The 55,966-nt window shown below is 71.0% G+C and carries 51 protein-coding genes and 7 tRNA genes (2 of these 58 cut by a window edge); 18 read left to right on the forward strand and 40 right to left on the reverse strand.

The genetic code is table 11. The annotated features are described in order from the left end of the window. Window positions 1-1,970, forward strand: partial view of an ATP-binding protein gene (locus tag AC1P0E_RS04760; RefSeq protein ID WP_482740888.1) — the 3' portion only. The gene continues 220 nt to the left of window position 1, outside the view; the window shows 1,970 of its 2,190 coding nt (coding positions 221-2,190); its start codon lies off the left edge, out of view; it ends in the stop codon at window positions 1,968-1,970. Window positions 1,971-2,003: 33 nt separating this feature from the next. On the opposite strand, the gene rpsD is transcribed toward AC1P0E_RS04760, so the two are convergent. After that, window positions 2,004-2,618 (reverse strand): 30S ribosomal protein S4, encoded by a 615-nt coding sequence (gene rpsD, locus AC1P0E_RS04765; RefSeq protein ID WP_028814090.1) that lies wholly within the window; start codon window positions 2,616-2,618, stop codon window positions 2,004-2,006. Window positions 2,619-2,803: 185 nt separating this feature from the next. Between rpsD and AC1P0E_RS04770 the strand changes: the two genes are divergently transcribed. Continuing rightward, window positions 2,804-3,493: a DUF2470 domain-containing protein gene (locus AC1P0E_RS04770; protein WP_482740889.1), complete on the forward strand. Its 690-nt coding sequence runs from the start codon at window positions 2,804-2,806 to the stop codon at window positions 3,491-3,493. A gap of 13 nt (window positions 3,494-3,506) precedes the next feature. On the opposite strand, the gene AC1P0E_RS04775 is transcribed toward AC1P0E_RS04770, so the two are convergent. The 4 genes from AC1P0E_RS04775 to AC1P0E_RS04790 all read right to left on the reverse strand — a co-directional run bounded on the left by AC1P0E_RS04775 (window position 3,507) and on the right by AC1P0E_RS04790 (window position 7,852). Next, on the reverse strand, window positions 3,507-4,877 hold the full coding sequence (locus tag AC1P0E_RS04775) for a replication-associated recombination protein A (RefSeq protein ID WP_482740890.1): 1,371 nt from the start codon (window positions 4,875-4,877) through the stop codon (window positions 3,507-3,509). Window positions 4,878-4,927: 50 nt separating this feature from the next. After that, window positions 4,928-5,572 carry a vitamin K epoxide reductase family protein gene (locus tag AC1P0E_RS04780; RefSeq protein WP_482740891.1) on the reverse strand — a complete coding sequence of 215 codons (645 nt, stop codon included), beginning with the start codon at window positions 5,570-5,572 and terminating at the stop codon, window positions 4,928-4,930. A gap of 313 nt (window positions 5,573-5,885) precedes the next feature. After that, the gene (gene hisS / locus AC1P0E_RS04785; RefSeq protein ID WP_482740892.1) at window positions 5,886-7,148 is read right to left on the reverse strand and encodes a histidine--tRNA ligase; all 1,263 of its coding nucleotides are present in this window, start codon (window positions 7,146-7,148) and stop codon (window positions 5,886-5,888) included. A 14-nt stretch (window positions 7,149-7,162) separates the two neighbouring features. After that, a complete protein-coding gene (locus tag AC1P0E_RS04790; protein ID WP_482740893.1) occupies window positions 7,163-7,852 on the reverse strand; it encodes an MBL fold metallo-hydrolase in 690 nt (229 codons plus the stop codon). 160 nt (window positions 7,853-8,012) lie between these two features. Between AC1P0E_RS04790 and AC1P0E_RS04795 the strand changes: the two genes are divergently transcribed. Continuing rightward, complete coding sequence (locus AC1P0E_RS04795) at window positions 8,013-8,819, forward strand: peptidylprolyl isomerase (RefSeq protein WP_482740894.1); 807 nt, start codon at window positions 8,013-8,015, stop codon at window positions 8,817-8,819. A gap of 143 nt (window positions 8,820-8,962) precedes the next feature. Beyond that, window positions 8,963-10,192: a DUF349 domain-containing protein gene (locus AC1P0E_RS04800; protein WP_482740895.1), complete on the forward strand. Its 1,230-nt coding sequence runs from the start codon at window positions 8,963-8,965 to the stop codon at window positions 10,190-10,192. Between the two features lie 62 nt (window positions 10,193-10,254). On the opposite strand, the gene AC1P0E_RS04805 is transcribed toward AC1P0E_RS04800, so the two are convergent. From AC1P0E_RS04805 to pgsA, 15 genes are all read right to left on the reverse strand, one after another. Continuing rightward, the gene (locus AC1P0E_RS04805) at window positions 10,255-12,915 is read right to left on the reverse strand and encodes a RelA/SpoT family protein (protein ID WP_482740896.1); all 2,661 of its coding nucleotides are present in this window, start codon (window positions 12,913-12,915) and stop codon (window positions 10,255-10,257) included. A gap of 160 nt (window positions 12,916-13,075) precedes the next feature. Next, window positions 13,076-13,618, reverse strand: coding sequence for an adenine phosphoribosyltransferase (locus tag AC1P0E_RS04810; protein ID WP_482740897.1), 543 nt, complete (start codon window positions 13,616-13,618; stop codon window positions 13,076-13,078). Beyond that, window positions 13,615-14,736 carry a protein translocase subunit SecF gene (gene secF / locus AC1P0E_RS04815; protein WP_482740898.1) on the reverse strand — a complete coding sequence of 374 codons (1,122 nt, stop codon included), beginning with the start codon at window positions 14,734-14,736 and terminating at the stop codon, window positions 13,615-13,617. Before secF ends, AC1P0E_RS04810 begins: the two co-directional genes overlap by 4 nt. Before the next feature lies 1 nt (window position 14,737). After that, the gene (gene secD / locus AC1P0E_RS04820; protein ID WP_482740899.1) at window positions 14,738-16,471 is read right to left on the reverse strand and encodes a protein translocase subunit SecD; all 1,734 of its coding nucleotides are present in this window, start codon (window positions 16,469-16,471) and stop codon (window positions 14,738-14,740) included. Between the two features lie 144 nt (window positions 16,472-16,615). Beyond that, window positions 16,616-17,110: a preprotein translocase subunit YajC gene (yajC, locus tag AC1P0E_RS04825; protein ID WP_482740900.1), complete on the reverse strand. Its 495-nt coding sequence runs from the start codon at window positions 17,108-17,110 to the stop codon at window positions 16,616-16,618. A 175-nt stretch (window positions 17,111-17,285) separates the two neighbouring features. Then, window positions 17,286-18,353, reverse strand: a complete 1,068-nt coding sequence (gene ruvB / locus AC1P0E_RS04830) for a Holliday junction branch migration DNA helicase RuvB (protein WP_482740901.1) — start codon at window positions 18,351-18,353, stop codon at window positions 17,286-17,288. Window positions 18,354-18,369: 16 nt separating this feature from the next. Continuing rightward, complete coding sequence (gene ruvA, locus AC1P0E_RS04835; RefSeq protein WP_482740902.1) at window positions 18,370-18,999, reverse strand: Holliday junction branch migration protein RuvA; 630 nt, start codon at window positions 18,997-18,999, stop codon at window positions 18,370-18,372. Beyond that, window positions 18,996-19,541: a crossover junction endodeoxyribonuclease RuvC gene (gene ruvC / locus AC1P0E_RS04840; protein ID WP_482740903.1), complete on the reverse strand. Its 546-nt coding sequence runs from the start codon at window positions 19,539-19,541 to the stop codon at window positions 18,996-18,998. Before ruvC ends, ruvA begins: the two co-directional genes overlap by 4 nt. Window positions 19,542-19,685: 144 nt before the next feature. Beyond that, complete coding sequence (locus tag AC1P0E_RS04845) at window positions 19,686-20,438, reverse strand: YebC/PmpR family DNA-binding transcriptional regulator (protein ID WP_482740904.1); 753 nt, start codon at window positions 20,436-20,438, stop codon at window positions 19,686-19,688. Between the two features lie 63 nt (window positions 20,439-20,501). Beyond that, the gene (pdxT, locus tag AC1P0E_RS04850) at window positions 20,502-21,092 is read right to left on the reverse strand and encodes a pyridoxal 5'-phosphate synthase glutaminase subunit PdxT (RefSeq protein ID WP_482740905.1); all 591 of its coding nucleotides are present in this window, start codon (window positions 21,090-21,092) and stop codon (window positions 20,502-20,504) included. Window positions 21,093-21,100: 8 nt separating this feature from the next. Continuing rightward, window positions 21,101-21,949, reverse strand: a complete 849-nt coding sequence (gene pdxS / locus AC1P0E_RS04855) for a pyridoxal 5'-phosphate synthase lyase subunit PdxS (RefSeq protein ID WP_251061052.1) — start codon at window positions 21,947-21,949, stop codon at window positions 21,101-21,103. A gap of 162 nt (window positions 21,950-22,111) precedes the next feature. After that, window positions 22,112-22,657 (reverse strand): hypothetical protein, encoded by a 546-nt coding sequence (locus AC1P0E_RS04860; protein ID WP_482740906.1) that lies wholly within the window; start codon window positions 22,655-22,657, stop codon window positions 22,112-22,114. Between the two features lie 667 nt (window positions 22,658-23,324). Beyond that, a complete protein-coding gene (locus AC1P0E_RS04865; RefSeq protein WP_482740907.1) occupies window positions 23,325-24,485 on the reverse strand; it encodes a glycosyltransferase family 4 protein in 1,161 nt (386 codons plus the stop codon). Then, window positions 24,482-25,393 (reverse strand): phosphatidylinositol mannoside acyltransferase, encoded by a 912-nt coding sequence (locus AC1P0E_RS04870; RefSeq protein WP_482740908.1) that lies wholly within the window; start codon window positions 25,391-25,393, stop codon window positions 24,482-24,484. Before AC1P0E_RS04870 ends, AC1P0E_RS04865 begins: the two co-directional genes overlap by 4 nt. Next, window positions 25,390-26,052, reverse strand: coding sequence for a phosphatidylinositol phosphate synthase (gene pgsA / locus AC1P0E_RS04875; protein WP_482740909.1), 663 nt, complete (start codon window positions 26,050-26,052; stop codon window positions 25,390-25,392). The genes AC1P0E_RS04870 and pgsA overlap by 4 nt, the downstream gene beginning before the upstream one ends. Before the next feature lie 269 nt (window positions 26,053-26,321). Here pgsA and AC1P0E_RS04880 point away from each other — a divergent pair, with 269 nt between their 5' ends. Beyond that, window positions 26,322-28,520, forward strand: a complete 2,199-nt coding sequence (locus AC1P0E_RS04880; protein ID WP_482740910.1) for an elongation factor G-like protein EF-G2 — start codon at window positions 26,322-26,324, stop codon at window positions 28,518-28,520. A 126-nt stretch (window positions 28,521-28,646) separates the two neighbouring features. Beyond that, entirely contained in the window at window positions 28,647-30,314 is a 1,668-nt protein-coding gene (locus AC1P0E_RS04885) for a hypothetical protein (protein WP_482740911.1), read from the forward strand. Window positions 30,315-30,341: 27 nt separating this feature from the next. Here AC1P0E_RS04885 and AC1P0E_RS04890 read toward each other — a convergent pair whose 3' ends face one another. Beyond that, on the reverse strand, window positions 30,342-30,902 hold the full coding sequence (locus tag AC1P0E_RS04890) for an HIT family protein (RefSeq protein ID WP_482740912.1): 561 nt from the start codon (window positions 30,900-30,902) through the stop codon (window positions 30,342-30,344). A gap of 66 nt (window positions 30,903-30,968) precedes the next feature. On the opposite strand from AC1P0E_RS04890, the gene AC1P0E_RS04895 reads away from it, so the two are divergent. After that, window positions 30,969-31,637, forward strand: coding sequence for a potassium channel family protein (locus AC1P0E_RS04895; protein ID WP_482740913.1), 669 nt, complete (start codon window positions 30,969-30,971; stop codon window positions 31,635-31,637). Between the two features lie 39 nt (window positions 31,638-31,676). On the opposite strand, the gene thrS is transcribed toward AC1P0E_RS04895, so the two are convergent. The 3 genes from thrS to AC1P0E_RS04910 all read right to left on the reverse strand — a co-directional run bounded on the left by thrS (window position 31,677) and on the right by AC1P0E_RS04910 (window position 35,553). Further along, entirely contained in the window at window positions 31,677-33,653 is a 1,977-nt protein-coding gene (thrS, locus tag AC1P0E_RS04900; RefSeq protein ID WP_482740914.1) for a threonine--tRNA ligase, read from the reverse strand. Between the two features lie 89 nt (window positions 33,654-33,742). After that, on the reverse strand, window positions 33,743-34,987 hold the full coding sequence (locus AC1P0E_RS04905; RefSeq protein ID WP_482740915.1) for a hypothetical protein: 1,245 nt from the start codon (window positions 34,985-34,987) through the stop codon (window positions 33,743-33,745). After that, on the reverse strand, window positions 34,987-35,553 hold the full coding sequence (locus AC1P0E_RS04910) for a DUF4365 domain-containing protein (RefSeq protein WP_482740916.1): 567 nt from the start codon (window positions 35,551-35,553) through the stop codon (window positions 34,987-34,989). Before AC1P0E_RS04910 ends, AC1P0E_RS04905 begins: the two co-directional genes overlap by 1 nt. A 187-nt stretch (window positions 35,554-35,740) precedes the next feature. Here AC1P0E_RS04910 and AC1P0E_RS04915 point away from each other — a divergent pair, with 187 nt between their 5' ends. Continuing rightward, entirely contained in the window at window positions 35,741-36,469 is a 729-nt protein-coding gene (locus tag AC1P0E_RS04915) for an exonuclease domain-containing protein (RefSeq protein WP_482740917.1), read from the forward strand. Between the two features lie 61 nt (window positions 36,470-36,530). On the opposite strand, the gene AC1P0E_RS04920 is transcribed toward AC1P0E_RS04915, so the two are convergent. Further along, window positions 36,531-36,602 (reverse strand) — tRNA-Val (locus AC1P0E_RS04920). Between the two features lie 39 nt (window positions 36,603-36,641). After that, a complete protein-coding gene (locus AC1P0E_RS04925) occupies window positions 36,642-37,088 on the reverse strand; it encodes an SRPBCC family protein (protein WP_482740918.1) in 447 nt (148 codons plus the stop codon). 114 nt (window positions 37,089-37,202) lie between these two features. Between AC1P0E_RS04925 and AC1P0E_RS04930 the strand changes: the two genes are divergently transcribed. Continuing rightward, window positions 37,203-39,863: an SCO7613 C-terminal domain-containing membrane protein gene (locus tag AC1P0E_RS04930; protein WP_482740919.1), complete on the forward strand. Its 2,661-nt coding sequence runs from the start codon at window positions 37,203-37,205 to the stop codon at window positions 39,861-39,863. Window positions 39,864-39,943: 80 nt separating this feature from the next. Here AC1P0E_RS04930 and AC1P0E_RS04935 read toward each other — a convergent pair. After that, window positions 39,944-40,015, reverse strand: a tRNA-Val gene (locus tag AC1P0E_RS04935). 54 nt (window positions 40,016-40,069) lie between these two features. Continuing rightward, complete coding sequence (locus tag AC1P0E_RS04940) at window positions 40,070-40,525, reverse strand: TIGR02611 family protein (RefSeq protein WP_482740920.1); 456 nt, start codon at window positions 40,523-40,525, stop codon at window positions 40,070-40,072. 190 nt (window positions 40,526-40,715) lie between these two features. On the opposite strand from AC1P0E_RS04940, the gene AC1P0E_RS04945 reads away from it, so the two are divergent. Both AC1P0E_RS04945 and AC1P0E_RS04950 read left to right on the forward strand, forming a co-directional pair. Next, a complete protein-coding gene (locus AC1P0E_RS04945) occupies window positions 40,716-41,129 on the forward strand; it encodes an SsgA family sporulation/cell division regulator (protein ID WP_003987206.1) in 414 nt (137 codons plus the stop codon). A gap of 191 nt (window positions 41,130-41,320) precedes the next feature. After that, window positions 41,321-41,878 (forward strand): CGNR zinc finger domain-containing protein, encoded by a 558-nt coding sequence (locus tag AC1P0E_RS04950; RefSeq protein ID WP_482740921.1) that lies wholly within the window; start codon window positions 41,321-41,323, stop codon window positions 41,876-41,878. Window positions 41,879-41,908: 30 nt separating this feature from the next. Here AC1P0E_RS04950 and AC1P0E_RS04955 read toward each other — a convergent pair whose 3' ends face one another. Further along, entirely contained in the window at window positions 41,909-42,061 is a 153-nt protein-coding gene (locus tag AC1P0E_RS04955) for a hypothetical protein (protein ID WP_167368049.1), read from the reverse strand. Window positions 42,062-42,224: 163 nt separating this feature from the next. Continuing rightward, window positions 42,225-42,707: a hypothetical protein gene (locus AC1P0E_RS04960; RefSeq protein WP_482745653.1), complete on the reverse strand. Its 483-nt coding sequence runs from the start codon at window positions 42,705-42,707 to the stop codon at window positions 42,225-42,227. Window positions 42,708-42,873: 166 nt separating this feature from the next. Between AC1P0E_RS04960 and AC1P0E_RS04965 the strand changes: the two genes are divergently transcribed. After that, a complete protein-coding gene (locus AC1P0E_RS04965) occupies window positions 42,874-43,380 on the forward strand; it encodes a DsbA family protein (RefSeq protein WP_482740922.1) in 507 nt (168 codons plus the stop codon). Window positions 43,381-43,392: 12 nt separating this feature from the next. Here AC1P0E_RS04965 and AC1P0E_RS04970 read toward each other — a convergent pair whose 3' ends face one another. Genes AC1P0E_RS04970 through AC1P0E_RS04980 form a run of 3 tightly spaced genes read right to left on the reverse strand, consistent with a single transcriptional unit; the run spans window position 43,393 to window position 46,167 of the window. Then, window positions 43,393-44,232 carry a GNAT family N-acetyltransferase gene (locus tag AC1P0E_RS04970; RefSeq protein WP_482740923.1) on the reverse strand — a complete coding sequence of 280 codons (840 nt, stop codon included), beginning with the start codon at window positions 44,230-44,232 and terminating at the stop codon, window positions 43,393-43,395. Between the two features lie 52 nt (window positions 44,233-44,284). Further along, window positions 44,285-45,106, reverse strand: coding sequence for an aminotransferase class IV (locus tag AC1P0E_RS04975; protein ID WP_482740924.1), 822 nt, complete (start codon window positions 45,104-45,106; stop codon window positions 44,285-44,287). Further along, window positions 45,103-46,167: a chorismate-binding protein gene (locus AC1P0E_RS04980; protein WP_482740925.1), complete on the reverse strand. Its 1,065-nt coding sequence runs from the start codon at window positions 46,165-46,167 to the stop codon at window positions 45,103-45,105. The genes AC1P0E_RS04975 and AC1P0E_RS04980 overlap by 4 nt, the downstream gene beginning before the upstream one ends. 144 nt (window positions 46,168-46,311) lie before the next feature. On the opposite strand from AC1P0E_RS04980, the gene AC1P0E_RS04985 reads away from it, so the two are divergent. The 5 genes from AC1P0E_RS04985 (at window position 46,312) to AC1P0E_RS05005 (ending at window position 46,800) form a co-directional block, all read left to right on the forward strand. Then, window positions 46,312-46,384, forward strand: a tRNA-Gly gene (locus AC1P0E_RS04985). A 40-nt stretch (window positions 46,385-46,424) separates the two neighbouring features. Then, window positions 46,425-46,498, forward strand: a tRNA-Cys gene (locus AC1P0E_RS04990). 1 nt (window position 46,499) lies between these two features. Further along, window positions 46,500-46,571: transfer RNA gene (locus AC1P0E_RS04995), tRNA-Val, on the forward strand. 38 nt (window positions 46,572-46,609) lie between these two features. After that, window positions 46,610-46,681, forward strand: a tRNA-Val gene (locus AC1P0E_RS05000). Between the two features lie 44 nt (window positions 46,682-46,725). Next, window positions 46,726-46,800: transfer RNA gene (locus AC1P0E_RS05005), tRNA-Val, on the forward strand. Between the two features lie 75 nt (window positions 46,801-46,875). Here the strand turns inward: AC1P0E_RS05005 and AC1P0E_RS05010 are convergent. From AC1P0E_RS05010 to AC1P0E_RS05025, 4 genes are all read right to left on the reverse strand, one after another. After that, window positions 46,876-47,175, reverse strand: a complete 300-nt coding sequence (locus AC1P0E_RS05010; protein ID WP_482740926.1) for a TFIIB-type zinc ribbon-containing protein — start codon at window positions 47,173-47,175, stop codon at window positions 46,876-46,878. Between the two features lie 68 nt (window positions 47,176-47,243). Continuing rightward, complete coding sequence (locus AC1P0E_RS05015; RefSeq protein WP_482740927.1) at window positions 47,244-48,221, reverse strand: phosphotransferase; 978 nt, start codon at window positions 48,219-48,221, stop codon at window positions 47,244-47,246. A gap of 786 nt (window positions 48,222-49,007) precedes the next feature. After that, window positions 49,008-49,214, reverse strand: coding sequence for a hypothetical protein (locus tag AC1P0E_RS05020; RefSeq protein ID WP_482740928.1), 207 nt, complete (start codon window positions 49,212-49,214; stop codon window positions 49,008-49,010). Window positions 49,215-49,449: 235 nt separating this feature from the next. Next, a complete protein-coding gene (locus AC1P0E_RS05025) occupies window positions 49,450-49,686 on the reverse strand; it encodes a hypothetical protein (protein WP_482740929.1) in 237 nt (78 codons plus the stop codon). A 233-nt stretch (window positions 49,687-49,919) separates the two neighbouring features. On the opposite strand from AC1P0E_RS05025, the gene AC1P0E_RS05030 reads away from it, so the two are divergent. Next, entirely contained in the window at window positions 49,920-51,176 is a 1,257-nt protein-coding gene (locus tag AC1P0E_RS05030) for a serine/threonine-protein kinase (protein WP_482740930.1), read from the forward strand. 58 nt (window positions 51,177-51,234) lie between these two features. Here the strand turns inward: AC1P0E_RS05030 and AC1P0E_RS05035 are convergent, their stop codons facing one another. From AC1P0E_RS05035 to cobT, 3 genes are all read right to left on the reverse strand, one after another. Next, on the reverse strand, window positions 51,235-52,053 hold the full coding sequence (locus AC1P0E_RS05035) for a TrmH family RNA methyltransferase (RefSeq protein ID WP_482740931.1): 819 nt from the start codon (window positions 52,051-52,053) through the stop codon (window positions 51,235-51,237). 91 nt (window positions 52,054-52,144) lie between these two features. Beyond that, the gene (gene cobA / locus AC1P0E_RS05040; protein WP_482740932.1) at window positions 52,145-53,395 is read right to left on the reverse strand and encodes a uroporphyrinogen-III C-methyltransferase; all 1,251 of its coding nucleotides are present in this window, start codon (window positions 53,393-53,395) and stop codon (window positions 52,145-52,147) included. A gap of 521 nt (window positions 53,396-53,916) precedes the next feature. Further along, window positions 53,917-55,966: the 3' portion of a nicotinate-nucleotide--dimethylbenzimidazole phosphoribosyltransferase gene (gene cobT / locus AC1P0E_RS05045; RefSeq protein ID WP_482740933.1), read on the reverse strand. The gene runs 1,370 nt beyond the window's last position; the window shows 2,050 of its 3,420 coding nt (coding positions 1,371-3,420); its start codon lies beyond the right edge, outside the window; its stop codon occupies window positions 53,917-53,919.

Below are 55,966 nucleotides of genomic sequence, written 5' to 3' on the forward strand. Positions count from 1 at the left end.
GGCTCGCCGAGCTGTCCGCGCTCACCGACCCAGGTCTGCTGGAGCACGCGGTCGCCGAGGCGCTGGGGCTGACCGACCACACCAGCAAGCCGCCGCGCAGTGTGCTGCTGGAGCATCTCGCGGCGCGCAGGCTGCTGCTCGTACTCGACGGCTTCGAGCATCTGGTCGACGCCGTGGCCGGGCTCGTCAGGGAGCTGCTGCGGCACGCTCCGGGGCTGACCGTGCTGGCCACAGGGCGGCTGCCGCTGTGCGTCGACGGCGAACAGTCCTTTCCCCTGCCGCCGATGCCGGATCCGGACGCGGTACGGCTCTTCACCGACCGGGCCGCCGCCGGGCAGCCCGGCTTCCGGCTGACGGACGCCAACAGCGGCGCCGTGCACGAGCTGTGCCGTCGGCTGGACGGGATTCCGCTCGCCCTGGAACTGGCGGCGGGGCGGCTGAAGGCCCTCTCCGTCGAGCAGGTGCTCGACCGGCTCGACAACCGTTTCCGGCTGCTGACCGGCTCCACCCGTGGCGCCCTTCCCCGCCACCAGACGCTGCGTACCGCGATCGGCTGGAGCCACGAGCTGTGCACGCCGGAGCAGCGGCTGCTGTGGGCGCGGCTTTCCGTGTTCGCGGGGCAGTTCGACCTGGAGGCGGCCGAGTACGTGTGCGGCGGCACCGAATTCCCGGACGACAGCGTGCTTGACGTACTCACCGATCTGATCTCGCAGTCCGTCGTGATCCGCGAGGACACCGCGACGGGCGTCCGCTACCGGATGCTCGACACCGTCCGGGAGTACGGCGCCGACTGGCTGGCGGCCACCGGCGACGCCGAGCGCGTGCGGCGCAGGCACCGCGACTGGTACCTGGGGCTCGCGACCTGGTGCGAGCTGGACTGGTTCAGCCCCCGGCAGGCCGAGGTGGCGGCCCGCGTCGACAGCGAACTGCCCAATCTGCGCCGGGCGATGGAGTATTCGCTGGAGCATCCGCGGGATGTGCACCTGGGCCAGTACCTGGCGGGCACGCTGTGGTTCTACTGGGTCGGCTGCGGGCGTCTGTCGGAGGGGCGGCACTGGCTGGACCACGTACTGGAGTACGAGAGCGAGCACGAGGCGCATCGGCTGAAGGCACTGTGGGTGCTGGGCTACGTGGCCGTCCTGCAGGGCGACGCGATCGGCGCGCTCGCCGCCCTCCAGGAGTGCCGCGAGGGCGCCGAGCTGAGCGCCAACGCTCTGGCGTCGGCGTACGCCGTGCACCGGTCGGGCTGCCTCGCGCTGGTCTCCGACGACATGCCGCGCGCCGAGGAGCTGCTCCGGGAGGCCCTCGCGCGCTACGCGGAGATCGGCGAGCTCAACAGCAATGTGCTGATGGGGCAGATCGAGCTGGCGATGGCGGTGGCCTTCCGGGGCGATCTGGCGCAGGCGGTCGCGATCTGCGAGGAGGTCACGGAGGTCTGCGAGGACCACGGGGAGCGCTGGGCCCTCGCGTACGCGCTGTACGTCCGGGCCTATGCGGAACGTACGAACGGCCGGCCGGACCGGGCCCGGGAACTGCTGGTGGAGTGCCTCGCGATCGACCACGCCTTCAACGATCTGCTCGGTGTGGTGCTGGCCCTCGAGCTGCTGGCGCTGGTCACGCTGGACGCCGGCGATCCGGCGGAGGCGGCCGTGCTCCAGGGAGCGGCCGAGCGGATCTGGCCGTCGGTGGGGCTGCCGCTGTTCGGTTCGGCGTACTACAACGCGCCGCACGCGCTGTGCGAGAAGCAGGCACGGGAGCGGCTCGGAGACGGCCGGTACGAGACGTTCCGCTGCGAGGGTGCCTCGCTGGGGCTGGACACGGCGGTGGCCAGGGCGCTCGAAGGGCCGCCTCGCACGGTGCCCGCGCCGCCGCAGCCGCGCGCCGCGTCCGTGGCTCCCCGGAACAGTGCCCCGAGCACGCGCGAGCCCGCCGCCTCCCGTTCCGTACGGAACGAGGAGACGACGGGCTGAGGCGCTTGCCGGACTACTACTGCGGCCGCTGGATCAGCGGGCGTAGTACTCGACGACGAGCTGCTCGTCGCAGATGACCGGGATTTCCTTGCGGTTCGGGTCGCGGTCCAGGCGGAAGGCCAGGGCCTTCAGGTTCACCTGGAGGTAGCGCGGCGTCTCACCGTCGGTGTCGTAGCCACCCTCGCGGGCAACCTGGAAGGGGTGCTTCTCGCGGCTGCGCTCGCGGACCATCACGACGTCGTCGGGACGGACGCGGAACGACGGCTTGTCGACCTTGCCACCGTTGACCTCGATGTGGCCGTGGACGACCATCTGACGGGCCTGGTAGATCGTACGGGCGATGCCCGAACGAAGGATGAGGGCGTCGAGGCGGCGCTCGAGCTCGATGACCAGGGCCTCGCCGGTCTTGCCTTCGGCCTTCTTGGCGCGGTCGTAGGCGCGGGCCATCTGCTTCTCGCTGATGTCGTACTGCGCGCGCAGACGCTGCTTCTCGAGCAGACGGACCTTGTAGTCCGAGTTCTGCTTGCGCCCACGGCCGTGCTCGCCCGGCGGGTAGGGGCGGGCCTCGAAGTACTTGACAGCCTTCGGCGTCAGCGCGATGCCGAGCGCACGGGACTTCTTGACCTTGGGACGCGACTGGTTAGGCACGTTCTCCAGACCTCCGTTGTAGGTTAGGTTAGGCTCACCTTACTCAAGGAGATCGCATGTCTCGTCCGGGGAACACCAGTCACGTCACGGACAACACAAAGAAGGCCGACATCAAAAGTGTCGACGCGACGGAGGTCCGATCAGATCGTGGTCAGCCGCGTCCCAGCGGACTTGAAATCGCACGGATGCCGTCAGCAGCCGAGCGCACACGAACTCTCGTACAGAGTACCTGCTCCGCGGTAGTGCTTCTCCCCGGTCCTGTGCTGGCACGGCCCGAGCAGCTCGTGCCCGAGGAACGGAGCGTCGGCCCCGACGGTGAGGTGCTGCTGGTCTTTCCCGCGGATTCTCCGGTCGTACGGGCCGCCACGCACGCACAGGACGACGAACTGCCCGTGGTGCTGGAGGTCACGGACGTCGCACCGGTGTCCGTCCCCAACCGTATCCGGGGCCGCGCCTGGGTCTCCGGCTGGCTCACCTGCGTACGCGGTGTGGCGGAGCCCGGGCACATGCTGCTGCGGCTCGAGGTCGGCGAGGCGCGCGTGGACGATCTGTGGGGCACGGGGACGGTCGATGCCGAGGCGTTCGCGGCGGCGGCCGCCGATCCGCTCGTCGAACACGAGGCCGAGCTGCTCCAGCATCTGCACGCGGCGCACGGTGACCAGGTGCGTGAGTTGTGCAACGGCCTGGTGGGCGACCGGGCCGCCGGGGCCGGTGCCGTGCCTGTGGCGCTGGACCGGTTCGGGCTGCGGGTGCGCTTCAGCGGCGGCGCGGACGGACGCGTCTTCGACGCGCGGTTCGACTTCCGCGAACCGGTGCGCGACATCGTCGGTCTGCACCGCGCCATGCATCAGCTCTTCGAGGCGGCCGCGCACTGAAGCGGCCGGCGGGTCAAGGCCGGGCTTCGGACTGGCCGTCGCCGCGCAGCCGGCCGCGCACCTTCTCGACGACGTCGGCGTAACGGGCTTCCGCTCCGTAGCGCGTGGGTTCGTAGTAATGACGGCCCTGCACGGCTTCCGGAGCGTACTGCTGGGCGGCGATCGCGCCGGGAACGTCGTGCGGGTACACATAGCCCTGCGCGTGGCCGAGCTTGGCGGCGCCCTTGTAGTGGCCGTCGCGCAGGTGGGCCGGGACCGGGCCGGCCATTCCCTTCCGTACGTCGGCCTGGGCGGCGGAGATCGCGTTCGTCGCGGCGTTGGACTTGGGTGCGAGGGCCAGCGCGATCGTGGCGTGGCTCAAGGTGAGAGCGGCCTCCGGGAAGCCGATCATGGCCACGGCCTGGGCTGCGGCGACGGCCGTGGGCAGCGCGGTCGGGTCGGCGAGGCCGATGTCCTCACTCGCCGAGATCATGAGCCGCCGGGCGATGAACCGGGGGTCCTCGCCCGCCTCGATCATGCGGGCCAGATAGTGCAGAGCGGCGTCCACGTCCGAGCCGCGGATGGACTTGATGAGGGCGCTCGCTACGTCGTAGTGCTGGTCGCCGTCACGGTCGTACTTCACCGCCGCGCGGTCGACCGTCTCCTCGACCGTCGTGAGGGTGATCTCCTCCTCCCCCTTGGAGATGGCCGCTCCGGCGGCCGCTTCCAGCGCGGTGAGCGCGCGCCGGGCGTCACCGCCCGCGATCCGCAGCAGATGACCCTCGGCGTCGTCGGAGAGCGTGACCGCGCCGCCGAGACCCCGCTCCTCGGTGAGGGCACGGTGCACCAGGGACCGCAGATCGTCGTCGGTCAGCGATTCCAGCGTGAGCAGGAGGGAGCGGGAAAGAAGGGGAGAAATGATCGAGAAGTACGGATTCTCGGTGGTCGCGGCGATGAGCGTGACCCAGCGGTTCTCGACGGCGGGCAGCAGCGAGTCCTGCTGGGCCTTGCTGAAGCGGTGGATCTCGTCGAGGAAGAGGACCGTCTCCTTGCCGTAGCCACCGGAGGCGCGGCGGGCGCCGTCGATGACGGCCCGCACTTCCTTCACCCCGGCGGTGATCGCGGAGAGCTCGACGAAACGCTTCTGGGTCGCGAGGCTGACCACGTACGCCAGGGTCGTCTTTCCGATGCCGGGCGGACCCCAGAGAAGCACCGAGGACGGTCCGGCGGGGCCGCCGCTGCCCTCACCGACCAGCCGGCGCAGCGGGGCCCCCGGCTTCAGCAGATGCTGCTGGCCGACGACCTCGTCGAGGGTGCGCGGGCGCATCCGTACGGCCAAGGGGCTGCTGGACGGATCCTTGAGCTGGCGGTCTTCCGCGGCTGCGGTGAACAGGTCTGGCTCCACGCATGAAGCGTATGCCAGCCCACTGACAACGCCGCCGGCTCCCGGACGGCTCAGTTCGAGCCGGTCGTCCAGAAGGTCCACCAGCGGGTCAGGATCAGCATGCCGATGATGCCGATCCACATGACCGGCGGCACCCAGTGGAACTCCACCAGGGCGCTGCGCAGTCCGCGGGGCGCCGGCAGAATCCGGTGCTTGACGTTGTGCGTGGTGACGTAGCAGAACATCACGATGGTGGCGACCCAGGCCAGGCAGCACCACAGGCACAGCGAGCCGATGTTGTACAGCGACTGGTACTGGAGCCAGGTGCAGAACCCGACGCCGAAGAGAGTGCCGGCGTTCAGACCGAGCCAGAACCAGCTGCGGTAGCGCGCCCCGGCCAGCAGGCCCACGCCGATGGCGACGACCATCGCGTAAGTCACGAGGCCCAGCATCGGGTTGGGGAACCCGAAGGCCGAGGCCTGCTCGCTCTTCATGATGTTGCCGCACGCGACGATGGGGTTGAGGCTGCAACCCGGTTCGAAGCCCGGGTCCTCGAGGAGCTTGATCTTGTCGATCGTGATGACCCAGGAGGCCAGCAGCCCGGCCAGACCCGTGATCACCAGCAGCAGGGCGAAGGGACGGCCGCTGCCGGTCGTGCCCTTCGGGCCTTCCTGCGCACCGTTGGAGGTGCGGTCGTCTACCGCTGCAGTCGTCATATCGCCGTTCCGTCGCTGAGTGGGCTGCCGGACAGGGCCATTCTGCCGCACCGCCACCCGTGTCCACCGTTCGATGGACATAAGGAGGTACGCACGAACGTCCCGCCGCGTTCGCCCCGGCATCGCCGTGACCGGCGCGGGAGGGCCCGTGCCGGGCTGTCCGCGACCGGCGCGGTCCGCCAGGGCGAATCCGCGCCCACAGAGTTGACCGTACGAGCAACTGTGCGAGCGGGCGTCGGGCCGGGCGCTCCCACGGGCACACCGCAGGGCCTGACCCTCCCTCTGGGCGGTCAGGCCCTGCGGTGTGCGGGACTCAGGCCAGGCGGCGCTGGATCTCGGCGGTGATCTCGTCCAGGGCCACCGCCACCTGCTCGCCCGTCTCCATGTCCTTCAGCTGTACCTGGCCGTCGGCCAGGTCCCGCTCGCCGGCGACGATCGTGTAGCGGGCGCCCGAGCGGTTGGCGTTCTTCATGGCGCCCTTGAGGCCCTTGCCGCCGTACGCGAAGTCGGCCGCCACGCCCGCCCGGCGCAGCTCGGTGACCGTACCGAACAGGACGCGGCGCGCCTCTTCGCCGAGCGGCACCGCGTACACGCTGGTGGTGGCGGGCAGGTCGAGCTCTACGCCCTCCGCCTCCAGCGCCAGCACCGTACGGTCCACGCCGAGCGCCCAGCCGACGGACGGCAGCGCGGGGCCGCCGATCATCTCGGACAGGCCGTCGTAGCGGCCGCCGCCGCCCACCGCGGACTGCGAGCCGAGACCGTCGTGGACGAACTCGAACGTGGTGCGCGTGTAGTAGTCGAGGCCGCGCACCAGCTTCTCGTCGTCCTCGTAGGCGACGCCCGCCGCGTTCAGCAGCTCGCGCACCTGCTCGTGGTACGCCTTGCACGCGTCGCACAGGTAGTCGCGCAGCATCGGCGCGCCGACCAGCTGCTTCTGCACCTCGGCGCGCTTGTCGTCGAGTACCCGCAGCGGGTTGATCTCGATGCGACGGCGGGTGTCCTCGTCCAGGTCGAGATCGCGCAGGAAGCCCTGGAGCGCCTCCCGGTAGACCGGCCGGCACTCCTTGTCGCCCAGCGAGTTCAGCAGGATGCGGAACTGCGACAGGCCCAGCGAGCGGTACGCCTGGTCCGCCAGGATGATCAGCTCGGCGTCCAGCGCCGGGTCCTCGGCGCCGATCGCCTCGGCGCCGACCTGCGAGAAGTGGCGGTAGCGGCCCTTCTGCGGGCGCTCGTAGCGGTAGTACGAGCCGGAGTACCAGAGCTTGACCGGCAGGTTGCCGCTCTTGTGCAGGCTGGCCTCCAGGGCCGCGCGCAGCACGGACGCGGTGCCTTCGGGGCGCAGCGCCAGCTTGTCACCGCCCTTGGTCTCGAAGGCGTACATCTCCTTGCTGACGATGTCGGTGGACTCACCGACACCGCGCGAGAAGAGGGCCACGTCCTCGAAGCCGGGCGTCTCGATGTAGCCGTAGCCGGAGTTGCGCAGCGGCGCGGAGATCGCCTCGCGGACCGCCAGGAACTTCGCGGAGTCCGGCGGGACCAGGTCGTACGTGCCCTTGGGGGCCTTGAAGGTGCTCATGGGGACTTGTCTCGTCACATTCCTCGTCGGGGAGCGGCGGCCAGCCCGTTCAGATACGGGTTGGTGGCGCGCTCACGGCCGATGGTCGTCTGGGAGCCGTGGCCGGACAGCACCACGGTCGAGTCGTCGAGCGGCAGGCACACGCGGGCCAGCGACTCGAGCATCTCGGCGTGGTCGCCGCCGGGCAGGTCGGTGCGTCCGACGGAGCCGGCGAACAGCAGGTCGCCCGAGAAGAAGACCGACGGGATGTCGGCCTGCTCGGGCAGCCTGAAGGTCACCGACCCCTTGGTATGGCCGGGCGCGTGCGAGACGGTGAAGCCGAGACCCGCGAGCTTCAGCTCCACGCCGTCCGCCAGCTCTTTGACGTCGTCGGGCTCGCCCACGGTCAGCTCACCCATCAGCGGCATGCCGATCGAGCGGCCGAGAGCCTTCTCGGGGTCGCTCATCATGTACCGGTCGGCGGGGTGGATCCAGGCCGGTACGTCGTGCGCTCCGCACACCGGGACGACCGACGCGACGTGGTCGATGTGGCCGTGGGTGAGGACGACCGCGACGGGCTTGAGGCGATGCTTCGCGAGCGCTTCCTCGACGCCCGCGGTGGCCTGGTGGCCCGGGTCGATGATCACGCACTCCTCGCCCGCGGCGGGGGCGACCAGGTAACAGTTGGTCCCCCAGGCCCCGGCGGGGAACCCGGCAATAAGCACGATCGTCCTCAATATGTCGTCCGGCGGGAGATGCTGCGATCGGTTGCAGCAGATCAGAGCCTACCGGCGCCGCTCAACGCACAACGAACCCATATACGGTACGGGCAAGCTCGGCTCGGCCGGACAGCAGTGACAGACGAGACGTACGAGGAGAACACCGGTGGTCAGCAGCGATCAGCGGCGGCGGCAGCTCGCCCGGGAAAAGTTCGAACGCCAGCAGCAGCGCCGCGCCGAGAACCGGCGCAAGGGGCGCCGCCGCAACGCCGTGATCGCCTCGGCGCTCGCCGTGGTGCTCGCGGCGGGGGCGACGGCGTTCGCCACGGGCGCGCTGGGCGGCGACGACAAGGACGACACCGTCGCCGACGCGACGCCCAGCTCCACGCCCTCGAAGGCGCCCGACCCCTGCGAGAAGCCCGCCCCGGGGTCGGTCAAGAAGCTGTCGTACAAGAAGGAGCCCGCGCTCTCCATCGACAAGTCCGCGTCGTACACGATGAAGCTGCAGACCACCTGCGGCGACATCACGCTCGGACTCGACGCGGCGAAGGCCCCGCGCACGGTGAACTCCTTCAACTTCCTCGCCGGCAAGGGCTACTTCGACCACACGAAGTGCCACCGCCTGACGACGAGCGGCATCTACGTCCTGCAGTGCGGCGACCCCACGGCGCAGGGTTCGGGTACGCCCGGCTACAAGCTGCCGGACGAGAACCTGAAGGACCCGAAGCTCAAGGGCGGCGTCTACCCGGCGGGCACGGTCGCGATGGCGAACGCGGGTCCGGGGACGGGCGGCAGTCAGTTCTTCCTCGTCTACCAGGACAGCAAGTTGCCGCCCAACTACACACCGTTCGGCACCATCAAGGGTGGTCAGGACGTGCTGAAGAAGATCGCTGGAGCGGGTGAGGCGACCGGTCAGGGCGACGGGGCGCCGAATGCCACTGTCGTCATCGACAAGGCGACCGTCACCAAGTAAATCCGGAAGTGCGGGATGCGGACAGCCGCCCTGCCGTTCGCCTATGTTGGCGGTGTGCAGGGCGCCTGTGGCCCCGCGAAAGAAACTGTGGACGATGCCCGGGGGTGAACAGCCCCTCGCAGGCATCATGTGGAGGAGGCGCTGTGAGCAGCGACCCGTGGGGCCGCGTCGATGAGACCGGCACCGTGTACGTGCGTACGGCCGATGGCGAGAAGGTCGTCGGTTCCTGGCAGGCGGGCTCTCCCGAGGAGGCCCTGGCCTACTTCGAGCGCAAGTACGAGGGCCTGGTTGTCGAGATCGGCCTCCTCGAGCGGCGGGTGAAGACCACCGACCTGTCGGCCAAGGACGCCCAGGCCGCGATCGACCACCTGCGTCAGCAGGTCGACGAGCACCACGCGGTCGGTGACCTCGACGCGCTGAGCAAGCGCCTCGACGCGCTGGTGGCGACGGTCGAGGCGCGCCGCGAGGAGCGCAAGGCCGAGAAGGCGAAGCAGACCGACGAGGCGAAGCACGCCAAGGAGGCGCTGGTCGTCGAGGCCGAGGAGCTGGCCCAGAGCGAACAGTGGCGCTCGGCCGGTGAGCGGCTGCGGGCGCTCGTGGACATCTGGAAGGGCCTGGCGAGGCTCGACCGCAAGTCCGACGACGAGCTGTGGCACCGCTTCTCGCACGCCCGCTCGGCGTTCTCCAAGCGGCGCAAGGCCCACTTCGCCTCGCTGGACGCCCAGCGCGAGGAGGCTCGCAAGGCCAAGGAGAAGCTGGTCGCGGAGGCGGAGAGCCTTTCGGCCTCCACCGACTGGCCCACGACGGCCGCGCGGTACCGCGACCTGATGACCGAGTGGAAGGCCGCGGGCCGCGCCCAGCGCGAGGCCGAGGACGACCTGTGGAACCGTTTCCGCGGCGCCCAGGACGTCTTCTTCGCGGCGCGCAGCGCGGTGTTCGCGGAGCGCGACGCCGAGCAGTCCGAGAACCTCAAGCTCAAGGAGGAGCTCGCCGTCGAGGCCGAGAAGCTGGTGCCGGTGAAGGACCTGAAGGCGGCCAGGGCCGCGTTCCGTTCCATCAACGAGCGCTGGGAGGCCATCGGCCACGTGCCGCGCGACGCCCGCCCGAAGGTGGAGGGCCGGATGCACGCGGTGGAGCGGGCGCTCCAGGAGACCGAGGAGAACGAGTGGCGCCGTACGAACCCTGAGGCGCGCGCCCGCGCCGCGGGTCTGACGGGCCAACTCCAGGACGCGGTCGACAAGCTGCGCGGCCAGATCGACACGGCGCGCGCGTCGGGCAACAACGCCAGGGCCGACAAGCTCGCCCGCGAGCTCGAAGGCCGGCAGGCGCTGCTGGACCAGGCGCTGAAGGGCCTGGAGGAGTTCGGCGGCTGAGCTTCTTTCGACGCGCGAGGCCCCGGTACGGATTTCCGTACCGGGGCCTCGTGCGTAGCGCATTACGGCCGGCGGGCCGAGGTGACGCGGTAGACGTCGTACACGCCCTCCACGCCGCGCACCGCCTTCAGGACGTGGCCCAGGTGCTTGGGGTCGCCCATCTCGAAGGTGAAGCGTGAGGTGGCCACCCGGTCGCGGGACGTCTGGACGGCGGCGGACAGGATGTTGACGTGCTGGTCGGACAGGACGCGGGTGACGTCCGACAGCAGCCGGGAGCGGTCCAGCGCCTCGACCTGGATGGCGACCAGGAAGACCGAGGACTGGGTCGGCGCCCACTCGACGTCGAGGATGCGCTCCGGCTCCTTCGACAGGGAGTCGATGTTGACGCAGTCGGCGCGGTGCACCGATACGCCGCTGCCGCGGGTGACGAAGCCGATGATGGGATCGCCGGGGACCGGCGTACAGCAGCGCGCCAGTTTGACCCACACGTCCTCGACGCCCTTGACGACGACACCGGGGTCGGTGTTCGCGCGTCGCTTGCCGCGCCCGTGGGAGGGCGGCGAGGTCTCGGCGATGTCCTCGGTGGCGGCCTCCTCGCCGCCGAGCGCCTGCACCAGTTTCTGGACGATGCTCTGCGCGGTGACGTGGCCCTCGCCGATCGCGGCGTACAGCGAGGAGATGTCGCTGTAGCGCATCTCGTGCGCGAGGGTGACGAGGGAGTCGCCGGTGAGGATGCGCTGGATCGGCAGGTTCTGCTTGCGCATGGCCCGCGCGATGGCGTCCTTGCCCTGCTCTATGGCCTCGTCGCGGCGCTCCTTGGAGAACCAGGCGCGGATCTTGTTGCGGGCGCGCGGCGACTTGACGAAGCCGAGCCAGTCGCGGGACGGGCCCGCGCCGGCCGCCTTGGAGGTGAAGACCTCCACCAGGTCGCCGTTGTCGAGGGTCGATTCGAGCGGTACGAGCCGCCCGTTGACCCGCGCTCCTATGGTCCGGTGGCCGACCTCGGTGTGGACGGCGTACGCGAAGTCGACGGGTGTGGCGCCGGCCGGCAGCGCTATGACGTCGCCCTTGGGCGTGAAGACGAAGACCTCGTTGCGGGAGAGGTCGAAGCGCAGCGACTCCAGGAACTCGCTGGGGTCCTCGGTCTCCTTCTGCCAGTCCAGGAGCTGGCGCAGCCACGCCATGTCGTTGACGGTGTCCTGGCCGCGTCCGGTGTTCTTGGGGATGTCGGTACGCACCTTGGAGGCGCCGGCGACGGCTTCCTGCTTGTACTTCCAGTGGGCGGCGATGCCGTACTCGGCGCGGCGGTGCATGTCGAACGTACGGATCTGGAGCTCGACGGGCTTGCCGCTGGGCCCGATGACCGTCGTGTGCAGCGACTGGTACATGTTGAACTTCGGCATCGCGATGTAGTCCTTGAACCGGCCGGGGACCGGGTTCCATCGCGCGTGCACCGTGCCGAGGGCGGCGTAACAGTCGCGGACCGTGTCGACAAGTACACGAATCCCCACCAGGTCGTAGATCTCCGCGAAGTCACGGCCGCGGACGATCATCTTCTGGTAGACGCTGTAGTAGTGCTTCGGCCGGCCGGTGACGGTGGCCTTGATGCGGGCGGCGCGCAGGTCGGACTGGACCTCGTCGGTCACTATGGCGAGGTATTCGTCGCGCTTGGGCGCGCGCTCGGCGACGAGCCGCACGATCTCGTCGTACATCTTGGGGTAGAGGATCGCGAAGGCGAGGTCCTCCAGTTCCCACTTGATGGTGTTCATGCCCAGGCGGTGAGCCAGGGGCGCGTAGATCTCGAGCGTCTCGCGGGCCTTCTTCTCCTGCTTCTCCCGCTTGAGGTAACGCATGGTGCGCATGTTGTGCAGGCGGTCGGCGAGCTTGATGACCAGGACGCGGGGGTCCTTGGCCATGGCGACGACCATTTTGCGTACGGTCTCGGCCTGCGCGGCCTCGCCGAACTTGACCTTGTCGAGCTTGGTGACTCCGTCGACGAGCAGGGCGACCTGGTCGCCGAAGTCGCGGCGCAGGGTGTCCAGGCCGTATTCGGTGTCCTCGACGGTGTCGTGGAGCAGCCCCGCCATCAGGGTGGCCGGGTCCATGCCGAGCTCGGCGAGGATCGTCGTCACGGCGAGCGGGTGCGTGATGTACGGGTCGCCGCTCTTGCGCTTCTGGCCCCGGTGCCAGCGCTCGGCTACCTGGTAGGCGCGCTCGATCTGGCGCAGCGTCGACGTCTCGATCTTCGGGTCGTTGCTGCGCACGGCCCGCAGCAGCGGTTCGAGGACCGGGTTGTACGGGCTGGAGCGCTGTACGCCCAGCCGGGCAAGCCTGGCCCGTACACGGTTGGAGGAGCCGCTGCCGGTGCGCGGAGTGGAACCCTGGGCCGGCTTGGGCGCGGAAACGGGCGGCGTCGGGCCGCCGGCCCGCTCGGGGGCGGTCTTCGGCTTGCCGCTGGGCTCGGGGTTCTTGGCGGGGGTTCCGCTCTTGGCGGGAGCGCCGCTGCCCGCCGGAGTACCGCTGCCCTCCGGAGCGCCGCTCTTCGCCGCGTTGGCAGGCGGGCCGCTGCCGGGGGTCCCGCGCTTGGCGGGCGGGGCCGGCGGGTTCGCCGCGGGCGTGGCGGGGCTCGCCGCGGCCTTGGCGGCCTGCTGCTGGTCGGGCTGCGCGGCTGCGGGGTCCCCCGGACGGGAGCTGGGGGGCAGTGGCTGGGCCTCGTCTGGCAAGAGCGCTCCTCGTGCGGGTCCGGGTCCCCCGGTCAGGCCCGGAAAGCCCATGGTAACGATGCCTGGCTTCCGGTTCGCCCCGGGCCTGATACCTGGGCCAACGCGAAAGGCGGGCCCCGGAATTCCTCCGGGACCCGCCCCTCACGTACAGCCGTGCTGGTCAGACCGTGATCAAGGCCTCCAGCGGAGCGCCCCGGAGCGCCGGTTCCAGGCGGTCTCGGCCGCCGAGGAATCCGAGCTCCATGAGCACCGCGACCCCGACGACCTCGGCGCCGGCCCGCCGGATGAGCTCCAGCGATGCCTCGGCGGTGCCGCCGGTGGCGAGGACGTCGTCGATGACGATGACGCGGTCTCCGTCGGCCAGGTCCTCGGCGTGGATCTCGATCTCGGCGGTGCCGTACTCCAGCTCGTACGCCTGCTTCAGCGTCGCACCCGGCAGCTTCCCCGCCTTGCGTACGGGGATGAAGCCGAGGCCGGCGCGGACGGCGACCGGCGCGGCCAGGATGAAGCCGCGCGCCTCCAGACCGACGATCTTCGTGGCGCCGCAGCGTACGCACAGCTCCGCGAGGGCGTCGGTCAGCGCCGTGAACGCCACCGGGTCCGCGAGCAGCGGGGTGATGTCCTTGAACATCACGCCCGGCTTCGGATAGTCCGGTACGTCCCGGATGCGGCTGAGCAGGAGCTCCTGCGTGGTTGTCGTCATCGCCGCTTGCCCGACGCCCTTCCGCGGCCGGGGCGGCCCCGGTCGGCCGGACGCTGGCCGACGACCGCGCCGGCGGGCGCGGCGTCGTCCGGGAACCGGTCCTGCGGCTCGCCGGTGACGTCGTCGGCCTCCGTCGACTCGCCCCGTGCCGCTGCGGATGCCCGCTTGGCCAGCACGCGCTTCTTCAGGGCCTTGATCTGCGGGTCGCGTTCCTTCAGGTCGGCGACGAGCGGAGTGGCGATGAAGATCGAGGAGTACGCACCGGCCGCCAGGCCGACGAAGAGCGAGAGCGAGATGTCGTTGAGCATGCCCGCGCCCAGCACGCCGCCGCCGATGAACAGGAGGCCCGCCACCGGGAGCAGCGCGACGACGGTGGTGTTGATGGAACGCACCAGGGTGCCGTTGAGGCTGCGGTTGGCGATCTCGCTGTATGTCCAGCGCGTCTGCTTGGTGATGTCCTTCGACCCCTCCTTGAGACCGTCGAAGACGACGACGGTGTCGTAGAGGGAGTAACCAAGGATCGTCAGCAGACCGATCACGGTGCCCGGTGTGACCTCGAAGCCGACCAGTGCGTACACACCGACGGTGATCGTGAGGTCGTGGATCAGGGCGATCAGGGCGGCCAGGGCCATGCGCCACTCGAAGGCGATGGCGAGGTAGATGACCACCAGCACCATGAAGATCGCGAGGCCGGTCCAGGCCTTGTTGGCGATCTGCTCACCCCAGCTGGGGCCGACCAGCTCGGAGGTGATGTCGCCCGGCTTGACGCCGAGGTCCTTCGCGAGCTCGTCCTTGACCGGCGTGGCGCTGGTGGTGTCCAGACCACTGATCTGGATACGCATGCCGCCGTTGCCGAGCTCCTGGACGATCGCGTCGTGCCCGGAGGCCTTCTCGGCGTCCTCCTGGACCTGGGTGACGGAGACGCCCGTCTTGGCCGTCGTGAAGACGGCGCCGCCCTCGAACTCGATGCCCATGACCAGGCCGCGCACCGCCAGGCCGACGATGGCCGTGATGGTGATCAGGATCGACAGGCCGTACCAGATCTTGCGCTTGGCGACGAAGTCGTAACCGACCTCACCGTTGTAGAGGCGGGCGCCGAGACTTCCGAGTCGGGACATCTCAGGCCTCCTTCGGGTCGATGGGGGCGGAGACGCGACGGGTACGGCGCAGCGGAGGCTGTACGCCGAGCCGCTTCGGGTCCAGGCCGGACCACGGGTGACCCTGGCCGAAGAACTTCGTACGCGCCAGCAGCGTCATCAGCGGCTTGGTGAAGAGGAACACCACGACCACGTCGAGCAGGGTGGTCAGGCCGAGCGTGAACGCGAAGCCCTGCACCTTGCCGACGGTCACGGCGAACAGCACCGCGGCGGCGAGGAACGACACGAAGTCGGAGACCAGGATCGTGCGCCGGGCACGCGGCCAGGCACGCTCCACGGCGGGCTTGAGCGTGCGGCCGTCGCGGATCTCGTCGCGGATGCGTTCGAAGTACACGATGAACGAGTCCGCGGTGATGCCGATGGCAACGATCGCACCACACACCGCGGGGAGGTTCAGCGCGAAGCCGATGCCCGGTCCGAGGAGCGTCATGATCGTGTACGTCAGGATCGCCGAGACGATGAGGCTCACGATGGCCACGAAGGCCAGACCGCGGTAGTACGCCAGCAGGTAGATGACGACCAGCGCGAGACCGATCGCGCCGGCGATCAGGCCGGCCTTGAGCTGCTCGCCACCGAGCGCGGCGGTGACGGTGGTGACGGTCTCCTCGCTGAAGGAGAGCGGCAGCGCGCCGTACGACAGGATGTTGGCCAGGTCCTGGGCCGACTCCTGGGTGAAGCTGCCGGAGATCTCGGCGTTGGCGCTCAGTGTCTGGTTGACCGAGGGCGCCGAGACGACTTCGCCGTCGAGGACGATGGCGAACTGGTTCTGCGGGGGCTGCTGCTTCGAGAGCTCGCCGGTGATCTTCGAGAACTTCTTGGACCCACCGTCGGTGAAGTCCATGGTGACGATCCAGATGCCACGCTGCGGGTCCAGCGTCGCGGCGGCGTCGTCGACGTCCTTGCCGTTGACCTCGGCCGGGCCCAGGATGTACTTCTCCCACTCACCCGCATTGTTCTTCCCGCAGGCGACCATCGGGTCTTCGGGCTTGACGCCCTGGTTGGCCTGGACGCGCTCGGTCTTCTTGGTGCAGTCCAGAGCCGTGAACTTCTTCTCCAGCGCGGAGGCCGCGGGGTTGGCCGGCGGCGTGGGCGACGGCTTTTCGCTCTTGTCCGGGCTCTTGGACGCGCTGCCCGTCGGGGTCGGCGTCGGGGCCTTCTTCAGCCCGTCCGTCACGGCGCGGCCCTGAGTGGTGGCGCTCGCCGACGGTGTGGCGGTCGGCGTGGTCTTGCCGTCCTTGCCGCCGGCCGAGGGCTTCGGGGAGGGGGTGGCGTCGGGCGTCGGCGTACCGGCGGTGTACGTCACCACGGGCCGGAAGTAGAGCTGAGCGGTGGTACCGACCTGCTCCCGGGCCTGCTTCTCGTTCGTCCCCTTGGGGATGTTGACGATGATGTTGTCTCTGCCCTGCGTCTGGACCTCGGCCTCAGAAACGCCCAGACCGTTGACACGGCGGTCGATGATGTTGACCGCCGTGTCCATGTTGGTCTTGTTGATGGCGTTCGGCTTGCCGGGCTCGGGCTTGGCCTTGAGCGTGATGCTCGTGCCGCCGGCGAGGTCGATGCCCAGACGCGGTGTGAGCTCACCGGTCGCGAACATCCCGCTGGTGAGCGCGACCATGGCGATCACGATCAGAACCAGGGCGCGCCCTGGCCTGCCCGGAGCCCCCGCGGGCCTGCGGCCCTTCTTCGGTGCTGCCACCTTCTCGTTTCTCCCTGTCCAACCGCCCCCGCGCCGGGTGAGCGCCAAGGCGGCCACGAAGTATGTGGGGCCCAGCCCCGCGGAAGTCGACACGATCCGGGGACCGGGGTACGCCGGTGGGCGCGCCGCGGTCCCCCTACGTGACTACTTCGCGTCGCTCTCGCCGTCGGTCTTCTTGTCCTTCGGCTCGTCGCCGGCCGCGTCGGCCACGTCGTGCGTCTTGTCCGCCTCGTCCACCTCGGTCTTCTTGCCGAGGTCGATCCGCGCGACGTCGTCCGCGTCGGCGTCCGAGTCCGCGGACTCGGTCAGCGAGGAGGCGTCGTCCGGGACGACCGGAGCGTCGACCTTGAGGTCGCCGTCGCCGTGGACGATGCGGTTGTACTCCTCGTCGTCGAGAACGGCGCCGACGGAGTTCTTCGCGTAGACGGCGTGCACGCCCGGCGCGACCTCGAGGAGGACCGTGTCGTCGTGGACTTCCTTGACGGTGGCGTACATGCCCCCGATCGTCCGGACGCCGGTACCGGGCTGCATGTCGTTGCGCATCTGCGCAGCCGCCTGCTGCTTCTTCTTGGCGGACCGGGTCATCAGGAACATGGCCCCGATGAGCACGATGAAGGGGAGGAGGGTCACGATATTCACGGGACGGAAATTCCTTCGCACGACCGCGCCGGGGAGCGGCCTGATCTACGGGGGGTGGGTACGCCGACCTGGAAGGGCGGCATCGGCGGAGTCTAAGCGAGTCCGCATCAATGGAACAACGCCCAGCATCGCACCGTGGTTCCTGACCGTGCGAGCCTCCGCGCCGTCAGGTCCGTCACGTCCCGAAGAGCCCCGGTTGTCCGTTTCCTCCATTACCCTGCTGCGGCGGTACGAGGCCGAGATGCGCCCAGGCGGCGGGCGTGGCCACCCGGCCTCTCGGCGTACGGGCCAGAAGGCCTTCTCGTACGAGGAAGGGCTCGGCCACCTCTTCGACGGTCTCCCGCTCCTCCCCCACGGCCACCGCCAGCGTGGACAGGCCCACCGGTCCGCCGCCGAACAGCTTCAGCAGCGCGCCGAGCACGGCGCGGTCGAGGCGGTCGAGGCCGCGGGCGTCGACCTCGTACACCTTGAGGGCCGCCGCGGCGATGTCGCGGTTGATCACGCCGTCGGCCTTGACCTGGGCGTAGTCGCGGACGCGGCGCAGCAGGCGGTTGGCGATACGCGGCGTACCGCGGGAGCGGCCGGCGATCTCCGCCGCGCCCTCGACGTCTGTCTCCAGGTCGAGGAGGCGGGCGGAGCGGTGGATGACCCGCTCCAGCTCGGCGGGCTCGTAGAACTCCATGTGTCCGGTGAACCCGAAGCGGTCGCGCAGCGGCGGCGGCAGCAGCCCGGCCCTGGTGGTGGCGCCGACCAGCGTGAACGGAGGAAGCTCCAGCGGGATGGCGGTGGCGCCCGGCCCCTTGCCGACGATGACATCGACCCGGAAGTCCTCCATGGCCATGTAGAGCATCTCTTCGGCCGGGCGGGACATCCGGTGGATCTCGTCGAGGAAGAGAACCTCGCCCTCCTGGAGGGAGGAGAGGAGCGCCGCGAGGTCTCCGGCGTGCTGGATGGCGGGGCCCGAGGTGATGCGGATCGGCGCGTTCATCTCGGCCGCGATGATCATCGACAGAGTCGTCTTGCCTAGGCCGGGGGCCCCGGACAGCAACACGTGGTCGGCGGTGGCGCCGCGCGCGCGGGCCGCCCGCAGGACCAGGTCGAGCTGCTCGCGGACCTTCTCCTGGCCCACGAACTCGTCGAGATCCTTGGGGCGCAGCGCGGCCTCGACGGCCTGGTCCTCGCCGTCGGGGCCGGAGTCGACCAGCCGCTGGTCGATGTCGGGTCCGGTCTCGTCCCAGTTCATTTACGGATCTCTCGAATCAGCGGGCGCGGTTGAGGGTCTGGAGCGCGGCGCGCAGCAATTGCGGCACTGGCGGCTGGCTGCCCCCGGCCAGGGCGGCCTCGGCCTGCGGGGCGACCGCGGCGACCGCTTCCTCGGCCTCGCGCGACGCGTACCCGAGACCGATGAGCGCGGCCTGGAGCTGCTCGCCCCACGGCGCGGGCCCCGACGCGACCCGCTGGGGCCCGACGTGACCGCCGGTGCCCAGCGGCTCACCAAGCCGCCCCTTGAGCTCCAGCAGCAGCTTCTGGGCGCCCTTCTTGCCGATGCCGGGAACGGCGGTGAGCGCCTTCTCGTCGCCCGTCGAGACCGCCAGGCGCAGCGCGTCCGGCGAGTGCACGGCGAGCATGGCCTGGGCGAGCCGGGGGCCGACGCCGCTGGCGGTCTGGAGCAGCTCGAAGACCTGGCGCTCGTCGTCGTCCGCGAAGCCGTAGAGGGTCAGCGAATCCTCGCGTACGACCAGGGAGGTCGCGAGCTTCGCGTCCTGGCCCATGCGCAGGGTGGACAGCGTGTTCGGCGCGCACTGCACCGCCATGCCGATGCCGCCGACCTCGATGACCGCCGTGGTGGGGGCGAGCGCGGCGACCGGGCCGCTGACGAACGCGATCATCGCGTGACCTTCCGTACGGGGATGCGGGGCGTGCGGGCCGCGGCGTGCGCCTGCTGGAGGCGGTTGATCGCGGGGGCGCGCCAGATGTGGCAGATGGCGAGCGCGAGGGCGTCGGCGGCGTCGGCCGGCTTGGGCGGGGCGTCCAGCCGGAGCAGCCGGGTCACCATCGCGCCGACCTGGTCCTTCTCCGCGCGGCCGTTGCCGGTGACCGCCGCCTTGACCTCACTGGGCGTATGCAGGGCGACGGGCAGTCCGCGGCGGGCGGCACACAGCATCGCGACCGCGCTGGCCTGGGCCGTACCCATGACCGTACGGACGTTGTGCTGGCTGAACACACGCTCCACGGCGACGAATTCGGGCCGGTGCTCGTCCAGCCACTCCTCGATGCCGCGCTCGATGGCGACCAGCCGGTCCCCGAGCTCCGCGTCCGAGGGCGTACGCACGACTCCGACCCCGAGCATCTTCAGGGGACGGCCGGCGACACCTTCGACGACGCCGACGCCGCACCGGGTCAGCCCCGGGTCCACGCCGAGTACACGCATCGCGCCCCTCCCCTCACGCTCTCGATCATCTGTTCCTGCGCTCTTGCCTGATCAGCACAGTAGCGGCTGGGACTGACAACGCACGGACGGGCCGCCGGGAGCGTGTCCCGTCGGCCCGTCCGTGCAAGACGTGCTGATCACCCGTCAGGCGTCGACCTTCTCCATGACCTCGTCCGAGACGTCGAAGTTGGCGAAGACGTTCTGTACGTCGTCGCTGTCCTCCAGCGCGTCGATGAGCTTGAAGATCTTCCGCGCGCCTTCCTCGTCGAGCTCGACCTGCATGGTCGGGACGAAGTTGGCGTCCGCCGAGTCGTAGTCGATGCCGGCATCCTGGAGCGCGGTGCGGACCGCGACCAGGTCGGTGGCCTCGCTCATGACCTCGAAGGACTCACCGAGGTCGTTGACCTCCTCGGCCCCGGCCTCCAGGACAGCGTCCAGGACCGTGTCCTCGGACAACTCGCCCTTGGGGACGATGACGACGCCCTTGCGGTTGAAGAGGTACGAGACGGAACCCGGGTCGGCCATCGAACCGCCGTTGCGGGTCATGGCGACACGCACGTCGGAGGCGGCGCGGTTGCGGTTGTCGGTGAGGCACTCGATGAGCACCGCGACACCGTTCGGGCCGTAGCCTTCGTACATGATCGTCTGGTAGTCGACGCCGCCCGCCTCAAGACCGCCGCCGCGCTTGACCGCGGAGTCGATGTTCTTGTTGGGGACGGAGCTCTTCTTCGCCTTCTGGATGGCGTCGACGAGCGTCGGGTTGCCCTCGGGGTCGATCCCGCCGGTGCGGGCCGCGACCTCGATGTTCTTGATCAGCTTCGCGAAGAGCTTGCCGCGCTTGGCATCGATCACGGCCTTCTTGTGCTTCGTCGTAGCCCATTTAGAGTGGCCGGACATCCGCCTGTCTCCTTCGCGTCACCAAATACTGCTGCGTTCGGCAGAGATCCTACCGGGATCCCGTCAGCGTACGGCGCGCACCATCTCTGTGAAGAGCTGGTGCACCCGGTGGTCGCCCGTCAGTTCGGGGTGGAACGACGTGGCGAGGGCGTTGCCCTGGCGTACGGCGACGATGTGGCCGTCGTGCTCGGCGAGCACCTCGGTGCGGGCGCCGACCGACTCGACCCACGGCGCGCGGATGAAGACACCCTCGACGGGGCCGTCCGCTATGCCGGCGACCTCGACCTTCGCCTCGAACGACTCGTTCTGCCGTCCGAAGGCGTTGCGGCGCACGATCATGTCGATGCCGCCGAACGTCTCCTGACCCGAGCGCGGGTCCAGGATCTTGTCGGCGAGCATGATCAGTCCGGCGCACGAACCGTAGACCGGCATACCGTCCTTGATGCGCTCACGCAGCGGCTCCTGCATGCCGAAGAGCACGGCCAGCTTGGACATGGTGGTGGACTCGCCACCGGGAATGACCAGGCCGTCGATCTCGGCGAGCTCCTCGGGGCGCCGGACCGGCCTGGCCGTGGCGTCGGCCACGGCCAGGGCGATCAGGTGCTCCCGTACGTCGCCCTGGAGAGCCAGGACTCCGATCACAGGGTTGCTCATGTCCGGCACTACCAGCCGCGGTTGGCGTAGCGCTCGGACTCGGGGAGGGTGTCGCAGTTGATGCCGACCATGGCCTCGCCCAGGTTCCGGGACGCGTCAGCGATGATCTTCGGGTCGTCGTAGAAGGTGGTGGCCTTCACGATCGCGGCGGCACGGGCGGCCGGGTCGCCGGACTTGAAGATGCCCGAGCCGACGAAGACGCCCTCGGCGCCGAGCTGGCGCATCAGCGCGGCGTCGGCGGGGGTGGCGACGCCACCGGCGGAGAACAGCACGACCGGAAGCTTTCCGAGCTCGGCGACCTCCTTGACGATCTCGTACGGGGCGCGGAGCTCCTTGGCGGCGGCGTACAGCTCGTTGTTGTCGTAGCCGCGCAGCTTCGCGATCTCGTTCTTGATCTGGCGCAGGTGACGCACCGCCTCGACGACGTTGCCGGTGCCGGCCTCGCCCTTCGAGCGGATCATGGCCGCGCCCTCGGCGATGCGGCGCAGGGCCTCGCCCAGGTTGGTGGCGCCACAGACGAAGGGGGTGGTGAACGCCCACTTGTCGGAGTGGTTGACCTCGTCGGCCGGGGTCAGGACCTCGGACTCGTCGATGTAGTCGACGCCGAGGGACTGGAGGATCTGGGCCTCGACGAAGTGGCCGATGCGGGACTTGGCCATGACCGGGATCGAGACGGCCTCGATGATCTCTTCGATCATGTTGGGGTCGGACATCCGGGCCACGCCGCCGTCCTTGCGGATGTCGGCGGGCACGCGCTCCAGCGCCATGACGGCCACGGCGCCGGCGTCCTCGGCGATCTTCGCCTGCTCGGCGTTGACGACGTCCATGATCACGCCGCCCTTGAGCTGCTCCGCCATGCCGCGCTTCACGCGTGCGGTGCCGGTCTCGGGGGCCTGGAAGTTGCTGGTGCTGGACACGGATGGACCTCACTCGAAGAAAGAAGGTTCTTGCTGTCTCCGAGAGAACATCGCCCGACCAGTCCACCGCAAGGGCCAATGTGCAGCCGGTGGATCGTTTTGCTAGCTGCCCGGGCGGTCGGCCAGCGCCACGGGGGGCTCGTCGTCCATCTCGAACGCCAACGGGAACGGGGCGTGGCCCGCCAGCCGGAACCAGCGGACCTTGCGGTGGCGGCGCAGTGCGCGGGCGGCACGTACGGAGTCGTTGTGGAAGCGCCGGGCCATGGGTACGCGGCGTACGGCCGCGGCCAGCTCCCCGGTGGCGTCCTCGCCGCCGGGCGCCTCCTTGACCGCCTCGACCTGCGCCGTCTCGCCGAAGACGGCCCGCAGCGCCTGGCTCAGCTCGCTCTCCGCGACCTCGCGGTGGTCCTCCTCGGCCTGGCGGGCGGCGTGCGCGGCCTGGTAGAGCAGGATCGAAGCGGCGGGGTCGAGCACTCCGGAGGTCGCGAGCTCCTGGGTGACCGAGGCGCGGCGCAGCAACTGGGCGTCGAGCGCGGCGCGGGAAGCGTCGATACGGGCGTGCAGGCGGTCCAGTCGGCCCGCGGTCCAGCTGAGGTACAGCCCGATCGCGAAGAGGGCTACGACGATCCAGATGAGGGTTACGGTCACGGGCGGCCACGTTACCTGGGGCGGCCACGTTACCGGGGGCGGCGGGGGTGCCTGGGTGCCGGTGGGGCCGGGGGTGCCGGGGGCGGGCCGCTCCGGGGGCGGCGTTCGCGACTGCATGATTTAGCCGCCCAGCAGCGCCCTTTGCACGAAGCCCACTCCCTGCGCACAAATCACGCTTTACGTCCCGAACACCACCCCCTGCGCGACCCGCCCCCTCCCGCCGGTGGGTCCGGTGCGGCCCACTCGCTGGACCGCCCCCGCCGCTGCGGCCGGAGAACATGCGGGCAAGGGGCCGGCCGAGCCCGCCGGCCTGTTCCCCCGGCGCCCCAAGGGACCGGAGCCATCGCGGCGCGCCGCAAGGCGCGGGAGGTAGCGCCGGCGCGCCGCCCGAGCGGGTTGGTGTCCACCCCGGCCGTTGTGACCGCACCCATCCCCGACGGGAGGGGGTCGGGCCCGTAGGGAGCGGTGTTCGGGACGTAAAGCGTGATTTGTGGGCAGGACGCCGGGGAAGCTTTCAGGCACCCCGGCTCCGCGCCTAAATCGTGCAGTCCCGAATGCCGCTCCCGTAGGGCCCGGCACCCGGAACCATCAACGACCTCCGGCACCGCACCGCACAGCACAGCACCGCACCGCACCGCACCGCACCCGGAACCGTCAACGCCCCCGGTCAGTCCCGGGCCAGCCCGAACCGTGCCCGCAGCCCACTGCGCTCATCGGTGTCCACCGACGCCGCCCCGTCCGTCACCGTCTCGTACACGGACAGGATGTCCGCCGCCACCGTCGACCAGTCGAAGCGCCGCACGTGCGCCGACCCCCGCAGCCGCAGCTCCGCCAGCCGCTCCGGGTCCCCCAGCAGCCGCACCGCCGCCGAGGCGAGCGCGGCCGCGTCCTCGTTGGCGAAGAGCTCGCCCGCCGCCCCCTGGTCCAGTACCTGCGCGAACGCGTCGAGGTCGCTCGCCAGCACCGCCGCGCCCGCCGACATCGCCTCGACCAGGATGATGCCGAAGCTCTCACCGCCGGTGTTCGGAGCGACGTACAGGTCGACGCTCCGCAGCAGCCGCGCCTTGTCCTCGTCGCTGACCATGCCGAGGAATTCGACGCGGCCCCGCATCTCCTTCGGCAAGGAGGCCACCGCCTCCTCCTCGTCCCCGCGCCCCGCGACCAGCAGCCGCGTGTCCGGGCGCTCGGCCAGGATCTGCGGGAGGGCGCGCATCAGGACGGGCAGGCCCTTGCGCGGCTCGTCGATACGGCCGATGAAGCCGATGGTCTGCCCCTGCCACTCCGCCTTCACGTCGGCCTTCGCGAAGAAGTCGACGTCGACGCCGTTGGGGATGACGACCGCGTCCCCGCCGAGGTGCTCGACCAGCGTGCGCCGCGCGTACTCGCTCACCGCGATGCGCGCGCTGATCTTCTCCAGCGCGGGCTGCAGGATCGGGTACGCCGCGATCATCGCGCGGGACTTCGGGTTGGAGGTGTGGAAGGTGGCGACGATCGGCCCCTGCGCCGCCCAGCACGCGAGCAGGCCGAGCGACGGCGAGGTCGGCTCGTGGATGTGAATGACGTCGAACGTGCCGTCGTGCAGCCACCGCCGTACCCGCGCGGCGGACAGGAACCCGAAGTTCAGGCGGGCCACCGAGCCGTTGTACGGCACCGGGACGGCCCGCCCCGCCGACACGACGTACGGCGGCAGCGGCGTCTCGTCGTCGGCGGGCGCCAGCACCGACACCTCGTGCCCGAGCCCGGTCAGATGCTCGGCCAGGTCCCGGATGTGGAACTGGACGCCACCCGGCACGTCCCACGAGTACGGGCAGACAATGCCGATCTTCACGAGCTCTCCTGACGCGGCTCGAGGTCGTCGAGCCACAGCCGTTGCAGCATGTGCCAGTCCTCCGGGTGGTCGGCGATACCGGTGGCGAAGGCGTCCGCCAGGGCCTGTGTCATGACGGACGTCTTCTCGGCGCGCGTACCTGTCTCCGGTACGTCGACGGGCGGGTGGATACGCCCCCGCATCACCGGCGAGTCGTCGTACCAGAGGGTCGCCGGCAGCAGCAGTGCCCCCGTCTGCTGCGCCAGCAGCGCGGGGCCGCTGGGCATCCGCGCCGTATCGCCGAAGAACTTCACCTCGGTGCCGGACGCGGACAGGTCGCGATCGGCGACCAGGCAGACCAGACCGCCGGCCCGCAGCCGCCGCGCCAGCGTCCCGAAGGCGCTGCCGCCCTCGTGCGGCAGGACCTCCATCCCGAGGCCCTCCCGGTACGCGACGAACCGGTCGTACAGCGTCTCCGGCTTGAGCCGCTCCGCGACGGTGGTGAACGGGATCTCCAGCTTGGTGGTGGCCCAGGCGCCCGCGAGATCCCAGTTCGCCAGGTGCGGCAGCGCGAGGACGACGCCCCGCCCGGAGGCGAGCGTGTCCGTGAGGCGGTCTATGTCCTGGATCTCGACGCCGTCCTTCACGCGCTGCGCGCTCCACGCGGGCAGCCGGAAGGATTCCATCCAGTAGCGCATGTACGAACGCATGCCGGCCTTCGACAGCTCGGCGAGGCGCTCGGGGCCCGCGTCCGGCACGACGCGGGAGAGGTTGGACTCCAGCCGCAGCACACTCGCGCCGCGCCGCTTCCACACGGTGTCGGCGATGGTGCGCCCGAGGGCGACGGACACCGGCTCGGGCAGCCTCTTCACGGTGGCCCAGCCGAGGCCGTACAGCGTGTCCGTCAGCCGTTCCCTGGAACCGCTCACGACGTCGCCTCGCTCCCCGGCGCGGCAGCGGCGTCCGCCTCCGCCGCCTCCTTGCGTACGGTCACGACCCGCTGCCCCAGCGTCACCAGGCTGCCGACGGCCACGACCCACAGGGCGACCGGCAGCAGTACGTCGATGCCGGGCACCCCGAAGTTGTGCAGTCCGGCGAGTCCGGCGGCGACGAGCGTGATCACGAGCCGTTCGGCACGCTCCACCAGGCCGTTGACCGCCACCGGCAGACCGATGGATTCGCCACGGGCCTTGGTGTACGAGACGACCTGGCCACTGGCGAGGCAGAAGATGGCGACCGCGCACAACACGTTGTCGTTGCCGGTGCCCGCGTACCAGAGCGCGATCCCGCCGAAGATCGCCGAGTCGGCGACCCGGTCGAGCGTCGAGTCCAGGAAGGCGCCCCAGCGGCTCGAGACCCCCGCCTGCCTCGCCATGTTGCCGTCGACGAGGTCGGAGAAGACGAAGAGCGTGATGACGATCGTGCCCCAGAAGAACTCTCCCCGGGGGAAGAAGACCAGCGCACCCGCCATCACTCCGGCCGTACCGATGAGCGTCACCGCGTCGGGGCTCACCCCACGGCGGAGGAGAAACGCGGCGAACGGCGTGAGGACACGCGTAAAGAATGCACGCGCGTACTTGTTCAGCATGGCCTTCCCGAGGGGTCGGTGGGCCGTGCGGCCCCTACGGCCACCGGCTGGCCCATCGTAGCGACGCCCGGGCCCCCGCACCGCCGGGGCATCGCCGGGCCGCCACAGGGGCCCCTGCCGCCCGTCGATCGCGTACTACGTATGGACGCGCCGTGGCGGGAGTGGAAAGCTCGAATGACCGCGGGCGTCACCGGTGTCGCCTCGCCATTGCGGCTCCCACATGTCCGCGCCCCCTCTCCTCACCGTGCTCGAACTGGGAGGCAAGGATCATGGGCGAAAAGACGCAATCACACACCGGGGCCGCCGGCAGGGCAGCGACGGCCGACCGGCCCTCATCCATCCGGAACGTCGTGCTGGTCGGCCACAGCGGCTCGGGAAAGACCACGCTGGCCGAGGCCCTCGCGCTGGCGACGGGAACGGTCAACAGGGCGGGCCGCGTCGAGGACGGCGCGACCGTCTCCGACTACGACGAGATCGAGCACCGGCAGCAACGCTCGGTGCAGCTGTCCCTGGTCCCCGTCGAATGGGACGGCATAAAGATCAATTTGATCGACACTCCCGGATACGCCGACTTCGTCGGGGAACTCAGGGCCGGTCTGCGGGCGGCGGACGCGGCCCTTTTCGTCGTCTCGGGATCGGACGGTGTGGACGGCGCGACCCGGATGCTGTGGGAGGAGTGCGCCGCTGTCGGCATGCCGCGGGCGATCGTCTTCACCCACCTCGAAGCGGCCAGGACGGACTTCGACGAGATGACCCGGGTCTGCGCGCAGACCTTCGGGGGCGACGACCCCGACGCCGTACTGCCGCTGTATCTGCCGCTGTACGGGCCCCAGGGACCCGACGGCCACGCCCCCGTCGAGGGGCTCGTCGGCCTGCTCTCGCAGCGGATCTTCGACTACTCCTCGGGCCAGCGCAAGGAGACCCCGCCGGACGGCGAGCAACTGCCCCGGATCGAGGCGGCCCGCAACCGGCTGATCGAGGGGATCATCGCCGAGAGCGAGGACGAGACCCTCATGGACCGCTACCTCGGCGGTGAGGAGATCGACTACAAGACGCTCGTGGAAGACCTGGAACGCGCCGTGGCACGCGGCACCTTCCATCCAGTGCTCGCCGCCGCCCCGGCGGCCGACGGGAACCGCGAGGGCATCGGCACCATCGAGCTGCTGGAGCTGATCACCGGCGGTTTCCCGACCCCCGCCGAGCGCGAGACGCCCGCCGTCACGACCCCCGAGGGCAGCCCGCGCCCGCCGGTCACGTGCGATCCCGACGGGCCGCTGGTCGCGGAGGTCGTCAAGACGGCGTCCGACCCGTACGTCGGGCGGGTCAGCCTGGTGCGGGTCTTCTCCGGCACGCTGCGGCCCGACGAGACGGTGCATGTGTCGGGGCACGGTCTCACGGACCGTGGCCACGAGGACCACGACGTGGACGAGCGGATCGGCGCGCTGTCCTCGCCCTTCGGCAAGCAGCAGCGCACCCTGAACCGCTGCATAGCGGGCGACATCGCCAGCGTCGGGAAGCTGCTGCGCGCCGAGACCGGGGACACCCTGTCGGCGAAGGACGACCCACTGCTGATGGAACCGTGGGCCATGCCCGACCCGCTGCTGCCGCTCGCCATCCAGGCGCACAGCAAGGCGGACGAGGACAAGCTCTCCCAGGGGCTGGCGCGGCTGGTCGCGGAGGACCCGACGATGCGCCTGGAGCAGAACCAGGACACCCGCCAGCTGGTGCTGTGGTGCCTCGGTGAGGCGCACCGCGACGTGGCGCTGGAGCGGCTGCGCAGCAGGTACGGGGTGCGGGTGGACGTCGTACCGCACAAGGTGTCGCTGCGCGAGACGTTCGGTGCCAGGGCGGAGGGGCGCGGGCGGCATGTGAAGCAGTCCGGCGGCCACGGCCAGTACGCGATCTGCGAGATCGCGGTGGAGCCGCTGCCGCCGGGCAGCGGAATCGAGTTCGTCGACAAGGTCGTGGGCGGCGCGGTACCACGCCAGTTCATCCCGTCCGTCGAGAAGGGCGTACGCGCCCAGGCCGGGCGGGGGGTAGCCGCCGGCTACCCGCTCGTGGACGTACGCATCACCCTGCTCGACGGAAAGGCGCACTCGGTCGACTCCTCCGACGCGGCGTTCCAGACGGCGGGCGCGCTGGCGATGCGCGAGGCGGCGGCCGACGCGAAGATCCACCTCCTCGAGCCGGTCACCGAGGTGCAGGTCCTGGTGCCCGACCAGTACGTGGGGCCGGTGATGAGCGATCTGTCGGGGCGGCGGGGGCGGGTGGTCGGAACCGAGCAGGCGGGACAGGGCCGCACGCTCGTACGGGCCGAGGTTCCGGAGATCGAAATCGGGCGGTACGCCGTGGACCTGAGGTCGGTCTCACACGGCACAGGACGGTTCAGCCGCTCGTACGCCCGCCACGAACCGATGCCGCCCCAGCTCGCGGGCAAGATCCGCGAACAGGCCGAAAAGGGAACATAGGACCCATAGTTGGCAGGCCGCTCGCCCAATCACCTTGCGGCGGGCGGCATTTCACTGTCCCATGACGGGCAGGGACACCCTGGACAAGTAGTTGGGAACAGGCCGCAGGAGCGGTTGCGTGCGGCGATGGGGGCAGCAGTGGCGGATGACGGGTTCGACTTCTCACCGGGAGCGCAGGTCCCGCTCCAGGGCTCGGCGGGGCAGACCGCGGCGACACAGGCCCTCGCCTCGGCGGCGTACCGCGACAGCCCGGTCACCGAGATCCTCAAGGCCAACAGCGAATGGCACAAGTCCGAGGTGAAGAAGGGCAAGCTCACCCTGCTGGAGCCGAATCTGGGCGAGGCGTTCTCGCGCGCCGTGCAGGTGCGCATGCTCGGCGGGGCCCGCAAGGCGCTCATCCAGTCCTTCGGCACCGAACCGCAGACCGTCGTCGAGCACTGTCTCGCCGCGACTCGCATCCGCAAGGAGCGGGACGCGAAACTCACCGGCATCATGGCCCTCTTCGGCCTGCTGTTCCTTCCGGGGCTGCTCATCTGGCTGGTCGTCTTCCAGCTGCGCCGCACGATCGCCGGCGCCATGGACAAACGGGCCGGCGCCCTCGCCACCGCCGCCCTGGTCGCCGTCGGCGGGCTTCTCGTGATCGTCCTCATCAAGCTGCCTTTCGGCGGCTTCTGGGCGATCTACCTGCGGGCGATGCTCGTCGCCCCGGTCATCGGCTGGCTGTGGGCCAAGCAGATCAGCGAGTCCACGGCCAAGGACATGCGGAGCCGCTGGGAGGGCCTCCTGTCGGGCGGCGGCGTGGGCGCGAAGATCCCCGAAGCCGTACCGCGCGACCCCGACGAGTCCGCCGCGGAGCAGCTGCGCCAGTCGCTCGCCAAGCTGACCGCCGAGCAGTACAGCAACTCGGTCTTCTACGCGGGCCCCAAGGGAATACTGGGCATGGGCACCCGCTGGGGCAGCTGGCAGCTCGCCGAAGAGCTCGTATCGAAGGACCCCGGCAAGGAGATCCACGGCTTCCGCAGCTGGGACGTCATACGCGTCATCCACGACCAGCTGCGCATGCTGGAGCGCGGACCGCTGCACACCGGCGGCTTCCCGAAGCCCTCCGTGCGGCACTGGGTCGTCGCGCCGATCGGCGAGAACGCGGACGAGGTGGCCAGGCCGGGCGGCCAGGACGTCGACGCGTTCCAGATCAAGGGCCACGAGATACAGCGGATCTGCAACGAGCAGCAGTTCGGCGCGGGAAACCGCCACTATCTGGGCGTGCAGTTCACACTCTGGGACGGCCAGCTGGTCATCACCATGCTGATCACCGTCACCGTGCTGCACGAGACACTGCGCATCGAGGTCACCGGCCACGCCCTCGGCCCGGTCCACTCGCTCTTCACCACCAAGCCGAAGCCCAAGACGGTGACGGTCAGCAAGGCGGTCAAGTTCTGGGAGACCGTCGACAAGCAGCAGCCGCTCGTCGACGCGAACGAGGTGGTACGCCTGACCGTCCGCGCACCGTTCACCTGGTTCCCGCCGCTCCTCGACTACTTCGGCGGCAAGATCGCGCTCCCGGAGCCCTTCGGCCTGCGGCACGCCTGGGCCGAGAAGCCCTGGCGGCACCGCTTCATGGCCGACGACGCGATGCGCGCGGCCACGCCCGTACTGCGCGTCGTCCACGCGGCGGCCATCCGCGTGCTCGACGACCACGGCGTGGACACCGACCGCTTCAGCAACCGCTCCCTGATCCTCAGCGGCCTGGTCCAGGACGCGGCACCGAGGAAGGCGGACGTGTACGACGCGTAAGGCGGGCAGAGTGGGGGCGCCCGTGGATCAGGCGGCCGGCCAGGCGTCGGCCAGCATCTTGCGGGTGTCCCCCAACAGCTGCGGCAGCACCTTCGTGTGCCCGACGACCGGCATGAAGTTCGTGTCCCCGCCCCAGCGCGGCACCACGTGCTGGTGCAGATGCGCGGCGATGCCCGCCCCGGCGACCGCGCCCTGGTTCATCCCGATGTTGAAACCCTGCGCCCCGGAGGCCGTACGCAGCGCCGCCATCGCGCGCTTGGTGAAGGCGGCGAGCTCGGCGGTCTCGGCGTCGTCCAGGTCCGTGTAGTCGGCGACATGGCGGAACGGGACGACCATCAGGTGGCCACCGTTGTACGGGTACAGATTCAGCACCGCGTACACGTGCTCACCACGCGCGATGACGAGACCGTCCTCGTCGGACTTCGCCGGAATCGAGCAGAACGGACAGCCGTCCTCGGCCCCCGGACCGGTCGGCTTGTTCTCCCCCTGGATGTACGCCATCCGGTGGGGTGTCCACAGTCGCTGGAACGCGTCCGGCGTCCCGACTCCGATCTGCTGCTCCGGCTCAATCGTCATGGAGTGCAGCATATGACTTGACCCCCGCCGAACGTGTCGCCGGGGCGCAGCCAGGGGCCTGGCGGCCATGCTGGGGCGATGCAGGCCGATCATGAAAGCCCGGCGCGACGCTGGCAGCGGTGGAGCGAGATCCCGCTCTTCGCCGCATCGCTCCTCTTCCTCACCGCGTACGCGGTCCTGGTGCTCGCCCATGACCTCCCCGCGGCCTGGCGCACCGTGTGCGTGGCGGTGATCGTGGTCCTGTGGAGCCTCTTCGCCGCCGACTATCTGGTGCGGTGGAGGCTGGCGGGGCGGCGGCTGGGCTTCGTACGTACGCACTGGCTGGACACCGTGGTGCTGCTGATGCCGCTGCTGCGCCCGCTGCGCATGGTGCGGGTGTATACGGCGGTGCAGCGCAGGCGCGAGCGGCCCCGGCTCAGCCTGCACGCGCGCGTGATCACGTACGCGGGAATGACGGCGCTGCTGCTGGGCTTCGCCGGCGCGCTGGCCGTCTACCAGCAGGAACACGCGGCTCCCGGCGCCACGATCCGTACCTTCGGGGCCGCCGTGTGGTGGGTCTGCTCGACGCTGACGACGGTCGGGTACGGCGATGTGTCACCGGTGACGTGGGGCGGGCGGACCATCGCGGCGGGACTGATGGCGGGCGGCCTCGCGCTGCTGGGCGCGGTGACGGGTTCGTTCTCGTCCTGGCTGATCCAGACGTTCGCGCGGGAGGACGAGAACGCGGGAGAGCCCCCGGCGGGCTAGTTGCTCGCCGGGGGCTCGGAGCCGCTCGCGCGGCAAGGGTCAGACCTGAACGCGACGCTCTACGACGTCGACGAGCTTGGCCAGCGCTTCGTCGCGCGCGATGCCGTTCTCCTGCGACCCGTCGCGGTAACGGAATGAGACCGTGCCCGCGCTCATGTCCTCGTCACCGACGATGATCATGAACGGAACCTTCTGCTTCTGCTGGTTCCTGATCTTCTTCTGCATACGGTCCGAGGAAGCGTCCACCTCGACCCGCAGCCCCTTCTTCTTCGCCTCGGCGGCGAACTCCTGAAGGTACGGAATGTGCGCGTCACCGATCGGGATGCCGACCGCCTGCACCGGAGCCAGCCACGCCGGGAACGCGCCCGCGTAGTGCTCGAGCAGTACCGCGAAGAACCTCTCGATGGAGCCGAACAGAGCACGGTGGATCATCACCGGACGCTGCTTGCTGCCGTCGGGACCGGTGTACTCCAGGTTGAAGCGCTCCGGCAGGTTGAAGTCCAGCTGGACCGTCGACATCTGCCAGGTACGGCCGATGGCGTCCTTGCACTGGACGGAGATCTTCGGACCGTAGAACGCCGCGCCGCCCGGGTCCGGGACCAGCGGGAGCCCCTGCTTCTCGGCAACCTGCCGCAGGGTCTCGGTGGCCTCTTCCCAGATCTCGTCCGACCCGACGAACTTCTCCGGGTCCTTGGTGGACAGCTCCAGGTAGAAGTCGGTCAGGCCGTAGTCGCGCAGCAGGCCGAGGACGAAGGTGAGCGTACGGTCGAGCTCCTCCGCCATCTGCTCCTTCGTGCAGTAGATGTGCGCGTCGTCCTGGGTGAAGCCGCGGGCCCGGGTCAGGCCGTGCACGACGCCCGACTTCTCGTACCGGTACACGGTCCCGAACTCGAAGAGGCGCAGCGGCAGTTCACGGTAGGACCGGCCCCGCGCGTCGAAGATCAGGTTGTGCATCGGGCAGTTCATGGGCTTGAGGTAGTAGTCCGTGCCCTCGTCGAGCTGCATGGGCGGGTACATGCCGTCGGCGTACCAGTCCAGGTGACCCGAGGTCTCGAAGAGCTTCCCCTTGGTCGCGTGCGGGGTGTAGACGAACTCGTACCCCTCCTCCTCGTGCCGGCGGCGCGAGTAGTCCTCCATGACCCGGCGGATGATGCCGCCCTTGGGGTGGAAGACCGCGAGGCCCGAGCCGATCTGCTCGGGGATCGAGAAGAGGTCCAGCTCGCTGCCGAGCTTGCGGTGGTCGCGCTTCTCGGCCTCGGCGAGGAACTCCAGGTGCGCCTTCAGCTCGTCCTTCGACGGCCACGCGGTGCCGTAGATGCGCTGGAGCATCGGGTTCTTCTCGCTGCCGCGCCAGTAGGCGGCGGCGTTGCGCATGAGCTTGAACGCGGGGATGTTCCGGGTGGTCGGCAGGTGCGGACCGCGGCACAGGTCCTTCCAGCACGGGTCGCCGGTCTTGGCGTCGAGGTTGTCGTAGATGGTCAGCTCGCCGCCGCCCACCTCGACGTTCGCGCCGTCGTCGGTCGAGGCCGAACCCTTGATGCCGATGAGCTCCAGCTTGTACGGCTCGTCCGCCAGCTCCTCGCGGGCGGCCTCGTCCGAGACGACGCGGCGCGAGAAGCGCTGCCCGCGCTTCTGGATCTCCTGCATCTTCTTCTCGACGGCCTTGAGGTCCTCGGGGGTGAACGGCTTCTCGACGTCGAAGTCGTAGTAGAAGCCGTCCTTGACCGGCGGGCCGATGCCGAGCTTCGCCTCGGGGAACAGCTCCTGCACGGCCTGCGCCATGACGTGCGCGGTGGAGTGGCGCAGGATGTTCAGGCCGTCCTCCGAGGAGATCTCGACCGGCTCGACCTCCTCGCCGTCCGCGACGACGTACGCCAGGTCCTTCAGCTCGCCGGCGATCCGCGCGGCCACGACGGTGCGCTCGCCGGGGAAGAGCTCGGCCGCCGTAGTGCCCGTCGTCACCACGCGCTCTTCCCGCTCGGAATCGCGTTGGATGAACACACGGACGTCCGACACCGGTCACTCCTGTCTGAGGGGGTCGCGCGTAAGTCGTTGCGCGCGTAGCGACTAACTGTACCGAGCCGGGTGACCTCCTCGCGAAACGGTTAGTCCCCTCCGCACGCCTCCTCGAAAAAGTCCACGTTCTCCTGCAGCGACTTCATCAGCCGGTCCCGCTCCGCGTCGTCCACCTGCACCGGCACCACACTCTCCGCCCCCGTGAGCCGCCGGAAGCCGCCCCGGCTCTCCAGCCGGCCGTGGACCCGGATCGGCAGCCCGACCAGGTGGGCGTGGCCCGCTATCCGGTACGCCTCCTCGTCGAGCACCACCCGTACGTACGGCACCTCCGCGCCCGCCAGGACGCGCAGCCGCACGGTGCCGGTCCCGCGCGGCCCCGAGCGCCGCATGCGGACGACCGCGCCCGTGATCCGTACCGCGACGGACGGCTCGTCGAGCATGTAGCGCGCGCCCGCCTCGCGCAGCGCCGGCAGGTCACCCGGCGAGAACTCCACCGCCTCGGGATGCGCCGCGCACCCCTGAGGCACCCCGGCCGCCGGTGACCACTCGAGCCCGATCCGGGTGCCCTCCGAGCCGTGCACCAGCGCGATCAGCGCGTCCGTCAGCTCGCGGCTCACCCCGGCCTCGACGGCCGAGTCGAAGGCCTCCATGCCGCCCGTCGCCCGCTTGTAGTCGACGGCCTCGCGGGCCGCGTGCAGGGCGTGGTGCAGCCGTACGACGGCCCCTCGCCCCGCCTCCACCGGTACGAACGCGGTGAGCGCGCGTCCGCCGGGCGCCGGTCCCACCAGTACGCCTTCCAGCGAGGTCTGCGCCTGCCGCCGGTGCCGCGCCCCGTAGTACCCGGCGCGGCCCCGCGCGGCGAGCGCCGCCGCGAGCAGCATCTGGCGTGCCGCCGAGCGCAGTTGCTCCTGCGCGGTCCAGGAGGCGGCTCCGGAAGGGCCTTCGGGTACGTCGCGCCACCACCGGATCTCGTCACTCGGGACGGCGAGCGAGACCAGCACCTCGCGGGCGGAGGGCGCGGCGCAGCGGGCGAGCGCGGTCAGTGCCTCGCCGAGCAGGTCGTCGCTGTCGGGAAACGCCCTGCTCTCCGGTACGAGCAGGCTCGTACCGCCGCCGGAAGGTCCGGGCGGCGTCCACCGCGCGTAGCGTCCCGCCGCTCCCCCGCGCCGCCGCCAGCCGTGCCGGGCGAGCAGCACGCCGAGCACGACGGGGTCGACCTGCGCGGGGTCGGGTCCCGCTCCGGCGTCCCAGACACCGGGGCCCGTGGCGAAGGCGTCGTCGGGCTCCGTGCTCGGGTGTGGTCGCAGGGGTTCGTCGATCGGCCGGTTCTGCATCAGGGTCTCCCTCCCGCCCCGACCCGGGTCATGATCTCGCAGAGTGCCCGGTCGTCGAATATCCGCGAGGTCGGGATCCGCACAGTGGTCCTGCGCCTGCCCGTCACCGGGTGTCCGGCCAGGTTGGTCCAGTAACAGCAGTGGCGCAGGTCGAGGCGGTCGTGGCCGGCGCGCAGCCAGTCCTCCTGGGTCCGCGGTACGAGCATCACGACCAGGATCTTGTGCACCGACACCGGGCTGCGGGCGAGCTTCTCCAGATGCGCGTTGTCGAGCGTGAAGGAGAAGGCGCTCCCGGCCGGGTGCGGCGGTATCTGGTAGGTGCACTTGAGCTGCACCTTGATGGTGACTTCGTCATCGACGGTGTGCTCGGGAGCGCTGTGGCTCACGTGCCAGTCGATGCCGTTGTCCGGAAACGGCTGTGAGAGAGAGCATCCCGCGGCCGCCGCGACCGCGTGCAGATAGCCCACCTGAAGAGTCTCCATGCAGGCGGTGGTGGCGAGTCCGCCGCGCAGCGGTGCGGTCCGCTCGGGCAGCAGCCCGCCCGGTTCGGGCTGCGTGAGCGCCATGGCTGACGAGTGCCTTCCGGGCTGTGCCGATCATTTCCCCGCGACGGTCCGTCAACCGCCCGTGCCGTCACCTGTGTTGTCTCCGCTCCTGCTCTCCTCCAAACGGCGTACCGCACAAACGAGCCGGGTATCACCGGTTCGGGCAGGGGACGCACGCCATCTGCCAAGGGAGCAAGAGGAGTTCGACATGACGTGCTGGTACGAAGGACCCCTGGCCGCGTTCGACACCGAGACGACGGGCGTGGATGTCGAGGAGGACCGCATCGTCTCCGCCGCCCTGGTCGTGCAGGACGCGCCGGGCGGGCGGGTGCGGGCGACGCGCTGGCTGGTGAATCCTGGCATTCCGGTGCCCCCGGAGGCAACCGGGATCCACGGCCTGACGGACGATCACCTGCAGCGCAACGGCCGCTGGCCCGCGCCGGTCGTGGAGGAGATAGCCAGGAGTCTCGCCGAGCAGAGCATCGCCCGGCGGCCGCTGGTGGTGATGAACGCGCCGTTCGACCTGACGCTGCTGGACCGTGAGCTGAGGCGTCACCGGGCGTCGTCGCTGACGCGCTATCTGGACAGCCGTCCGCTGTGCGTGCTGGATCCGCGCGTACTGGACAAGCATCTGGACCGCTATCGCAAGGGCCGCCGTACGCTCACCGATCTGTGTGCGCAGTACGAGGTGGAGCTGGACGGCGCGCACGACGCGGCAGCCGACGCGACGGCGTCCCTGGAGGTCGCACGGGCGCTGGGTCGTCGTTTCGCCACGCGTCTGGAGCGGCTTTCCCCGGCCGAGCTGCACACCCTGCAGGCGGTGTGGCACGCGGCTCAGGCGCGCGGCCTCCAGGCGTGGTTCGCGCGCAACGGGTCGGAGGAGGCGGTGAATCCGGCGTGGCCGCTGCGTCCTGAGATGCCCGCGGCGGCCGCCTGAGCGGACGGCGTACGGGAACGCAAAAAAGCCGGTCCGTCTGCGACGGACCGGCCTTCCCAGGTGGGCGATACTGGTTTCGAACCAGTGACCTCTTCGGTGTGAACGAAGCGCTCTCCCACTGAGCTAATCGCCCGGGAACGGACTGAACCATACAACCCCTCCCGGGGTTGGTTCAAACCGCGAGGGCGGCCGCGAGCGCGCGCCGCCCGGCTCGCATCATCACCGCGTGGTTGGCGATGAGCAAAGGGCGCCCGGGTACGGCGAGCCGCCGCACCAGCGCCTTGCGCACCTCCACTTCCTGCTCGTAGACGGCCCGCGTGCCGCCGGCGCCGCGCGGTTGTACGGTCCAGCGCGCCCAGCCGTCCATGTCGCCCGTCATGGCCACTTCCAGTACGCCGGTTTCCGGTGCGCGGCGCTTCTGATGAACGGTGACTTCGAGTGCGTACGGCAGGAAGGAACGGATCCGTACGACGCCGGTACGGTCGTCGACGCGGGTGACCCGACGTACCTGTGGCCACCATCGCGGGTACGCGTCGACGCGTTCCAGGGCGGTGTAGACCGCGCCGGGCGGGGCGTGCAGGTCCCACACACTGCGGAAGCGGTAATGACTCCAGTTCATGTCTCAAGTCTGCGCGCGGGACGCGTGTCCATGCGTACTCAGGCGGCGTCTGAGTACGCGGTGAGTATCCGGACCCATGACCCCGGCGTGTGTCAGGCGCCACACTCCTCAACCATGGAGAACGCGCCACCGCCCGCCGAGGAATTGGTGATCCTCGACCGCGAACTGGTACAAATCGAAGCTCGCCGTGCCCAGTTGCTGGCCCGCAGGGCCTGGCTGCTCAGTGTCATGCAGCAGGCCGTCACCCCGCAGAACCCCTTTTCGCCGCCCGGCTGGACTGCTTTCGGCGCCGGGCACGTGCCTCAGGCGCCGCACGCCCCCCGGGAAGCCTCGCCGCGCAGTGCCCAGAACGTACTGCTGACGCTCGGCGGCCTCCTGCTGACGGTCGCCGCGGTCGCCTTCACACTGGTCAGCTGGGGCCACATGGGCATCGGCGGACGCTCGGCGGTACTGGGCGCCGTGACGGCACTGGCGCTGGCCGCGCCGGCCCTGCTGCTGCGCCGCGGGCTCGTCTCGACCGCCGAGTCGGTGGCCGCGCTCGGCCTCGCGCTCACGGTGCTCGACGCGTACGCCGTGCACCGGGTGGCCGCACCGGACACGGACGGTCTCGCGTACGCCGCGATCAGCTCGGCGGCGCTGGCGGCGCTCTGGACGGCGTACGGCCTGGGCTTCGGCAGGCTCCGGCTGCCGCTGCCGGCGGCGCTGATCGCCGCTCAGTTCCCCTTCCTCCTCTGGGCACTGGTCGCCGGCCCGGGTCCGCTGACGCTCACCTGGGCCCTGCTGGCGACGGCCGCGCTCGACGTGGCCGTGGCTCTGTGGGGCACGGGCCGCGGGGTGCGCCCACTGGCCTGCGCCGGGGCGTGGCTGACGGGCGCGGGGGCGCTGCTGAGCGCCGGCACGATGTCGGTGGCGGCGGGCAGCCCCGCCGAGGCGCTGCGTCCGGGTGTACTGCTGCTGGCGATCGCGGCCCTCGGCCTGTTCGCCGCATGGCGTGCGCCGTTGCCGCAGGCGGCGCCCGTGCGGCAGACCGGCGCAGCGACGCCGGACAGCGAGGCCCCGCCGCACGCAGTGGCCCCGCCGCACGTTCTGGCCCCGCCGCCGGGCACGGCGCCCGCTCCAAGCGCCGCCGCGTGGTCGCCGCACGCCGTCGCGGCTTCCGCCGTGGCCGGGCTCGCTGTACTGGCCGCCGTCGGTGGTGTGCTGCGGCCCGCCGTGCCGGACGCCTGGGCCGTGCCCGGGTACGTGCTGTGTGCGGTGGCCCTGCTGGCCGTCGTACGGGCGAGCTTGCCGCGCCCCATGGTGCTGGGTCTGGCCGGTGCGTCCGGTGCCGTGCTGGCCGGGGGCACTCTGTGGGCGCTGCCGCCGGTGGCGGTCGCGCTGCTGGGCCCGGCCGCCTGGGCGGAGCGTGCCTGGTCCGGTGCCCCGGCCGGCGTCCGCGAGGCGCTCTCCTCGGAGCTGCCCTGGTCCCGGACGCCCGCGGCCCCTCTGGTCCTGCTGACCGTGGCCGCCGTCGTCACGGCAGCGCGGCGCCTGAGCGCGCCCGGCTCCACCTGGCGCGCCCCGGCGGCATGCGTGGCTCTCGCTCTGGCCTGGGCGGCCGCGTACGCCACCCCGGCCGCGCTGGACCTGGGCTATCCGGCGGCCGTAACCCTGTACGTGCTCCTGACCGCCGCGCCCCTGTTCCTGGCGGTACGCCCGGCCCTCACCGGCAGCGGCGCCCTGCCCGGCCAAGCCCCTGCCCCGTCCGCCCCGGCGTCCGTCCGGCCCGCAGACGGCCGGGCGACCGGCACCGGCAGACGGCTCGCGGCGAGCGAACCCCTCGCCCTCACCGCACTGGCCTGCGCTCTCGCGTCGGCCGTCTCCGTCTCGCTGCTGTCACTGGCAGCCGAGGCCGCCACCTTCCCCGTCCTCGGCGTCATGGCGGCGCTCTTCGGCGTGGCCGCCGTGCTCGCCAAGGGATCCATTACGCCGCCTGCCTCCGCGGCGGCGGCAGTCGTGTTCGCGACCGGGCTGACCGGCGCCGGCGCCGCCTCGCTCGAACTCGCGCCGCACCAGGCCGCTCTGGCGATCCTCGTCGTTCCCGCGGCGGCTGCCGCGCTCGCCGCCCGCATTCGCGCGCACGTCACCGCACTGCCCCTGGAGGTCGCGGGCGCCGGGGCGGCGCTGCTCGCGATCGGGCTCGCGACGGGCCACGCGCCCACCCTCGCGCTGGTCCTGGCCCTGTGCGGGGTCATCACGGCAGGCACGGCCGTACGGGCCGACCGCCGCCCCGTGGGATACGCGGCCGCAGTGCTCTGCGTACTGGCAGCCTGGGTCCGCCTCGGCGCGTCCGACGTCGTCACGCCCGAGGCGTACACGCTGCCCGTCACCGTCCCGGCGCTCGTGATCGGGGTGCTGCGGCGCCGGCGCGACCCGCGGGCCTCGTCCTGGACGGCGTACGGACCGGGGCTCGCCGCGACTCTGCTGCCGAGCCTGATCGCGGCCTGGGGCGACCAGGGCTGGCTGCGCCCGCTGCTCCTCGGGGCGGCGGCCCTGGCGGTGACCCTGACGGGCGCCAGGCACCGGCTCCAGGCGCTGCTGGTGCTCGGTTCCGCCGTACTCGCCCTGGTCGCTCTCCACGAGCTCGCGCCGTACGTCGTCCAGGTCGTCGGGGCTCTCCCCCGCTGGCTGCCGCCGGCCCTCGCGGGCCTGCTGCTCCTGGCCGTGGGTGCGACGTACGAGCAGCGCCTGCGCGACGCGCGCCGGCTGCGGGAGACCCTGGGCCGGATGCGCTGAGGGCGGTCGTTTCCGGCCGGAAGGCGGCCGGGAACGACGAAGGCCCGGAAGACTTTCGTCTTCCGGGCCTTCGGTCCGGGTGGGCGATACTGGGTTCGAACCAGTGACCTCTTCGGTGTGAACGAAGCGCTCTCCCACTGAGCTAATCGCCCCGGCGCTCCGCACACATTACCCCATGTCAGCGCGTCCCCCGAACCGATTACCGGTTACTGCTCGATGCTCCACGGCATCGCCATGCCGAACTTCCAGACGTAGATCCCGACCAGCACCGCAATGATCACCAGACCGATCGTGGTGAGGATCATGTTGCGCCGCCGGACCTTGGGATCGAGTGCCTTCTGGGCCGCCTCGGTGACCTTCCGCTTCGTCCAGCGCAGCACCAGCTGCGCCCACACGAACTCGGTCGCCCAGATCGCCATACCGCCGAAGATCACCAGCCAGCCGGGCCCCGGCAGCGGCAGCATGATCACGCCCGCCACCACGACCGCCAGGCCGATGACGAACACGCCGACCTGCCAGCTCAGGTGCAGCGTCCTGTGACGCTTGATGATCTGCGGCGCCCGCGAACCCAGCTCTCGCTCGTCCCCGGTCACGCCCCCCGTGGCGGGCGCTGCGGTCGCCGGACCGACGACTTCTTCCCGCTCGTTACTCTCCGCATTCATGAGGCCCAACCTACCCGAACGGATCGAGTGGCCGAAATGGTCGTACCGCATCAAGTGTCACTCCGCCGGACGAGGTACCTGAAGCGCCGCAAAAAGGTCAGAGGGGTTTACAACGACACCGTAGGTGGCATGTCGATTTCGCCGACGTGCGAATCCCCGAGCGCACACTGAGCGAAAGGCCCTGGCGCTTATGAACACCACGGTCAGCTGCGAGCTGCACCTGCGCCTCGTAGTGTCGAGCGAGTCATCACTGCCTGTACCCGCGGGCCTGCGGTATGACACGGCCGATCCCTACGCCGTCCATGCCACCTTCCACACCGGAGCCGAGGAAACCGTCGAGTGGGTGTTCGCCCGCGATCTCCTCGCCGAGGGCCTTCACCGGCCCACCGGTACCGGCGACGTCAGAGTCTGGCCGTCCCGCAGTCACGGCCAGGGCGTCGTCTGCATCGCTCTGAGTTCCCCGGAAGGAGAAGCCTTGCTCGAAGCCCCGGCGCGGGCCCTGGAATCCTTCCTGAAGCGGACGGACGCCGCGGTACCACCGGGTACCGAGCATCGTCACTTCGACCTCGACACGGAACTCTCACACATCCTGGCGGAGAACTGAGCCAGGCCGAGAGCCACCCAACGCCGTCCGACTCGGGGCGACGGCGCGGGGCGGACAACTGCATAGGGCACACACCGGCGCCGTCTCCGCGGATTCCACCGCGGGGACGGCGCCGGTGCGCTCAGGGCGCGAGCCGCTAAAGTCGACCGGCATCTGCGGGCGCCCGCCCGCAGCAGGCCAGGGAGCGAATCGTGCTGATCCCCCACGACACCAGGCGCGCCCTCGACGTCGTCGTCGATCTGGTGAACACGGCGCCGGAGAGCGACCAGAGCGACCGGCTCGCCGACATCGAGGCGCTGTACGGCTTTGTGCGGCTCCATGACGTCAGCGACGTGGGCAGGCTTACCGAGGCGGACCTGCGGGCCGTACGGGACGTGCGGGGGCGCTTCACGGACGTGTTCAAGGCGCCCGACCCCCACACCTGCGCGGAGCTGATCAACCAGCTCGTGGCGGCGGCCGGCACCACACCGCGGCTCACCGACCACGACGGCTTCGACTGGCACGTGCACTACTTCGCACCCGGCGCGTCGGTCGCCGACCACCTCGCTGCGGACTGCGGGATGGCGCTGGCGTTCATCGTGGTCTCCGGCGAGCAGGAACGGCTGCGCCGCTGCGAGGCGCCGGACTGCCGGCGGGCCTTCGTCGACCTGTCGCGCAACCGGTCCCGCCGTTACTGCGACAGCCGCACCTGCGGCAACCGGCTGCATGTGGCGGCGTACCGGGCCCGACGCAAGGAAGCGGCGGGCTGACGCGACGCGGGCGTCACGCACTCACCGGTCTCACAGCAGGAAGAGATCGTGCATCGCGGCCATCAGCAGCAGGAAGCCGATCACCCCGAGGAAGATCATCAGGGGTGGCTGGGAAAGCGCGAAGAGGCAACCGCGCGGTTCTTCGGTGGGTGCGGGGGCTTCGCCCCGGGATGTGTCCAGCATCTCGGGCCGATGATGACGCAGCACAGCCACCTGCGATGACCAACACGCCCACATGGGCGGCCAGTTCGCCGCATCTTGGCCTTTCGTGATCTCCTGGTGATCACTTCGGCGTCCGAGTTGCCAGTTTTCGCTTCAGACGCCACCCCTTCAGATGCGGCGCCTCTCAGATGCCGTGCTTCTTCAGGATCGCTTCGATGTCGCTGAAGTCCTCGCCCGCCCCGGTGGCCTTCGGCTTCGGCTGCGGCTGCTGCGACGCCTTCGCCCGAGCCTGAGGCTGCTTCTGCTGCGCGGCCGCCGGCAGGCCCGACCCGAGCGACGGCGCGGACGCCTGCGGCGCGACCGCTTCGCGCTGCGCGGCGCGCGCCGCCCTGCGCTCCTTGCGGGTGCCGCCGGAGCGGCGCTCCACCGCCCTGGTCGTCATGAAGAGCAGCCAGGACAGGCCGAGCAGGCCGAAGCCCGCCCAGACCCCCGGCTTGAAGGCGATGCCCGCGACCCACGCGACGACGCCGGTCATCACCAGGCCGACCGGCACGAGCGAATAGGCGGCAATGCGCGTCGCAGCCAGGAATCGCTTGCGGTACGCGGTGATCGCGGCGATGCCCAGACCGGCCGCGGACGCCGCGGAACAGATCGTCTCTGCCAGCATCCGGTCCTCCAGTGCCAGGGTGTACGGGGGGTACGTTCCCCTCCATCCTGCACCGGCCGAGGCTGCCGGGGCCACGCCCCCGTACGACCTCAGGGAGATCTCGGGGGCGCTTCTCCTCCCCAGGTCCCGGTTGGGGGCCCGCCGGCCGGGCTGGGAGACTGGTCCCATGACCGACTCCTCTCCCGCGCGCCCCGTCGTCCTCGACCTCTGGTGCGACCTCCAGTGCCCCGACTGCCACACCGCGCTGGACGACGTGCGCGCCCTGTGTGAGCGCTACCGCGACCGGCTCGACGTACGCGTGCGCCACTTCCCCCTCGAAAAGAACAAGCACGCCTACGCGGCCGCGCAGGCGGCCGAAGAGGCTGTCGACCAGGGCCAGGGCTGGCCGTACGTGGAGGCGCTCCTCGCCCGCACCAAGGAGCTCGCGACGAAGGGCGAGCCTCTCCTGCTGGAGGTCGCGACCGGACTGGGGCTGGACGCCGAGGAGTTCGACACCGCCCTGATCGACGGCCGGCACCTGCTGATCGTCGACGCCGACCAGGCCGAGGGCAAGGCCATCGGCGTCACCGGCACGCCGACGTACGTCATCGACGGCGAGCGGCTGGACGGCGGCAAGAGCCAGGAAGGGCTGCGGGAGCGCATCGAGGAGATCGTCGACCGGCTGCTCTCCTGACCCTCACGGCCCTCAGAGCAGCTGCTTGCAGAGGTGGTACGACACGGGCTCGTAGCCCAGTGATGCGTACAGCCGCAGGGCCGGGGTGTTGTCCGCGAAGACGTGGAGGCTTATGCGCTCGGCCCCGGCTGCCAGCGCCTCACGCTCGGCGAGCAGCAGCAGCGCGCGCCCGAGCCCCTGGCCCCGGTACGCCTCGGCCACCTCGACGTCGAAGACGTACGCCCCGCTCTGACCCGGGCGCGGGTTCCGCAGCGCCAGCCAGAGCGTGCCCACCACCGCGCCGCCGCGGACGAGGGCGCCGAGGTAGGCGTCGGGGGTGGCGACTCCGTCGGCGAGAGCGGCGCCGTGGTCGGCGTCGGACTTGGCCCGGGCCGCCCCCTCGGAGAAGCCGCGCGCGGTGAGGGAGCGGATGTACCCCACCTTGGTGTGGGCCAGCCAGCTATCGAATTCACGCTCGCTCATCGGTCTGCCCACGACGCCTTCGGGCAGCGCGGGAGGGTGTGCGGGCAGCGGTTTGGCCATGCTGCGGCCGCGTTCCGTGTAGCCGAGAGCAGCGGCCATGTGCCGCGCGGCCACCGCCTCGGCCGGGACGGACACCTCCACGCGGCCGCAGCCCCAGCCGCGCAGCACCTCCTCGGCCGCGAGCGCGGCGACCGTCGCCCTCCCCCGGCGCCGGTCGGCCTCGTCGATGCTCAGTGCGGCGATGCGGCCGACGCCGGCCCCGAAGCGAACGTCCGTGGACAGCTCGACGGCCCCTACCGGGCGGCTGTTCACGCACACGTCGTACGTACGCGACTTGGCGCCGTCGGCACCCTGCTGAAGCGGCGCTGTGGGCCGCAGAGTTGTGGTCATCAGGGAAGTTGTACCCACCGGACGGCCACCCGTCATCCCGAATTCCCGCGCTTTACGGGTCCAGGTCCGACGCGGCGCGCTCGTCGAAGACGCGCATGGCCTTGGCCGTCACGGGCCCCGGCGCGCCCACCAGTTGGCGGCCGTAGACCCGGTGCACCGCCTGCACGTCGCGCAGCGTGGAGGTCAGGAAGACCTCGTCGGCCCGCTCCAGTACGTCGAACGGCAGGTCGGCCTCCTCGGCTCCCGTCCATTCGACGGCGAGGGCGCGCGTGATGCCGGCGAGGCAACCGGAGGAGACGGGCGGGGTGAGCAGCCTGCCGCCGAGTACGACGAAGACGTTGGAGCCCGTGCCTTCGCAGAGTTGTCCGACGGTGTTCGCGAAGAGCGCCTCGGACGCGCCCTGTTCGCGGGCTCGGGCCAGTGCGACGACGTTCTCGGCGTACGACGTGGTCTTCAGCCCGGTGAGGGCGCCGCGCTCGTTGCGCGTCCACGGGACGGTGATCACGGCGGTGCTGTCGGGACGGCGGCCGGCCTCCCCAAGGGCGACGATCAGGGTGGGGCCGGTGTCGCCGCGCTCGGAGCCGAGTGGCGAGAGGCCGCCGGTGTAGGTGATCCGCAGCCGGCCGAGCTCCATCGGGTTGGCGTCCAGGACGGCGGCGCAGGCGCGGCGCACCTCGTCGAGATCGGGCTCGGGCAGCCCGAGACCGCGCGCCGAACGGGCCAGCCGGTCCAGGTGCCGGGTGAGGGCGAAGGTCCGCCCCGCGGTCGCCTTCACCGTCTCGAAGATGCCGTCGCCCACGGTCAGACCGTGATCGAGTACGGACACCCTGGCAGTGGCCGCGTCCTGCAGCCCGCCGTCGACCCAAAGTTTCATGACGCGGTCCTTCCCATCTCCCGGTACGTGCCCGACGCTACCGCGAGCAGCCTTGCCGCCTTCAGTTCGGTCTCTTCCCACTCACGCTCGGGGTCGGAACCCCAGGTGATGCCGGCGCCCGTACCGAACCTGAGGACGGGGCCGCCGGGGAGGGTGCGGTCGATCCAGAAGGTCCGTATGCCAACGGCCAGCTCGCCGGTGCCTCGGTCGGCGTCTACCCAGCCGATGCCTCCGCAGTACGGGCCGCGCGGCGCGGTCTCCAGGGCCTCGATGATCGTCAGGGCGCTCGACTTGGGGGCGCCCGTCACCGAGCCCGGCGGGAACGTGGCGGCGAGCAGCGCGGGCCAGCCGGCGCTGGGCGCGAGTTCGGCGCGGACGGTGGAGACGAGGTGGACGAGACCGGGGTGCGGTTCGACGACGCACAGCTCCGGAACGCTCACGGAGCCCGGTACGGCGACTCGCCCCAGGTCGTTGCGGACGAGGTCCACGATCATCACGTTCTCGGCGTGGTCCTTCTCCAGGAGATCGTCCGCTGTCCGTCCGGTGCCTTTGATCGGTCCGGACTCGACGGCCCGCCCGTCCCGGCGGAGGTAGAGCTCGGGGGACGCGGTGGCTATCTCCACGCCGTGCGCGGGGAGGCGGATCGTTCCTGCGTACGGCGCCGGATTGCCTCGGGCGAGGAGGGCGGTGAGCGCGTCGACGTCGGCGCGCGCGCCGGCCCGGTCGGGCAGCGGCGCGCTCAGGACGCGGCAGAGGTTGGCCTGGTAGACCTCCCCGGCCGCGATGTGCTCGCGGATGCGGCGTACGCCCGCCGTGTACGCTGCGCGGTCCATCGACGACGTCCAGTCACCGGCGGCGGGCCCGCGCCAGGCGCCGGCCACGGGCGGGGGGACCGGCTCGGTGCGTACGTCGCCGAAACGGGCACAGACGAGCCCGCCCTCGAAGTCCGCGGTCACGGCCCAGAAGCCGGCGGAGTCGAGTGCGGCGGGATCACTGGTCACATCGCGCAGATCAGAGGCGACAAGGCCGCCGAAGCGGGCCAAAGGGGGAAGGTCGTGCACGGCCCCGAGTGTAGAGCGGACCGCGATGACCTGCGCCGGGGCGGAGGCAGCGCAGCACGCTGCACAAACGCGTTTTTGTACTGGCCCCGGTATCCGCTAGAGTTCAACACGTCGCCGGGACACGGAAACGCCCCGGTAAGACAAGCGGACGTGGCTCAGTTGGTAGAGCATCACCTTGCCAAGGTGAGGGTCGCGAGTTCGAATCTCGTCGTCCGCTCGGTGTGGGGGATCTTCCCGAACCCCTGTCATTCACTCCTGGTGGAGTGGCCGAGAGGCGAGGCAACGGCCTGCAAAGCCGTCTACACGGGTTCAAATCCCGTCTCCACCTCCAAGGACGATTAGCTCAGCGGGAGAGCGCTTCCCTGACACGGAAGAGGTCACTGGTTCAATCCCAGTATCGTCCACTGGATCCCCGGCTGTACTTGACCGGGGTGTCCGTCCCGCGCGATTAGCTCAGCGGGAGAGCGCTTCCCTGACACGGAAGAGGTCACTGGTTCAATCCCAGTATCGCGCACGCAGTTCGCAGTACGGAAAGACCAAGATCAACTGAACACCCTCGCGCGATTAGCTCAGCGGGAGAGCGCTTCCCTGACACGGAAGAGGTCACTGGTTCAATCCCAGTATCGCGCACCATCGAGAAGAAGCCCCCGGCCGCGGAATCGGCCGGGGGCTTCTCGTGCTCTGCTTCGTGCTCTGCCGTCCGGCCGGTCAGGACGAGAAGAGCATCCGGCCGAAGCCCTTCTGGCGATGGCCGGCGTGGTGACCGCCGTGGTGGCCGCCGTGATGACCGTGCTGCGGGGCGCCCCAGGCGGGTGCGGGCGCGGCGGGGTAGGCCTGCTGGGCCGGCGGCGGGGGCGGGGCCTGCTGCGTCCACTGCGACTCGAGGCGCGTCAGCGACTCCAGCTCGCCGTAGTCGAGAAATATCCCGCGGCAACCGCTGCACTGCTCGATCTGGACACCATTGCGGTTGTACGTGTGCATGGGTGCATGGCACTTGGGGCACTGCATGGTCCGGTCAACTCCTCGCCGTCGGTTCGGCATCGCCGGAATGCATGCCCGGCGACGGTCCGTTCACCCTACGACGCGGCTTCGGACTCTTCGCACCCCAACTCGGGCGGTAGGGCGGCGATACGGCCGCAGGCCTCGATCATCATCTCCTCCACCTCGTCCAACGGCCGGTTCTCGGCGGCGGACTTGGCGAGGGCGAGGGCGGCGGTCTGGACGGTCAGGGCGCGGGCGGGTACGTCGAGTTCGGGCCAGGGGTCGCCGTCGGGGCGTACGCCGCTGCCGCCCGCGGCCCGGTACGCGCCGAGGAACAGGTCCCAGATGTCGGGCGCGAGCAGGCCGGCGGCGTACCAGGCGGCGGGGCGGGCCAGGTCCCAGGCGGGGTCGCCGATGCCCAGGTCGTCCACGTCGATCAACAGCCAGCGGCCGTGGGGCCCCGTGGGCGTGGGGCCCGTCGGCGTGGGGCGGCGGACCAGCTGGCCGAGGTGGAGGTCACCGTGGCAGAGGGCCGCGCGCGGGGACGGGGCTTCGTCGCGGGCCCAGGCCGGCAGCCCGGCCCAGGCGCGGAGCACGGGGGTCGTGACGGTGGCGGGGTGCGGGCCTGTCGCGTGCATCCGCGCGACGGCGCGGGCGGCCTTCGCGGGGCCGCGCATGGGCGGGAGGGATGCGGGGAGTTGGAGCGCGCCGGGAGCGATCGCGTGCAGCCGGGCGAGGAGAGCGGCGGCGTCTTCCCACGGGGCGGCGTCGGGGTCCTCGGGGTCGACGGGCGTTCCGTACGGCCACAGGCTGAGTGGCCGGCCGTGCAGCAGGGTCGTGAAGGCGTCGCCGTTCCCGGCCGGCACGGGCAGGGGCGGCAGGAGGATTCCGGCGAGGAGCGGGTCGGCGGCGACGGCGATACGCGCGGTGAGGGCGGCGAGATCCGTGTCGGGGGCGTGGCACTTGGCGACGACGCGGCCGTGGCGCACGACTGTGCCGTCGGGCCTGTCGGCCAGGATGTCGGGCCGCTGGCAGGAACAGGGGGCGGGCGCTGCGCTGCGGACACGGGGCACGGCGGGTCCTGCGCTGCCGACGCGAGGGGCGTGTGTCGCGCTGCCGGCGCGGGGGGCGGGTGCTGCACTGTCGACGCGGGGGGCGGGTGCTGCATTGCCGGCCTGGGAAGCGAGCGTCGCGCTGCCGGTTCGGGGGGCGGGTGGTGCGCTGCCGGCCTGAGAAGCGGGCGTCGCGCTGCCCGCGCGGGAGACGGGTGCTGCACTGTCGACGCGGGAGGGTTCGGGAGTGGCTGCGACGCGGTGTGCGATGGCGCTCAGCTCTTGCGCGAAGGATGCGGTCACTGTCTCTCCCCGGGGGTCGTGAAGCGCTCGGTGCGGCACGGGTGCGGGCGCGGCGCGGGTTCGCGCTGCGTCGCGGGCGCGGTGTGGCGCGGGTGGGGGTGCGGCGAGTGTGCGGGTGGGAGTGCGGTGCGGGTGCGGTGCCGATCGGGAGCCTACGCGCTGGGTGTTTCAGCACTCCGCCGCGCGGGGGCACGCCCTTGGCCCCAGGACGGTCTGCGGGCCTCGCACGCCGGACGGGCTGGACTCTGCCGCACAGGGTCAGTTGCGCGTCGGCCTTGGATTCTCCCCGCCGGCTCGGTTTGGCCAGGCCCGGCAAGCCTGAACGTGCACCGGTCAGTCAGGTGTGGGGTTACGCGCTGCCGCCCGGTAGGGAAAAAGGCGTTGCCCGGACAGCTCCCCAGCTGTCCGGGCAAACGCAGTCGTCCGCCGCACCCCCGTCCCCACGGGGTTTTGAAACGGCCCGATGTCCTGGCCCGGTCCGCTCTACCGGGCCGTGGGCGCCGCTCAGCGCCCGAGCATCACGCCCACGGACGACGCCTGTGTGACCACTGCTTCCCAGCCTCCGAAGAGGACGACGAGCAGCGCCGCGAGGGGAAGGACCATGGCCGTCGCCACCAGCGGGTGACGCGTGGCTGACGAACGGCCGCCGAACGAGGCGAATGCCCTGCGTCCCTGCGTACGGATCATCGTCCGGGATGCCGTGTCCGCCATGGTCCCTCTCCTGTCGTTTTTGGCAGCGGCGAGTGTCTGACCTCGGGGGACGAGTGCTTCACCCGCCGCTTGACCTCAACATTAGGTGCGTGCCACGGCCGGGGCGTCATGCCCGCGTACTGATTGCCGGGCCTCCCGGAGGATGAGCCACGGCCCGGCGGTGTACTCCCCAGGGTGGAGAGGCGGCCTTGCCTCTTGGGGTCTTCCCGGAGGGGACGCTCTGCCGCACGGAGTCTCAGGCGTGTTCGGAGGCGTCCTCCCTCGGGACCGGCTGTTCGACCAGGGCCAGCACCCTGGTCGCCATGAAGCGCGCTGTGCGTACTACGGAGCCGCTGCGGGTGACTTCACTCACTTCCACCACTCCCCTGCGGACCGCTGTTTCCACCCGTCGGCCTGCCCGGCTGGCCACCACCTCGTACGTGCGGGTCGTGTCTCCCGCGTCGACGACTATCTCCACGCGATCGCCCTTCATTGATCCAATCCCCCTTCTGCGAACGGACCTTTGAGATCTCGCACGGGCCGGGGACGGCGGATCGGCCGTCCCCTGACCACTCTTCAAGTTTCCCACCCGGCACTGACAATCGATCGATTCGCGAGGGCGCGGCCTATGAGCACACCGGGCCGCAGGTACGTAAGCTGTGCGACGTCGAAACGGACCGGTCAGCAGCGGGGTGGGGGAGGCCCCACCAGAGGTAGGGGACGGACATGGCGATGATGCGGCTCCGGCGCGAGGACCCGCGTGTCGTCGGCTCGTTCAGGCTTCACCGGCGGCTCGGGGCGGGCGGCATGGGAGTCGTCTATCTGGGCTCGGACCGGCGCGGCCAGCGCGTCGCCCTGAAGGTGATCCGGCCGGACCTGGCGGAGGATCAGGAGTTCAGGTCCCGCTTCGCGCGCGAGGTGTCCGCCGCGCGGCGGATCCGCGGCGGCTGTACGGCCCGGCTGGTGGCCGCCGATCTGGAGGCGGACCGGCCGTGGTTCGCGACCCAGTACGTACCGGGTCCTTCGCTGCACGACAAAGTGGCGGAGGAAGGGCCACTGATGGCCTCCGACGTGGCCGCCATCGGTGCGGCGCTGTCGGAGGGTCTGGTGGCTGTGCACGAGGCCGGTGTCGTCCACCGCGACCTCAAGCCGTCGAACATCCTGCTGTCGCCCAAGGGCCCCCGGATCATCGACTTCGGCATCGCCTGGGCGACCGGTGCGAGCACCCTCACGCATGTCGGTACCGCGGTGGGCTCCCCCGGTTTCCTCGCGCCCGAGCAGGTGCGCGGCGCGGCGGTCACGCCGGCCACGGACGTGTTCGCGCTGGGGGCCACGCTCGCGTACGCCGCGACCGCCGACTCCCCCTTCGGGCAGGGCAGTTCCGAGGTCATGCTGTACCGCGTGGTGCATGAGGAGCCGCAGCTGTACGGCGTGCCGGACGCGCTGGCTCCGCTGGTGCGGGCCTGCCTCGCCAAGGATCCGGAGGAGCGTCCCAGCACGCTTCAGCTCTCGATGCGGCTCAAGGAGATCGCGGCCCGGGAGGCCCAGGGCGTCGGCGAGGCCCGGCCTCCCGCTCCCCGCGCCGATCACGACCGGCCCACCGGGCGGCTCGCGGAACGGTACGTCGAGCAGGACACCGAGCGGGGGCGCTCGTCGGGCACGTCCGCGGCGCGCGGGCACGCTTCGCGCGCCTCGGCCCCGCGGACGGGTTCACGCCCCTCGGCCGGGCGCGATACGACGCGTTCCGGCGGGCGTACGAACGGGCGCCAGGGGACGAGACCGGGGCCCCGGACGACGTCGGCCGGGCGTCGTCCGGCGAATCCCAGGCTGCTGCGGCAGCGCCTCGTCGTCTTCGTCGTGGTGACGCTGCTGGTGGCGCTGGGGATCGCGGCGGCGCAGGGGTGTCAGGGGCCGGCCAGGAGTCTCGGCGTAACCGCTGATGTCGAGCGGCAGGCGGCCCTGGAGGGGCCGCACGGTTTCTGAGCCCCGGGCCCCGGGGCGCGGGCGGTCGGAGCCCGGCTCTCCCGTGGCCGTGGGCCGCTCAGGGCTTTGGGCGGCCCGTCGCCACGGCGTAGAACGCCACCGCGGCCGCCGCGCCGACGTTCAGCGAGTCGACGCCGTGTGCCATCGGGATACGGACCCACTCGTCGGCGGCGACGAGCGCCTGCCGGGACAGGCCGTCGCCTTCCGCGCCGAGCATCAGGGCCACCCGGTCGAGGCGGTGCGGGGCCGCGTCGTCGATGACCGAAGCCTTCTCGTCGGGGGTGAGGGCCAGGAGCTTGAAGCCGGCCTCCCGTACGTGCTCCAGGTCCTTCGGCCAGGACTCCAGGCGGGCGTACGGCACCGAGAAGACCGCCCCCATGGAGACCTTCACCGACCTGCGGTAGAGCGGGTCGGCGCTGTCCGGGGAGAGCAGTACCGCGTCCATGCCCAGCGCGGCGGCGCTGCGGAAGATCGCGCCGATGTTGGTGTGGTCGTTCACCGCCTCCATGACCACGACCCGGCGGGCGGTCGCGAGCAGGTCCTCGGCCGTCGGGAGCGGTTTGCGCTGCATCGAGGCGAGGGCGCCGCGGTGCACGTGGTATCCGGTGACGCGTTCGGCGAGGTCCGGGCTCACGGCGTACACCGGGGCCGGGACCTCGTCGATGACGTCGCGCATGACGTCGACCCACTTGGCGGAGAGCAGCATCGACCGCATCTCGTACCCCGCGTGCTTGGCGCGTCTGATGACCTTCTCGCCCTCGGCGATGAAGAGGCCCTCGACGGGCTCGCGCCTGCGCCGGAGTTCGACGTCGGTCAGGCCCGTGTAGTCGCTCAGGCGCGGGTCGTCGGGGTCGTCGATGGTGATGAGATCGGCCACAGGGTGATACTGCCTTGTCGTGGATGCGGTGCCAACGGGTGGAGCGGGGGTTTGGTTACCGGAGGTTACGCCCGTTCCCTTGCCGGCCGGTCTACTTCGCTTGCTTCGGTCCTACGGTGACCACGTCGCCGATGACGATGACGGCCGGCGGGCGTACGTCCTCGGCCCTGGCCTTCTCCGCCACCGTCGCCAGCGTCGCGTCCACGCGGCGCTGGGCCGCCATCGTGCCCTCCTGGATGATCGCCACGGGCGTCTCGGGCGAGCGGCCGTACGCCGTCAGGGCCTCGGCGATCGCGCCGATCCGTTCGACGGCCATGAGCAGTACGAGCGTTCCGCGCAGGCCGGCTACTGCTTTCCAGTCGACGAGGGAGCGCGGATCCTCGGGGGCCACGTGGCCGCTGATCACCGTGAACTCGTGCGCGACTCCTCGGTGCGTGACGGGGATTCCGGCCGCGCCCGGGACGCTGATGGAGCTGGAGATGCCGGGGACCACCGTGCACGGGATGCCGGCCTCGGCGAGGGCTTGAGCCTCCTCCATGCCCCGGCCGAAGACGAACGGGTCGCCGCCCTTGAGGCGTACGACCGCCTTGCCTGCTCTGGCGTGCTCGATCAGCGCGTTGTTGATGGCCTCCTGGGCCATGAAGCGGCCGTACGGGATCTTCGCGGCGTCGATCACCTCGACGTGCGGCGGGAGTTCGTCGAGGAGGTCGCGCGGGCCGAGTCGGTCGGCGATGACTACGTCCGCCTCGGCGAGGAGGCGGCGGCCGCGGACCGTGATCAGGTCCGGGTCGCCGGGGCCGCCGCCGACCAGGGCGACGCCGGCGGTGCGGGTGCGGTGGTGCGGGGCCACGAGGGTTCCGTCGCGCAGGCCCTCGACGATGGCGTCGCGTACGGCGGCGGTGCGGCGGGGGTCGGGGCCGCCGCTGGTGAGGACGGCCACGGTCACGCCCTCGGAGCGGCCGGTGGCGGGGGTCCAGGCGGTGGCGGCCTCGGCGTCGTCGGAGCGGACGCACCAGGTGCGGGTGCGTTCGGCTTCGGCGGACGCGGCTGTGTTGGCGGCGGTGTCGGTGGACGCGATCAGGGCGTACCAGGCTTCGGCCAGGTCCCCTTCTGCGTACGGGCGGCGCTCCCAGCGGATCTCGCCTGCCTCTGCCATCGCCTCAACTGAGGGGGTGGCGCAGGGCGATACGAGGACGATGTCGGCGCCGGTCGCGATGAGCGCCGGGAGGCGGCGCTGGGCGACCTGGCCGCCGCCGATGACGACTACGCGCCGCCCGGCGAGGCGGAGTCCTACGGGGTAGGCGGGGTACGGGTCGCCTGCGGCGGCGTGCGGCGCGGTCATGGCGTGCGGCTCCTCGGACGGGGAGGTGGGTGCGGCTTGCGGTCCTGCCGCTCGGCGGCTTGGGCCTGGCGCCGCTGCGACGGTGAAGCGGCTGGTGGGGCGGGGTTCGGGGCCCTCGCGAATACCTTACGGGCCGGGGGCGGCGGGGTCACCGGCGACTGGGGCCGGGTTGTGGGCGGCGGCTGGCCGGGCGGTGGGTGGCGGCGGGGGTGGGCGGGGCGGTGGGGCGGGGGCGGGGGAGCTGACCCCGCGCGTGGGTCGGTGCCGCGTCGGGGCGTCTCCTCGGGTGCCGAACGTTCGGGTACTGGGTTTTCCTTCGGGCTGGTTGCGTTCGACACCCTGCGGGGAGCGCCCCGACACGTCCCCTCCCGGCACGGTGGGGTGCTGGGCGGGGGCCTTTGTGGTCCGTCCCGGCCCGGGCCCTGCGGGAACTGGGCGAGGCCCCGGCCGGCCAGGTACAGCCGTGCCCCCGCGCGAGGCGCGGGGGCACGGCCACGGTGGGCGGTGGGGCTGCAGCGCGGTTACTTTTCGGTTACTCCGGCCGAGTCGAACGTGGCTACCTCGTGCATCGCCCTTGCCGCGCTCTGGACCACCGGGAGCGCCAGCAGTGCGCCCGTGCCCTCACCCAGGCGGAGGTCCAGGTCGACCAGGGGGCGCAGGCCCAGCTTGTTGAGGGCGGCCACGTGGCCCGGTTCCGCGCTGCGGTGACCCGCGATGCAGGCCGCGAGTGCTTCGGGGGCGATCGCGCGGGCCACCAGTGCCGCCGCTCCCGCGCTTACCCCGTCCAGGATGACGGGAGTGCGCAGGGACGCCCCGCCCAGCAGGAAGCCGACCAGCGCCGCGTGCTCCAGGCCGCCTACCGCCGCCAGTACGCCGATCGGGTCCGCCGGGTCCGGCTGGTGGAGCTCCAGGGCGCGGCGTACGACGTCGACCTTGCGGGCGTGCATCTCGTCGTTGATTCCCGTACCGCGACCGGTGATCTCGGCCGGGTCCTGGCCCGTGTAGACGGCGATGAGGGCGGCCGAGACCGTGGTGTTGGCGATGCCCATCTCACCGGTGATCAGCGCCTTGTTGCCCGCCGCCACCAGGTCGCGCGCCGTTTCGATGCCCACCTCGATCGCGGCGAGCACCTCGTCGTGGGTGAGGGCCTGCCCGGTGGTGAAGTCGGCCGTTCCCGCGCGCACCTTGCGGGGCAACAGGCCCGGCGTGGCGGGCAGTTCGCCCGCTACGCCCACGTCCACCACGCAGACCTCCGCGCCGACCTGGCTCGCGAAGGCGTTGCAGACCGCGCCGCCGCCGAGGATGTTGGCGACCATCTGGGAGGTCACCTCCTGCGGCCAGGCCGTGACGCCTTGGGCGTGCACGCCGTGGTCGCCCGCGAAGATCGCGACCGCCGCAGGCTCGGGGATGGGGGGCGGGCACATCCGGGAGAGGCCGCTGAGCTGGGCAGAGATGATTTCGAGCATGCCGAGCGCACCGGCGGGCTTTGTCATGCGCTTCTGGCGTTCCCACGCCTCGCCGAGGGCCTTGGCGTCGAGGGGGCGGATGTTGGAGACGGTCTCCTGGAGGAGGTCGTGCGGCTCCTCGCCGGGCAGGGCGCGGCGGCCGTACGTCTCCTCGTGGACGACCCACGAGAGCGGGCGGCGCTTGGACCAGCCCGCCTGCATCAGCTCGGGTTCTTCCGGGAACTCGTCGACGTAACCGACGCAGAGGTACGCGACTACTTCGAGGTGCTCTGGCAGGCCCAGCGCGCGGACCATCTCCCGCTCGTCGAAGAAGCTGACCCAGCCGACGCCCAGTCCTTCGGCGCGGGCGGCGAGCCACAGGTTCTCGACCGCGAGGGCGGAGGAGTACGGCGCCATCTGCGGCTGCGTGTGGCGGCCCAGGGTGTGGCGGCCGCCGCGGGTCGGGTCGGCGGTGACGACGATGTTCACCGGGGTGTCGAGGATGGCCTCGATCTTCAGTTCCTTGAACTGCTTGGCCCGGCCCTTGGGCAGCGACTTTGCGTAGGCGTCACGCTGGCGCACCGCGAGTTCGTGCATCGTCCGGCGCGTCTCGGCGGAGCGGATGACCACGAAGTCCCAGGGCTGGGAGTGGCCGACGCTCGGCGCGGTGTGCGCGGCTTCGAGCACCCGCAGGAGTACCTCGTGCGGGATGGGGTCGCTGCGGAATCCGTTGCGGATGTCGCGGCGCTCGCGCATCACGCGAAGGACCGCTTCGCGCTCGGCGTCGTCGTAGCCGGGTGCGGGTGCGGATGGGGGCGCGGGTGCAGGTGCAGGTTCGGGTTCGAGTGCGGGTGCAGTCTCGGAGACCAGTTGTGCGGGCTCCGGCTCGGGCACGGGCACGGGTGCGGGTGCGGGTGCGAGTGCGATGTTGGGCTCGGGCGCTGCGTCCGGCGCGGGCGCCATGTCGGGCGCAATGTCGGGTACGAGTGCGGGCGCAATGTCGGGTGCGAGCGCGAGCGTGACCTTCGGTGCGGGCGCGACGTCCGGCGCGAGCGCGACATCCAGTGCGGGCGTGGCTTCCGGCTCGGGCGCTACCTCCAGTGCGGGCGCGACCTCCGGCTCGGGC

The organism is Streptomyces sp. TRD_SC_5 (assembly GCF_056836825.1).

Coding starts and splice junctions, on each gene's coding strand:
- ruvC (WP_482740903.1), bottom strand. CDS start 19,541: ATGCGTGTACTCGGCGTGGACCCGGGGCTGACCCGGTGCGGCGTCGGC.
- AC1P0E_RS04925 (WP_482740918.1), bottom strand. CDS start 37,088: ATGAACTGGAGTCATTACCGCTTCCGCAGTGTGTGGGACCTGCACGCC.
- AC1P0E_RS04945 (WP_003987206.1), top strand. CDS start 40,716: ATGAACACCACGGTCAGCTGCGAGCTGCACCTGCGCCTCGTAGTGTCG.
- AC1P0E_RS04915 (WP_482740917.1), top strand. CDS start 35,741: ATGACGTGCTGGTACGAAGGACCCCTGGCCGCGTTCGACACCGAGACG.
- AC1P0E_RS04770 (WP_482740889.1), top strand. CDS start 2,804: ATGCCGTCAGCAGCCGAGCGCACACGAACTCTCGTACAGAGTACCTGC.
- pdxS (WP_251061052.1), bottom strand. CDS start 21,949: ATGGCGGAGCAGCTCAAGGGCGGCGTGATCATGGACGTCGTCAACGCC.
- pdxT (WP_482740905.1), bottom strand. CDS start 21,092: ATGAGCAACCCTGTGATCGGAGTCCTGGCTCTCCAGGGCGACGTACGG.
- AC1P0E_RS05010 (WP_482740926.1), bottom strand. CDS start 47,175: ATGCAGTGCCCCAAGTGCCATGCACCCATGCACACGTACAACCGCAAT.
- cobA (WP_482740932.1), bottom strand. CDS start 53,395: ATGACCGCGCCGCACGCCGCCGCAGGCGACCCGTACCCCGCCTACCCC.
- AC1P0E_RS04955 (WP_167368049.1), bottom strand. CDS start 42,061: ATGCTGGACACATCCCGGGGCGAAGCCCCCGCACCCACCGAAGAACCG.
- AC1P0E_RS04910 (WP_482740916.1), bottom strand. CDS start 35,553: ATGGCGCTCACGCAGCCCGAACCGGGCGGGCTGCTGCCCGAGCGGACC.
- AC1P0E_RS05020 (WP_482740928.1), bottom strand. CDS start 49,214: ATGGCGGACACGGCATCCCGGACGATGATCCGTACGCAGGGACGCAGG.
- AC1P0E_RS04965 (WP_482740922.1), top strand. CDS start 42,874: ATGACCGACTCCTCTCCCGCGCGCCCCGTCGTCCTCGACCTCTGGTGC.
- AC1P0E_RS04970 (WP_482740923.1), bottom strand. CDS start 44,232: ATGACCACAACTCTGCGGCCCACAGCGCCGCTTCAGCAGGGTGCCGAC.
- AC1P0E_RS04880 (WP_482740910.1), top strand. CDS start 26,322: ATGGGCGAAAAGACGCAATCACACACCGGGGCCGCCGGCAGGGCAGCG.
- ruvB (WP_482740901.1), bottom strand. CDS start 18,353: ATGAACTGGGACGAGACCGGACCCGACATCGACCAGCGGCTGGTCGAC.
- hisS (WP_482740892.1), bottom strand. CDS start 7,148: ATGAGCACCTTCAAGGCCCCCAAGGGCACGTACGACCTGGTCCCGCCG.
- AC1P0E_RS05025 (WP_482740929.1), bottom strand. CDS start 49,686: ATGAAGGGCGATCGCGTGGAGATAGTCGTCGACGCGGGAGACACGACC.
- pgsA (WP_482740909.1), bottom strand. CDS start 26,052: ATGCTGAACAAGTACGCGCGTGCATTCTTTACGCGTGTCCTCACGCCG.
- ruvA (WP_482740902.1), bottom strand. CDS start 18,999: ATGATCGCGTTCGTCAGCGGCCCGGTCGCCGCGCTCGCCCCCACCACG.
- AC1P0E_RS04895 (WP_482740913.1), top strand. CDS start 30,969: ATGCAGGCCGATCATGAAAGCCCGGCGCGACGCTGGCAGCGGTGGAGC.
- AC1P0E_RS04780 (WP_482740891.1), bottom strand. CDS start 5,572: ATGACGACTGCAGCGGTAGACGACCGCACCTCCAACGGTGCGCAGGAA.
- AC1P0E_RS04810 (WP_482740897.1), bottom strand. CDS start 13,618: ATGACGACAACCACGCAGGAGCTCCTGCTCAGCCGCATCCGGGACGTA.
- AC1P0E_RS04960 (WP_482745653.1), bottom strand. CDS start 42,707: ATGCTGGCAGAGACGATCTGTTCCGCGGCGTCCGCGGCCGGTCTGGGC.
- AC1P0E_RS05030 (WP_482740930.1), top strand. CDS start 49,920: ATGGCGATGATGCGGCTCCGGCGCGAGGACCCGCGTGTCGTCGGCTCG.
- AC1P0E_RS04890 (WP_482740912.1), bottom strand. CDS start 30,902: ATGCTGCACTCCATGACGATTGAGCCGGAGCAGCAGATCGGAGTCGGG.
- AC1P0E_RS04975 (WP_482740924.1), bottom strand. CDS start 45,106: ATGAAACTTTGGGTCGACGGCGGGCTGCAGGACGCGGCCACTGCCAGG.
- secF (WP_482740898.1), bottom strand. CDS start 14,736: ATGTCCCGACTCGGAAGTCTCGGCGCCCGCCTCTACAACGGTGAGGTC.
- AC1P0E_RS04885 (WP_482740911.1), top strand. CDS start 28,647: ATGGGGGCAGCAGTGGCGGATGACGGGTTCGACTTCTCACCGGGAGCG.
- AC1P0E_RS04930 (WP_482740919.1), top strand. CDS start 37,203: ATGGAGAACGCGCCACCGCCCGCCGAGGAATTGGTGATCCTCGACCGC.
- AC1P0E_RS04940 (WP_482740920.1), bottom strand. CDS start 40,525: ATGAATGCGGAGAGTAACGAGCGGGAAGAAGTCGTCGGTCCGGCGACC.
- AC1P0E_RS04905 (WP_482740915.1), bottom strand. CDS start 34,987: ATGCAGAACCGGCCGATCGACGAACCCCTGCGACCACACCCGAGCACG.
- AC1P0E_RS04845 (WP_482740904.1), bottom strand. CDS start 20,438: ATGTCCGGCCACTCTAAATGGGCTACGACGAAGCACAAGAAGGCCGTG.